Source organism: Neobacillus niacini (genome assembly GCF_031456445.1).
Classification (GTDB): Bacteria; Bacillota; Bacilli; order Bacillales; family Cytobacillaceae; genus Neobacillus; species Neobacillus niacini_I.
Window position 1 is genome coordinate 1 of sequence record NZ_JAVDUQ010000034.1, and the last position, 57,671, is coordinate 57,671.

48 protein-coding genes, 10 tRNA genes, 3 pseudogenes, 2 riboswitches and 1 other annotated feature are annotated in these 57,671 nt (G+C 37.4%); of the genes and pseudogenes, 18 read left to right on the plus strand and 43 right to left on the minus strand.

Annotated elements, in window-relative coordinates; all coding sequences use genetic code 11:
* Window positions 1-132: 132 nt before the first annotated feature.
* From J2Y67_RS21885 to J2Y67_RS21935, 11 genes are all read right to left on the minus strand, one after another.
* Window positions 133-206 (minus strand) — tRNA-Gly (locus J2Y67_RS21885).
* 17 nt (window positions 207-223) lie between these two features.
* Window positions 224-300 (minus strand) — tRNA-Pro (locus J2Y67_RS21890).
* Window positions 301-307: 7 nt separating this feature from the next.
* Window positions 308-384: transfer RNA gene (locus tag J2Y67_RS21895), tRNA-Arg, on the minus strand.
* Between the two features lie 61 nt (window positions 385-445).
* Window positions 446-528 (minus strand) — tRNA-Leu (locus J2Y67_RS21900).
* Window positions 529-590: 62 nt separating this feature from the next.
* Window positions 591-675, minus strand: a tRNA-Leu gene (locus tag J2Y67_RS21905).
* Window positions 676-690: 15 nt separating this feature from the next.
* Window positions 691-765, minus strand: a tRNA-Gln gene (locus J2Y67_RS21910).
* 43 nt (window positions 766-808) lie between these two features.
* Window positions 809-885 (minus strand) — tRNA-Asp (locus J2Y67_RS21915).
* A gap of 50 nt (window positions 886-935) precedes the next feature.
* Window positions 936-1,007: transfer RNA gene (locus J2Y67_RS21920), tRNA-Glu, on the minus strand.
* Window positions 1,008-1,016: 9 nt separating this feature from the next.
* A tRNA-Ser gene (locus tag J2Y67_RS21925) sits at window positions 1,017-1,104 on the minus strand.
* A gap of 3 nt (window positions 1,105-1,107) precedes the next feature.
* Window positions 1,108-1,182, minus strand: a tRNA-Asn gene (locus J2Y67_RS21930).
* Window positions 1,183-1,291: 109 nt separating this feature from the next.
* Window positions 1,292-1,765, minus strand: a complete 474-nt coding sequence (locus J2Y67_RS21935; protein ID WP_310177492.1) for a SprT family protein — start codon at window positions 1,763-1,765, stop codon at window positions 1,292-1,294.
* A 159-nt stretch (window positions 1,766-1,924) separates the two neighbouring features.
* Here J2Y67_RS21935 and cmpA point away from each other — a divergent pair, with 159 nt between their 5' ends.
* Window positions 1,925-2,038, plus strand: coding sequence for a cortex morphogenetic protein CmpA (cmpA, locus tag J2Y67_RS21940; protein WP_127484595.1), 114 nt, complete (start codon window positions 1,925-1,927; stop codon window positions 2,036-2,038).
* A 28-nt stretch (window positions 2,039-2,066) separates the two neighbouring features.
* Here cmpA and J2Y67_RS21945 read toward each other — a convergent pair whose 3' ends face one another.
* The 6 genes from J2Y67_RS21945 to acpS form a co-directional block, all read right to left on the minus strand.
* Window positions 2,067-4,247: a Tex family protein gene (locus J2Y67_RS21945; protein ID WP_310177495.1), complete on the minus strand. Its 2,181-nt coding sequence runs from the start codon at window positions 4,245-4,247 to the stop codon at window positions 2,067-2,069.
* A gap of 580 nt (window positions 4,248-4,827) precedes the next feature.
* Window positions 4,828-5,178, minus strand: a complete 351-nt coding sequence (locus J2Y67_RS21950; protein ID WP_026574157.1) for a type II toxin-antitoxin system PemK/MazF family toxin — start codon at window positions 5,176-5,178, stop codon at window positions 4,828-4,830.
* Window positions 5,179-5,182: 4 nt separating this feature from the next.
* Window positions 5,183-5,464: a CopG family ribbon-helix-helix protein gene (locus J2Y67_RS21955; RefSeq protein WP_071354167.1), complete on the minus strand. Its 282-nt coding sequence runs from the start codon at window positions 5,462-5,464 to the stop codon at window positions 5,183-5,185.
* Between the two features lie 530 nt (window positions 5,465-5,994).
* The gene (gene alr / locus J2Y67_RS21960) at window positions 5,995-7,152 is read right to left on the minus strand and encodes an alanine racemase (protein WP_310177501.1); all 1,158 of its coding nucleotides are present in this window, start codon (window positions 7,150-7,152) and stop codon (window positions 5,995-5,997) included.
* Window positions 7,153-7,360: 208 nt separating this feature from the next.
* Entirely contained in the window at window positions 7,361-8,374 is a 1,014-nt protein-coding gene (locus tag J2Y67_RS21965) for a LolA family protein (RefSeq protein WP_310177503.1), read from the minus strand.
* Between the two features lie 179 nt (window positions 8,375-8,553).
* The gene (gene acpS / locus J2Y67_RS21970; protein ID WP_310177505.1) at window positions 8,554-8,901 is read right to left on the minus strand and encodes a holo-ACP synthase; all 348 of its coding nucleotides are present in this window, start codon (window positions 8,899-8,901) and stop codon (window positions 8,554-8,556) included.
* A gap of 78 nt (window positions 8,902-8,979) precedes the next feature.
* On the opposite strand from acpS, the gene J2Y67_RS21975 reads away from it, so the two are divergent.
* A complete protein-coding gene (locus J2Y67_RS21975) occupies window positions 8,980-9,708 on the plus strand; it encodes a rhomboid family intramembrane serine protease (protein WP_310177507.1) in 729 nt (242 codons plus the stop codon).
* A gap of 86 nt (window positions 9,709-9,794) precedes the next feature.
* Here the strand turns inward: J2Y67_RS21975 and J2Y67_RS21980 are convergent, their stop codons facing one another.
* From J2Y67_RS21980 to J2Y67_RS22000, 5 genes are all read right to left on the minus strand, one after another.
* Entirely contained in the window at window positions 9,795-11,276 is a 1,482-nt protein-coding gene (locus tag J2Y67_RS21980; RefSeq protein ID WP_396954122.1) for a DEAD/DEAH box helicase, read from the minus strand.
* Between the two features lie 209 nt (window positions 11,277-11,485).
* Complete coding sequence (locus J2Y67_RS21985) at window positions 11,486-12,175, minus strand: alpha/beta hydrolase (RefSeq protein ID WP_310177509.1); 690 nt, start codon at window positions 12,173-12,175, stop codon at window positions 11,486-11,488.
* 33 nt (window positions 12,176-12,208) lie between these two features.
* On the minus strand, window positions 12,209-13,582 hold the full coding sequence (locus J2Y67_RS21990) for a UDP-N-acetylmuramoyl-tripeptide--D-alanyl-D-alanine ligase (RefSeq protein ID WP_310177511.1): 1,374 nt from the start codon (window positions 13,580-13,582) through the stop codon (window positions 12,209-12,211).
* Window positions 13,583-13,660: 78 nt separating this feature from the next.
* Complete coding sequence (locus J2Y67_RS21995; RefSeq protein WP_310177512.1) at window positions 13,661-14,740, minus strand: D-alanine--D-alanine ligase; 1,080 nt, start codon at window positions 14,738-14,740, stop codon at window positions 13,661-13,663.
* Window positions 14,741-14,897: 157 nt separating this feature from the next.
* On the minus strand, window positions 14,898-15,674 hold the full coding sequence (locus J2Y67_RS22000; RefSeq protein ID WP_310177515.1) for a hypothetical protein: 777 nt from the start codon (window positions 15,672-15,674) through the stop codon (window positions 14,898-14,900).
* Window positions 15,675-15,962: 288 nt separating this feature from the next.
* Between J2Y67_RS22000 and mgtE the strand changes: the two genes are divergently transcribed.
* The 3 genes from mgtE (at window position 15,963) to uptA (ending at window position 19,341) form a co-directional block, all read left to right on the plus strand.
* A complete protein-coding gene (gene mgtE, locus J2Y67_RS22005; protein WP_310177516.1) occupies window positions 15,963-17,321 on the plus strand; it encodes a magnesium transporter in 1,359 nt (452 codons plus the stop codon).
* A 121-nt stretch (window positions 17,322-17,442) separates the two neighbouring features.
* Window positions 17,443-18,624: an FtsW/RodA/SpoVE family cell cycle protein gene (locus J2Y67_RS22010; RefSeq protein ID WP_310177518.1), complete on the plus strand. Its 1,182-nt coding sequence runs from the start codon at window positions 17,443-17,445 to the stop codon at window positions 18,622-18,624.
* A gap of 123 nt (window positions 18,625-18,747) precedes the next feature.
* Window positions 18,748-19,341, plus strand: coding sequence for an undecaprenyl phosphate transporter UptA (gene uptA, locus J2Y67_RS22015; protein WP_396954123.1), 594 nt, complete (start codon window positions 18,748-18,750; stop codon window positions 19,339-19,341).
* Window positions 19,342-19,677: 336 nt separating this feature from the next.
* On the opposite strand, the gene J2Y67_RS22020 is transcribed toward uptA, so the two are convergent.
* The 5 genes from J2Y67_RS22020 to argS all read right to left on the minus strand — a co-directional run bounded on the left by J2Y67_RS22020 (window position 19,678) and on the right by argS (window position 25,225).
* Entirely contained in the window at window positions 19,678-20,001 is a 324-nt protein-coding gene (locus J2Y67_RS22020; protein WP_310177520.1) for a hypothetical protein, read from the minus strand.
* Between the two features lie 55 nt (window positions 20,002-20,056).
* Window positions 20,057-20,232, minus strand: a riboswitch (guanidine-I (ykkC/yxkD leader).
* A 57-nt stretch (window positions 20,233-20,289) separates the two neighbouring features.
* Window positions 20,290-22,116: an APC family permease gene (locus tag J2Y67_RS22025; RefSeq protein WP_310177576.1), complete on the minus strand. Its 1,827-nt coding sequence runs from the start codon at window positions 22,114-22,116 to the stop codon at window positions 20,290-20,292.
* A 231-nt stretch (window positions 22,117-22,347) separates the two neighbouring features.
* Window positions 22,348-22,836 (minus strand): methylated-DNA--[protein]-cysteine S-methyltransferase, encoded by a 489-nt coding sequence (locus J2Y67_RS22030; RefSeq protein WP_310177522.1) that lies wholly within the window; start codon window positions 22,834-22,836, stop codon window positions 22,348-22,350.
* Window positions 22,837-22,988: 152 nt separating this feature from the next.
* On the minus strand, window positions 22,989-23,459 hold the full coding sequence (locus tag J2Y67_RS22035) for a DinB family protein (protein WP_310177525.1): 471 nt from the start codon (window positions 23,457-23,459) through the stop codon (window positions 22,989-22,991).
* Between the two features lie 71 nt (window positions 23,460-23,530).
* Window positions 23,531-25,225, minus strand: coding sequence for an arginine--tRNA ligase (gene argS / locus J2Y67_RS22040; RefSeq protein WP_310177527.1), 1,695 nt, complete (start codon window positions 25,223-25,225; stop codon window positions 23,531-23,533).
* Window positions 25,226-25,276: 51 nt separating this feature from the next.
* Window positions 25,277-25,489: a binding site (T-box leader), on the minus strand.
* A 104-nt stretch (window positions 25,490-25,593) separates the two neighbouring features.
* Here argS and J2Y67_RS22045 point away from each other — a divergent pair.
* Complete coding sequence (locus J2Y67_RS22045) at window positions 25,594-25,848, plus strand: alpha/beta-type small acid-soluble spore protein (RefSeq protein WP_310177529.1); 255 nt, start codon at window positions 25,594-25,596, stop codon at window positions 25,846-25,848.
* Between the two features lie 160 nt (window positions 25,849-26,008).
* On the opposite strand, the gene J2Y67_RS22050 is transcribed toward J2Y67_RS22045, so the two are convergent.
* From J2Y67_RS22050 to J2Y67_RS22060, 3 genes are all read right to left on the minus strand, one after another.
* Window positions 26,009-28,348, minus strand: a complete 2,340-nt coding sequence (locus J2Y67_RS22050) for a YhgE/Pip domain-containing protein (RefSeq protein ID WP_310177531.1) — start codon at window positions 28,346-28,348, stop codon at window positions 26,009-26,011.
* Between the two features lie 87 nt (window positions 28,349-28,435).
* Window positions 28,436-29,008: a TetR/AcrR family transcriptional regulator gene (locus J2Y67_RS22055; protein ID WP_310177533.1), complete on the minus strand. Its 573-nt coding sequence runs from the start codon at window positions 29,006-29,008 to the stop codon at window positions 28,436-28,438.
* 172 nt (window positions 29,009-29,180) lie between these two features.
* Window positions 29,181-30,110: a DMT family transporter gene (locus J2Y67_RS22060; RefSeq protein WP_310177535.1), complete on the minus strand. Its 930-nt coding sequence runs from the start codon at window positions 30,108-30,110 to the stop codon at window positions 29,181-29,183.
* A 109-nt stretch (window positions 30,111-30,219) separates the two neighbouring features.
* Here J2Y67_RS22060 and pdxR point away from each other — a divergent pair, with 109 nt between their 5' ends.
* The 3 genes from pdxR (at window position 30,220) to J2Y67_RS22075 (ending at window position 33,850) form a co-directional block, all read left to right on the plus strand.
* Window positions 30,220-31,608: a MocR-like pyridoxine biosynthesis transcription factor PdxR gene (pdxR, locus tag J2Y67_RS22065; RefSeq protein ID WP_310177536.1), complete on the plus strand. Its 1,389-nt coding sequence runs from the start codon at window positions 30,220-30,222 to the stop codon at window positions 31,606-31,608.
* A 302-nt stretch (window positions 31,609-31,910) separates the two neighbouring features.
* A complete protein-coding gene (locus tag J2Y67_RS22070) occupies window positions 31,911-32,831 on the plus strand; it encodes an alkaline phosphatase family protein (RefSeq protein WP_310177538.1) in 921 nt (306 codons plus the stop codon).
* Between the two features lie 113 nt (window positions 32,832-32,944).
* Window positions 32,945-33,850: a nuclease-related domain-containing protein gene (locus tag J2Y67_RS22075; RefSeq protein WP_310177540.1), complete on the plus strand. Its 906-nt coding sequence runs from the start codon at window positions 32,945-32,947 to the stop codon at window positions 33,848-33,850.
* A gap of 306 nt (window positions 33,851-34,156) precedes the next feature.
* Here J2Y67_RS22075 and J2Y67_RS22080 read toward each other — a convergent pair whose 3' ends face one another.
* The 4 genes from J2Y67_RS22080 to J2Y67_RS22095 form a co-directional block, all read right to left on the minus strand.
* A complete protein-coding gene (locus tag J2Y67_RS22080) occupies window positions 34,157-35,356 on the minus strand; it encodes an IS256 family transposase (protein WP_310177541.1) in 1,200 nt (399 codons plus the stop codon).
* A 209-nt stretch (window positions 35,357-35,565) separates the two neighbouring features.
* Window positions 35,566-35,712, minus strand: a complete 147-nt coding sequence (locus J2Y67_RS22085; protein ID WP_310177545.1) for a hypothetical protein — start codon at window positions 35,710-35,712, stop codon at window positions 35,566-35,568.
* Between the two features lie 8 nt (window positions 35,713-35,720).
* Window positions 35,721-35,867, minus strand: coding sequence for a hypothetical protein (locus J2Y67_RS22090; RefSeq protein ID WP_310177547.1), 147 nt, complete (start codon window positions 35,865-35,867; stop codon window positions 35,721-35,723).
* A gap of 497 nt (window positions 35,868-36,364) precedes the next feature.
* Window positions 36,365-36,682 carry a lysoplasmalogenase family protein gene (locus tag J2Y67_RS22095; RefSeq protein ID WP_310177548.1) on the minus strand — a complete coding sequence of 106 codons (318 nt, stop codon included), beginning with the start codon at window positions 36,680-36,682 and terminating at the stop codon, window positions 36,365-36,367.
* A 67-nt stretch (window positions 36,683-36,749) separates the two neighbouring features.
* Between J2Y67_RS22095 and J2Y67_RS22100 the strand changes: the two are divergent.
* Window positions 36,750-37,115 (plus strand): annotated as a pseudogene (locus tag J2Y67_RS22100) (LOG family protein); the annotation flags it as partial.
* Window positions 37,116-37,466: 351 nt separating this feature from the next.
* On the opposite strand, the gene J2Y67_RS22105 reads toward J2Y67_RS22100, so the two are convergent.
* The gene (locus J2Y67_RS22105; protein WP_310177550.1) at window positions 37,467-37,643 is read right to left on the minus strand and encodes a putative periplasmic lipoprotein; all 177 of its coding nucleotides are present in this window, start codon (window positions 37,641-37,643) and stop codon (window positions 37,467-37,469) included.
* 226 nt (window positions 37,644-37,869) lie between these two features.
* On the opposite strand from J2Y67_RS22105, the pseudogene J2Y67_RS22110 reads away from it, so the two are divergent.
* Window positions 37,870-38,031 (plus strand): annotated as a pseudogene (locus tag J2Y67_RS22110) (ATP-binding protein); the annotation flags it as partial.
* Between the two features lie 118 nt (window positions 38,032-38,149).
* Here the strand turns inward: J2Y67_RS22110 and J2Y67_RS22115 are convergent.
* The 4 genes from J2Y67_RS22115 to J2Y67_RS22130 form a co-directional block, all read right to left on the minus strand.
* On the minus strand, window positions 38,150-40,096 hold the full coding sequence (locus J2Y67_RS22115; protein WP_310177551.1) for an acyltransferase family protein: 1,947 nt from the start codon (window positions 40,094-40,096) through the stop codon (window positions 38,150-38,152).
* Between the two features lie 209 nt (window positions 40,097-40,305).
* Complete coding sequence (gene rsiV / locus J2Y67_RS22120) at window positions 40,306-41,199, minus strand: anti-sigma-V factor RsiV (RefSeq protein ID WP_310177553.1); 894 nt, start codon at window positions 41,197-41,199, stop codon at window positions 40,306-40,308.
* The gene (locus J2Y67_RS22125) at window positions 41,196-41,702 is read right to left on the minus strand and encodes an RNA polymerase sigma factor (RefSeq protein ID WP_310177555.1); all 507 of its coding nucleotides are present in this window, start codon (window positions 41,700-41,702) and stop codon (window positions 41,196-41,198) included. Before J2Y67_RS22125 ends, rsiV begins: the two co-directional genes overlap by 4 nt.
* A gap of 17 nt (window positions 41,703-41,719) precedes the next feature.
* Window positions 41,720-42,181 carry a DUF3885 domain-containing protein gene (locus tag J2Y67_RS22130; RefSeq protein ID WP_310177557.1) on the minus strand — a complete coding sequence of 154 codons (462 nt, stop codon included), beginning with the start codon at window positions 42,179-42,181 and terminating at the stop codon, window positions 41,720-41,722.
* A gap of 535 nt (window positions 42,182-42,716) precedes the next feature.
* Between J2Y67_RS22130 and J2Y67_RS22135 the strand changes: the two genes are divergently transcribed.
* The 6 genes and pseudogenes from J2Y67_RS22135 (at window position 42,717) to J2Y67_RS22160 (ending at window position 46,499) form a co-directional block, all read left to right on the plus strand.
* Window positions 42,717-43,274: a class I SAM-dependent methyltransferase gene (locus tag J2Y67_RS22135; RefSeq protein WP_310177559.1), complete on the plus strand. Its 558-nt coding sequence runs from the start codon at window positions 42,717-42,719 to the stop codon at window positions 43,272-43,274.
* Window positions 43,275-43,310: 36 nt separating this feature from the next.
* A pseudogene (locus tag J2Y67_RS22140) lies at window positions 43,311-43,630 on the plus strand (response regulator transcription factor).
* 65 nt (window positions 43,631-43,695) lie between these two features.
* Window positions 43,696-44,481 (plus strand): permease prefix domain 1-containing protein, encoded by a 786-nt coding sequence (locus J2Y67_RS22145; RefSeq protein ID WP_310177561.1) that lies wholly within the window; start codon window positions 43,696-43,698, stop codon window positions 44,479-44,481.
* Between the two features lie 590 nt (window positions 44,482-45,071).
* Complete coding sequence (locus tag J2Y67_RS22150; protein ID WP_310177563.1) at window positions 45,072-45,566, plus strand: RrF2 family transcriptional regulator; 495 nt, start codon at window positions 45,072-45,074, stop codon at window positions 45,564-45,566.
* A 134-nt stretch (window positions 45,567-45,700) separates the two neighbouring features.
* Window positions 45,701-46,147, plus strand: a complete 447-nt coding sequence (locus J2Y67_RS22155; RefSeq protein ID WP_310177564.1) for a carboxymuconolactone decarboxylase family protein — start codon at window positions 45,701-45,703, stop codon at window positions 46,145-46,147.
* Window positions 46,148-46,172: 25 nt separating this feature from the next.
* The gene (locus J2Y67_RS22160) at window positions 46,173-46,499 is read left to right on the plus strand and encodes a cupin domain-containing protein (RefSeq protein ID WP_310177566.1); all 327 of its coding nucleotides are present in this window, start codon (window positions 46,173-46,175) and stop codon (window positions 46,497-46,499) included.
* A 244-nt stretch (window positions 46,500-46,743) separates the two neighbouring features.
* A riboswitch (cyclic di-GMP riboswitch) is annotated at window positions 46,744-46,831 on the plus strand.
* A 1,120-nt stretch (window positions 46,832-47,951) separates the two neighbouring features.
* Here J2Y67_RS22160 and J2Y67_RS22165 read toward each other — a convergent pair.
* A complete protein-coding gene (locus J2Y67_RS22165) occupies window positions 47,952-48,830 on the minus strand; it encodes a phospholipase D-like domain-containing protein (protein ID WP_310177567.1) in 879 nt (292 codons plus the stop codon).
* A gap of 28 nt (window positions 48,831-48,858) precedes the next feature.
* Window positions 48,859-54,702: an ATP-binding protein gene (locus tag J2Y67_RS22170; RefSeq protein WP_310177569.1), complete on the minus strand. Its 5,844-nt coding sequence runs from the start codon at window positions 54,700-54,702 to the stop codon at window positions 48,859-48,861.
* A gap of 636 nt (window positions 54,703-55,338) precedes the next feature.
* Between J2Y67_RS22170 and J2Y67_RS22175 the strand changes: the two genes are divergently transcribed.
* Window positions 55,339-56,199, plus strand: a complete 861-nt coding sequence (locus J2Y67_RS22175) for a hypothetical protein (RefSeq protein WP_310177571.1) — start codon at window positions 55,339-55,341, stop codon at window positions 56,197-56,199.
* A 447-nt stretch (window positions 56,200-56,646) separates the two neighbouring features.
* Here the strand turns inward: J2Y67_RS22175 and J2Y67_RS22180 are convergent, their stop codons facing one another.
* Both J2Y67_RS22180 and J2Y67_RS22185 read right to left on the minus strand, forming a co-directional pair.
* A complete protein-coding gene (locus J2Y67_RS22180; protein ID WP_028395991.1) occupies window positions 56,647-56,856 on the minus strand; it encodes a hypothetical protein in 210 nt (69 codons plus the stop codon).
* 376 nt (window positions 56,857-57,232) lie between these two features.
* Window positions 57,233-57,373, minus strand: a complete 141-nt coding sequence (locus J2Y67_RS22185) for a hypothetical protein (protein WP_310177572.1) — start codon at window positions 57,371-57,373, stop codon at window positions 57,233-57,235.
* Window positions 57,374-57,671: the final 298 nt, after the last annotated feature.

Consider the following 57,671-nt stretch of genomic DNA (forward strand, 5'->3'; position numbering starts at 1 on the left):
AGCCAGGATCAAACTCTCCAAGAAAGTTGATGTAGCTCGAATGTTACGTTGGCTTCATTTCGAAAGAAATGAATATTATTGTTTGTTGACGTTTTTGTTTGTTTAGTTTTCAAAGAGCAATCTTAGTGATTATGGAGCGGGTGATGGGAATCGAACCCACTACATCAGCTTGGAAGGCTGAGGTTTTACCAGTAAACTACACCCGCGCGTTATATGTTTCAAATGGTCGGGAAGACAGGATTCGAACCTGCGACCCCTTGGTCCCAAACCAAGTGCTCTACCAAGCTGAGCTACTTCCCGTAAATAATGGCGCGCCCGGAAGAAGTCGAATCCACAACCTTCTGATCCGTAGTCAGACGCTCTATCCAATTGAGCTACGGGCGCATTTATAAAGCAACTTTTACAGTATATCAACCTAAAATCATTTTGTCAACAAGTTTTTTAGTGCGGCCGAGAGGACTTGAACCTCCACGGGGTTGCCCCCACTAGGCCCTCAACCTAGCGCGTCTGCCATTCCGCCACGACCGCAAGTAAATTAGCGACAAAAGTAATCATACCAAATTTACGAACATGATTCAAGTGGTAATTAATGGTGCGGGTGAAGGGAGTCGAACCCCCACGCCTTGCGGCGCCAGATCCTAAGTCTGGTGCGTCTGCCAATTCCGCCACACCCGCATATAGAAATACAAATGGCTGGGCTAGCTGGATTCGAACCAACGCATGTCGCAGTCAAAGTGCGATGCCTTACCGCTTGGCTATAGCCCAATAATATTAAATATTAAGACATGACTTTTTAAATAAAAAGCAATGGCGGTCTGGACGGGACTCGAACCCGCGACCTCCTGCGTGACAGGCAGGCATTCTAACCAACTGAACTACCAGACCAATATTTTTGAGAAACAGGAAATGATCTTTTGTTCATTTCCCATCCCTGATGACCCCTACGGGATTCGAACCCGTGTTACCGCCGTGAAAGGGCGGTGTCTTAACCGCTTGACCAAGGGGCCTTTTTGCAACGGAGAAGGAGGGATTTGAACCCTCGCGCCGGTTACCCGACCTACACCCTTAGCAGGGGCGCCTCTTCAGCCTCTTGAGTACTTCCCCATATGGCTCCGCAGGTAGGACTCGAACCTACGACCGATCGGTTAACAGCCGATAGCTCTACCACTGAGCTACTGCGGAATAACTTTATAAAATAAGGAGATTTCCTTATCGACTCTTCATATTATAATGACGTTAGGATGCAAAGTCAACATCATTTTTCAAGAAAATCAATTTCCATTTTCTCACTCTATTCTAAGATTACTTCTTTGATTTTCTTTAACCTTCCTTGGCATTTCCCGCAGACATATCGGCTTGTATTAATACTTCTCTTTCTTTGATATCGGTGATGGCAGTTTATGCACTCGTATAAGTGAATTTTTTTAAACGTTCTTTTTGAAGTTTTCTCCTTGAGAGGCGTACAAAACCGGGGTGCCCCAACCTTTTTTAATAACCATTTAAAATCAAAGTCACGATGCTGATACCCTTTTCCTTCAAGATGAAGATGGTAGTGGCAGAGCTCATGCTTAATGATCCCAATTAATTCATTCTCACCAAATTGGTCTAGATATTTTTTATTGACTTCAATATGATGTGTACCTAATAAGTATCTTCCGCCTGTTGAACGTAATCTCGAATTAAACGTGGCTTGATGTAGAAAGGGTTTTCCAAACGCTTCAATGGATATGCTTTCAACCAGCCTTTGAAGCTCTTGCTCTTCCACTTTTCTCCCTCACTTTCCACTTCAATTTATTCCTTTTCGAAATATATTCTAAATAAGTATTGAAATAAACGAATTGCATCATATTTCTAGTCAACGTGACAACCCATTATAGCATATATTGTAGTTACCTTTAATGATTTACTTTCAGGAGGTTTTACTATGCCGACTTGGTTTCAAAACCAAATGAAAAGAGCTTTTTATGAAAAGAACCGTTATCAAATCAAGCTTTTAAACCAATGCTGGTTTTTTTACAGAAAAAAACACTGCTCCTAAAAAGCAGTGTTTTCCTTTGCAGCTTGGATTATTGTTTTGCCGGAGGCAGCATAGTTAATGCCACACGGCCTTTATTCCTATCAACCGAATCCACCCAGACGGTTACAACATCCCCGACAGAAACAATATCTAACGGGTGCTTAACAAATCGATTGCTTAGCTTTGATATGTGAACCAATCCATCCTGTTTGACGCCAATGTCAACAAATGCACCAAAGTCAACCACGTTTCGAACGGTCCCTTGAAGTTCCATTCCCGGTTTCAGATCCTCTAATTTTAAAACATCCTTTTTTAATAGAGGCTGAGGTAATTCATCTCGCGGATCTCTTTCCGGTCTGACTAAAGCGTCGATAATATCTTTTAAGGTTAATTCTCCTACCTCTAACTCTTCTGAAACAGTTTTTAGGTCCAGTCCATTAAGGGCTTCTTTTAACTCATCTGTACCTAAATCCTTTGTAGAAAATCCAAGAGTGGATAATAACTTTTTCACTTCATCATAGTTTTCCGGATGGATCCCGGTGCGGTCCAAAGGTTCTTTTCCATCTATTACTCTCAGGAAACCAATTGCTTGTTCATATGTTTTTGCTCCAAGCCGAGGTACCTTTTTTAATTGAACCCTGCTTATAAATTTCCCTTCCTCTTCCCGCTTTTTCACAACATTGTTCGCCGCCGTTTTTGTTAAACCCGCTACATATTGCAAAAGGGACGATGATGCAGTGTTCACATTGACCCCCACTCGGTTCACGGCTGTTTCCACGACAAAATTTAGGGACTCCGATAGGCGTTTTTGGGAAACGTCATGCTGATATTGACCAACACCTACTGATTTCGGATCAATTTTCACTAGTTCAGCAAGCGGGTCCTGTAAGCGCCGGGCAATGGATACCGCACTTCTTTCTTCTACTTGGAAATTCGGAAATTCTTCTCTTGCTAAATCAGATGCGGAGTAAACACTAGCCCCCGCTTCATTTACAATTAAATAAAAAGTTTCTTCATCCATCTCTTTTAAGATGTCCGCCACAAATTGCTCAGTTTCTCTTGATGCCGTTCCGTTACCGATAGCAGCCATTTCCACCTTATATTCACGAAGGATATTAATAAATTTTTCTCTAGCCTCTTTTGCTTTATTAACTGGTGGATGCGGGTAGATGACATCAATTTTTAAAACCTTTCCTGTTTCATCCACCACGGCAAGCTTACAGCCAGTTCGGTAGGCCGGGTCAACTCCAATTACGACTTTTCCTTTAAGCGGCGGCTGCAGCAGCAAATTCCGAAGATTTTCAGAAAAAATATGTATCGCCTGCTCCTCTGCTTTTTCCGTTAACTCACTGCGGATTTCTCTTTCAATAGAGGGTTGGATTAATCTTTTATAGCTATCTTCAATCGCCTCCACTACAATTGGCGCTGCCGGCGAATGCTGATTCCGAATCCATTTTTTCGAAAGATAGTTCAAGATTTGATCCGTATTCATTTTGATTGAAACTCGTAAAATATCTTCCTTTTCACCGCGATTGAGGGCTAGAATACGGTGAGGTACAATTTTACTTACAGGCTCTTCATACCCATAATACATTTCGTAGACTTTCTTATCATCCTTCTCTTCTTCCTTAACTGTGGATGAGACCGTACCAGATTTAAACGTTTCTTTCCGAATCCATTTTCGCCCTTCTGCATTATCGCTTACCCATTCTGCAACGATATCTTTAGCTCCTGCAATGGCATCTTCAACGGAAAGGACTTCTTTTTCCTCTGATAAAAATTCCTGTGCTTTTTCTTCAACATTTTCCTTTGTGAAGGTCATGAGCCACTCAGCAAGAGGTTCTAATCCTTTTTCTCTTGCAACAGTTGCTTTCGTCCGACGCTTTTGTTTGTATGGCCGATATAAATCTTCAACTTCTTGGAGTTTTTCAGCACGGAGGATGTTCTGGTTCAATTCTTCCGTGAGTTTTCCTTGTTCGGCTATAATCCTCAGAACTTCTTCTTTACGTTGTTCAAGGTTTTGAATATACTGCCAACGTTCTAAAATATTGCGAATCTGCACTTCATCAAGCGCTCCAGTCATTTCCTTACGGTAACGAGCAATAAATGGAACCGTATTGCCTTCGTTTAGTAAAGAAATAACACTTTTAACTTGCTTGGCGGAAATTGCTTGCTCGGATGCAATCTTACCAAACAACAACTGCTCATCTTTTACGACTGTATCATTCACTTAAACAATCCTCCACTTCGTCATTTCCATTTTATTGTATCAAATTAGGGTGACGGTTTCACCAAATGCGGGTCTTTCCTGGAATAATGACCGGTTCAGCGAAAAAACAACGATCATGGGCTCATAGTGCCCGTTCTTGTAAAAAAACCACGGCCATGGGCATTATCGAGGGTTTATAGTGCCCGTTCTTGTAAAAAAACCACGACCATGGGCATTATCGAGGGAGCATAGTGCCCGTTCTCCTAAAAAATCAATGGCCATGGGCATATCGAGGGCTCATAGTGCCCGTTCTCCTAAAAAAACAATGGCCATGGGCATTTTCTCAGGCTCATAGTGCCCGTTCTCGTAAAAAGACAATGGCCACAGACATTATCAAGGGATCATAGTGCCCGTTCTCGTAAACAATCAATGGCCATGGGCATTATCGCGCGCCTATAGTGCCCAATCGAGCGGAAAAACAAGAACAGCGGGCACTATAAACAAAAAAAGCAAGCCCCAGCGAGCTTGCTTTAAGCAGAAAAACACAGTAGAAGAGTAGAATATGTATAAAAAAACGCCCTTTCAAAAAGAGCGTGCTTTGCTAAAATTCGATGAGACCGATGCTTACACGCAAGGCATCATCCACTTTTTCCATCATTTCGTCATCGAGATGGGTAATTTTATCGGTTAACCGCTGCTTATCTATTGTACGAATTTGTTCTAAAAGTATGACTGAGTCTCGTTCAAAACCGTAGCGTTTCGCGTCAATTTCAACATGAGTCGGAAGCTTCGCTTTTTGAATTTGAGCTGTAATCGCTGCAACAATAACGGTGGGACTAAACCGATTCCCGATGTCGTTTTGGATGACAAGTACAGGACGGACGCCGCCTTGTTCAGAACCAACAACTGGGGATAGGTCCGCGAAATATACGTCACCACGCTTGACAATCAAAGGATTATCCTCCGCTTACAAGACGTTCTACTGTGTGTTCTGCCTCATATTCTGCTTGAAATGCTTCCGATGCAATTCTTAAATTAATCTTAGCCATTTCCATATATCCACGTCTCATGGATTCGCGAATTTGTCTTTTTTTACGTTCGCGTAAATACATTTTTGTTGCTTGATAAATAAATTCGCTGCGATTCACATTTTCTTGCTTTACAAAGCCATCTAACTCGGTTAAAAGATGTTGCGGTAATTTCACTAAGATCTCCGTAGTTGCGCCGGATTCAGACACAAACATACACCTCCACCATCACTACACACCAATTTTTATCTGTACCATATTTTATAATAACACTAAACAACCTAAATGCATAGACTAATTATAATACTATTGTATTATAAGCCAATAAAAGCTGCTTTTATGCACAAAAGTCCGCAATAATATAAATATGTTTAAATTTAATATAGTGAAACTTCCATCAGTGGGGATTTTCCTTCATCCCCACTGATGGTTAGTTGAACTTAATCGGGCTTTTACGGGCAGTTGCACCCCCAGTTAACTATTCTGTTTTCCTCATAACTTGAAGGGGGCTTACTGCCCGTTAATGCGGGATAAATACGCCTTCTTTTTTCTAAGGCTGTTAAACTTATTTGTTGACTTCCGCTCCAGGCACTTCGCTTTCCGTGGGCGGTTCGGGGAGCCTCCTCGTCGCTTCGCTCCTGTGGGGTCTCCCCTGTACCGTACTCCCACAGGAGTCTTCGTGCCTTCCACTCCAATCAACGCTGTTCAAAAATCAACATTGTCCTTTTACACGGCCTTCGCTAAAGAAGATAGTTTTTTAATTCGACTATTTTTCCATCTTTTTTATAAAGACGGGGGACTCGATTTGTGATAATACAAGGAACTTCGTAATTGATGGTCTCGAGTTTTTTGGCAATTTCATTGATGGATATAAACTGATTCTTTTCTTTCCCAATTAACGTGACATTCGTGCCAACTGGTATCTCATGCGGAAGCTGTACCATTAATTGGTCCATACAGATTCTACCGACAATTGGTACCCGCATCCCATTGACTAACACTTCCTGACCCTGCAGTTTTCGAATCCATCCATCTGCATAGCCAACTGGCACTGTCCCAATCCATTCATCCCCGCTCGCTTCATACGTAGCACCGTAACTTATTTTATCCCCTTTATGCAGTTGTTTTACATGGACAAGCTTTGAACGCAGCGAAAAGGCTTCATTCAATGAAAACGGGATTTCCGGTTCCATCTCAAGGGATGGCGTCAATCCGTACATGGCAATCCCAAGGCGTACGGCATTATATACGCCACTTTGAAATCTCAGGGTTGCGGCGCTATTACTGCAATGAACATACTTTGGACGTACCTTCAGCACACTTATTAACTCTTGGAATAACGCGAATTGCTGATTGAAATAAGATTGGTTCAGTTCATCTGCCGTAGCAAAATGAGTAAAGATTCCTTCTAGATTGAATCGCTGATCAAGGGCTAACAGCTCTTCAAAATCGGCAAGTTCGTTTTTACTGCTAATGCCCAGTCTCCCCATTCCAGTATCCAGCTTAATATGAACAGACAGCCTGCTATCCGTTTTTAAATGTTTTTGTGCTTCCAGCAGCCAATCCTTTTGAAAAACAGTAAGGGTAATACGGGAATCTGCTGCCATTTGTACGTCTTCGGCACGACTGGCACCTAATACAAGAATAGGAGCTATTATTCCTTTCTTCCTTAAAGTAATGGCTTCATCCATAAAGGCTACGGCCAAATAAGTTGCACCCGCAGCAAGCGCTTCTCTAGCCACTTGTACATCCCCGTGGCCATAGGCATTTGCTTTTACAACTGCAATAATTTCTACTTCATTTGGCAGAAGTTTTTTAACAGACGAAACATTCGTATGAATACAATCCAAGTCTACTTCCACCCAGGTGTCTCGATAGAAAAAGCTGCGATCTTCCATTTTTCCACTTCCTAAAAACGTTAATTAAACTCCTATATCATTTTATCACAAAAAAATTCAATTGCTCCAAAATAAAGAAAACTCACCGACTGGTGGGCCCCTAAGGGCGGTTCATGAGGCGTAGTTGCACTTATGCCTGATAGGAAAGTTATACTTTCCTATCGACCAAGAACAAACAGGCCCTTTAAAAAGAGCCTGTTTACAAAAATTATTTAACAGCATCACCTTGAACGGATTGTGCTACTTTAATCATTTCTTCCCTTGACAGATTTTTCGAAGCAATCATGTAATCTACCCCGCCTTGTGTCCAAGAAATAGAGTGATCCGTTACAGCGCCTATGGTTGCTCCCAAATCTACTAAATCCCCTTCCACATACGTTGGTGTAGTGGAGGCATCTTTTACTGTTACTTTTTCTTGTACAAGTGTAAATGACTTTTTGCCGTCATAGGTTAATACGACACGTTTACCATCTTCAATACCTACTTCATCTTCCTTAATCAACTTCGTACCTGAAATCTGTGCAGTAGGATATTTAACGGTAAAGGCAGCATCTTTTGGTTCTGTCATTGCTGGCATACCAATTTGTGCCCTTGTCATATTCTTTTTCAATTTAAAATCGTCTTTATCAAAGCTTGCGTCAAACTTAACTTTTTCAAATTCAACTGTAACTAACGGATTTCGGTCAGGATCCATTACTTTAACCACTGCCGGTGATAGATCCTTCTTATTTAGTTTAATTTCTTGGAATGGGAGCATACTATTATTTTGATAGCGTGTTTTTGTTTCAAATACATAGTAGTCCTTGGTGGACGAAAATTTTGCCTCTTTATCCACCATAATGTCTTTAATTAATGATTCATATAGATAGGCCTGGCTGCTGTTTTGCGGCCAATCGCTCTGGAATTTGAAGCTCTTATTTAGTGCTGGAGTTAGAACGAATACCCCTTCGTCATTCCTTAAAATCATTTGGCTTTGGTCCTTCTCGGAATTTTTTAGATTTACTCGATAAAACTTCTTATCCTTTTGCCAAATTTCAACATTATATACTTGAGAATCCGTACCCATTTTCAGGGTCATTTTTGCATTTACTTTATAGCCTGATAAGTCATCAAGTTTACCACTTAATTCTTTTACTACATCACCCTGAGACTTCGATCCGCAAGCTGCCAGCAGAAAGATGACCATTAGCCCCGTGATTAGCAGCAACAACTTTTTTCTCATTCCTTCAACCCCTTCTTGTCTCATTTCATATGATTTATGGAGAAGAGAAAGGCAGGGGTCAGAATCATCGCTTTCCAAAATGACCATAGCTGACCTTGTCTCTCCTGATTCTCTATGAATATATGAGACAACCTAAGGGAATATGCTAACGAGGGGACCAAGCTTTTAAAAATATAACGCTACCCTTCAATCACTACCTGGGCTACAGCATATTCCCGGCTGTGGGAAATGGATAAGTGAGCACTTATTTCAGGTCTTATAATAATTGGTTTTCCGAATGGATCCGAATCAATTTCAATATCCAAAAAGGACAGTTCTTTTCCAATCCCTGTACCGGCAGCTTTTGAGAAAGCCTCTTTTGCCGCAAATCTTCCGGCCAAAAATTCAACCTGCCTCCGCTCAGAAAGGACTTCGAATTTTTGTTTTTCCTGGTCCGTTAAAATTCGGTCAATTAATTTTCTTTGCCTTTGAAGTAAATTCTGTATTCTTGATAATTCAACAATATCAATCCCAATTCCGCTAATCATCCTACATCTTCCTTCTATTTAGTTTACAATCAGCATAGATAATAGTGTACAAGTCGCATTGCTCCAAGGGGGTTAACTATGTTTACAAGAACAGAAAGCTTTCGTGAATTCATCCGTCTATATCCAATTGTTTCCATAATTATAATCATTCATGTAGTTTTATATCTTTTCACAGTCCTGCCAATCTTCCCGAATTATTGGTTTTTTGAACATCTTTCAGGCGTAAACCTGTATATTTTTGAGGGCGAATACTGGCGGCTCATTACACCAACCTTTTTGCATAATGGTTTTGCCCATATGTTATTTAATAGTGTTACTTTGCTGCTATTTGGTCCAGCGCTTGAACGAATGCTTGGCGGTGGTAAATTTCTATTGGTCTATCTTGTTTCCGGACTGGTTGCCAATCTTGCAACGTTATTCCTTGAACCGCTCAGCTATACCCATGTCGGTTCAAGTGGTGCGATTTTTGGCCTTTTTGGATATTATTTAGCGATTATTATTTTCCGCAAAAATTGGCTTTCACGGCAAAATTCACAAATCATCCTTGTTCTTTGCGCTCTTAGTCTAGTTATGACATTCGTACAGCCGAATATTAATATTACCGCCCATCTATTCGGTTTAATCGGAGGATTTTTACTTGGAGCCATCCCCTATTACAAAAAAGGAGCCATGTCTGATTCTATTAAAGGTATGGCCAATTGGGCAGGACCTGCAGGACGTAGAATCAAATTGCAGTCCCCCTTGAAAATATTCCTTTGGGGAATCATCTTCTTAATCGCTATTATCGGCTTTTTAGTACAAAGATAAAAGTAATATTTATCCGGCACCATCCCTATTTTTTATTTAATATATGAAAGCATAAAAAAAGAGCATGGAGTCCATGCTCTTACTTTTTAATGATTATAGCTTCTCGGCTTTGATTTTCCGGACGCTCTTTTTTCACCGCTTCTTGGTTTTACCGGTGCTTTTTTTCGGCGATCAGAATTGTAGCCTCTTGAATCGTCTCTTCTTCTACGGTCACGGTCTTGTGGTTTTCGATCTCTTTTTTGCGGAAGCAGTTCTTCTGTCAATTTAACCGGTGTAGTATCCGGTTCTTTTGTTAACATTTTCAAAACAGCCGCGATAACCGTTGAAGCATCATTTTCTTCAAGTAATTCTTGAGCTGCTGCTTTATAGTAATGTAAATTGTTGGATTCAATTGTTGCAACAATTTTTTCAACTACCGCTTTTTGTTGGCCTTCTAATGCTTCATCAAGCGTAGGGGCTTTCATTTTATCCATCTTACGCTTTGTTGTTTTTTCAACAACAGCTAAGTAGGACTTTTCACGTGGTGTAATGAATGTCATGGCTACACCAGTTTTACCCGCACGACCTGTACGGCCAATACGGTGAACATAGCTTTCAGGATCTTGAGGGATATCAAAATTGTAAACATGCGTTACTCCTGAAATATCCAGACCCCTTGCTGCTACGTCAGTGGCAACTAAGACATCAATTGAACCTTCTTTAAATTTACGTAGAACAGAAAGACGCTTTGCCTGACTTAAGTCGCCATGGATTCCTTCAGCTGTATAACCTCTTAGGTTTAATGCATCTGATAATTCATCAACACGACGTTTTGTCCGACCAAAGATAATCGCCAATTCAGGTGATTGAATATCCAAAAGTCTTGTCAAGACATCAAATTTATTCTTTTCTTGCACTTCAAGATAATATTGTTCAATTGAAGGAACAGTCATTTCCTTTGTTTTCACACGGACGATTTGTGGGTTCTTCATGAACTTTTCTGCCATTCTTTGAATCGGTCCTGGCATTGTTGCTGAGAAAAGCAATGTTTGTCTTTCAGCTGGAGTTGCCGCAAGAATGGATTCGATATCCTCAATGAATCCCATGTTAAGCATTTCATCTGCTTCATCCAGAATGACTGTTTGCACAGTATCAAGGCGCATCGTTCTTCTATTAATATGATCCAATACACGTCCAGGAGTACCAACAATGATATGTGGCGCTTTCTTTAATGAACGAATTTGGCGGCTGATATCTTGACCACCATAAATTGGCAGCACACGGACCCTTTTGCCAGCTCCAATTTTATATAGTTCTTCCGATACTTGAATTGCTAGTTCTCGTGTAGGGGCAATAATAATCCCTTGAATTGCGTCCGCACTTACATCAATTTTTTCTACCAATGGAATTCCAAATGCAGCTGTTTTTCCTGTTCCAGTTTGAGCTTGCCCGATCAAATCTATATTTTTTAAACCCAAAGGAATCGTTTCTGCCTGGATTGGTGTTGCTTCCTCAAAACCCATTTTGAGGACAGCTTTTAAAGTGGCCTGACTTAGACCTAAATCTTCAAACTTTGTCAATGTTTTCATTCTCCTTCATCTATTTGAAAATATTTTATGTGCTGAATATTTTCTTCCGATACGCATCAAAATGCCGTAACTAGGTAACACGTTTATTTTACCAAAAAAAGACATTCCTCCATAGGAGTATGCCCTTAATTTATCGTTCTTAAGACACGTTGATGATTATCTTACCATTAATCGTGGTATATTGCAATTAAAGCAAATCTTTACCATTCTTAACATCCCATCAAAAAATCAAAAACTTGAGAAAATAGGGCCTCTCTTTCCTCACAGTGGCAAATATGATGTTGGGAATCCTTAATAAACGTAATTTGTTTCTTTTTTGCACGAATCGTCCGATACAAGAATTCAGCACTTTTGGGCGGCACCATTCCATCGCATTCCCCTTGAGCAATTAAGGTCGGCACTTCTACTTGATGCAAAAGAGGTTTTACAAAGGAGACAAGTTGACGAAATTGCAAGGTTGCCGCTATAGGGGTTTCTTTTATTTTTCTTAAATAACGCTGAAATAATTCATTCTCCACTAAGTTTCCTCTTAGAGAGTCGATCAGCATGGATTTTAATTCTACCGCCATCTGTTTTGGATTGATATAAAGGGCAGCAGCACTTAACAAAACAAGTTTATCAACAGGATAATTGGCTGCTAAATAGGCTGCAATTAAGCCTCCCATCGAAAAACCAATAATATAAATCTCATCACAGGTTTGGAGGAGCTTCTTTAATTCAACCTCGGCACATTCAATCCACTGCTGGTACTGAATTCCCTTTAATGAAAGTGTTTCCCCATGACCCGGGAGTGTGGGCACACAAAAGCTCCAATTGGTCCGTTGCGATAAATATTCCACCAGAGGTTCCACTTCATAAGGGGCTCCTGTAAATCCGTGAATACATAAGCAGCCAATCATTTTAAACACCTGCCAAAAACATTGATAATCCCCTTATTTTTGCAGAGAATTTACGATTTCTTCTAATTTCATTCCGCGGGATGCTTTAACGAGTACCAAAGCCTTCTCATTCACATGCTGTTCCAGTTCTTGGAGTAAATCTTTTTTATCCATAAATTCAAAAACCCGATTTTCCCCTAAAACGGTACGGGCACCTTTGGCAATATGTGCTCCCAATTTTCCATACGTAAACAATAAGTCAATTTTATCAGGGTTCAAGCCATTACCAATTTGCAAATGGTATTGTTCTTCCTGCGGTCCTAATTCTAACATATCACCTAACACGAGAATTTTTTTATCATACCCTTGAAGATTGGATACCAATTCAATCGCTGCAATCATGGATGTTGGGCTGGCGTTATAAGCATCGTTAATGATTTTTTCCCCATGCTTTCCTTCGACAAGCTCCATTCTCATATTTGTAAGTTTAATCCCCGCTAAACCTTCATTCATTTTTGCAAACGGAACATTTAAATATCTCGCAATCAGCATCGCTGCAAGTGCATTTAAAATATTGTGCGTTCCTAAAACAGGCAGGACAAAGCTTTCATTTGATGCATTTGTCGTAAACCGGTTACCATGATCCAATTGAACAATATGAGTTGGGAAAAGGTCGTTGGTTTCACTCCTTCCAAAGGTTTGAACTTGAACATTCCCTTTAAATTGATGAATCCGTTCCATTAATAATGGTTCTTCCCCATGCAGTACAGCTAGTCCACCCTCTTTTAGCCCCTGCAAAATTTCAAGCTTAGCCTCGGCAATTCCTTCTCTAGAACCAAGATCAAGCAAGTGGGACTCGCCAACATTCGTAATCACGACAGCATCTGGGCAGGCCAGTTTGGTAAGAAATTCTATTTCTCCCCGTCCGCTCATCCCCATTTCCAAAACAGCGATATCCGTATCTTCTTCCAATCCTAAAATCGTAAGAGGAAGACCAATTTGATTATTATAATTTCCTTCTGTTTTTTGAACTTTATATTGAGTCGAAAGCAGACCGGCTGTCAAATCTTTCGTGGTTGTTTTTCCATTACTTCCGGTGATGCCCACTACCTTAATATCCAGCTGCTTTCGATAGCTTCTTGCTAATTCCTGAAGGGCAGTTAAACAATCATCGACCATTAAAATCGGCAGATGCTCTGGTGGGTTGGGAACATCGCTTTGCCATAAAGCAGCTGCAGCACCCTTTTGGATGGAATCCTCTACATATTTATGTCCATCCACCCGCTCCCCTTTAAACGGCACAAACAAGCTTCCTGTTTCAATTTTTCTTGAATCAATGACCACATTTTCTACGATCACATCTTTAAAAGGAGAAATATCATTTTTCACCGTAATCATTTCCGCTATTTGACTCAGTGTTCTTCTCATCTTCTTTCCCTCCTCTACTCTCTTACTATTCAAAAGAACGGACACGGCAAAAGCACCGTGCCACTAACAAAATCTAATTTAAAAGGAATATTTAATCTGTTGTTTTTCGTCATGTCTTTCTTTCGCAAGATTGACCAGGCGCTCGATTAATTGCGGGTACTCAACCCCGGTGTGCTTCCATAACAGCGGGAACATACTAAATGGAGTGAAACCAGGCATGGTATTCACTTCATTAATTAATGCCCTTCCATCCTTTGTTAAGAAGAAATCAGCACGAACAAGCCCTGAGCAATCCAATGCTTTAAATGCCTGAATCGCCATATCTTTAATTTGTTTATATTCATTATCTGTAATTTCAGCCGGAATAATCAAAGCAGTCTCGCCATCTTCATATTTCGCTTTATAATCATAAAAGTCTTTTTTCGGAACAATTTCTCCAGCCACCGAACATTCCGGTTCATCATTCCCAAGAATACCCACTTCAATTTCACGGGCAGTAACGCCTTCTTCAATAATCACCTTGCGATCAAATTGGAAGGCTTCCGCAAAAGCAGTTTCCAATTCTGCTCGATTCCGGCACTTACTAATCCCAACACTTGAACCAAGATTTGCCGGCTTAACAAAGCAGGGATAACCAAGCTCTTCCTCGACCTTTGTATAAGCAGCCTCTTTTCCCTTTTGCCATTCACTTTTAATAAAAGCAACATAGTTTACTTGGGCGAGCCCAGATTGCGCAAATACATTTTTCATCATCACTTTATCCATACCGGCAGCGGAAGCAAGCACCCCGTTTCCGACATAGGGAAGATTTAATAGTTCTAATAATCCTTGTACCGTACCATCTTCTCCATTTGGTCCGTGCAATAGCGGGAAGATGACATCCAGCGTTGATTGTTTCTGTTTATTTCCTTCCATAATAGCAGGGGCTAAAGAAAGTGGGGACAATTCGTTCCCTTCAGTAAACTCAAGTGCCTTCACACTCTCAACAGGAGCTTGCAGCTGCGCACCCTTAATCCACTGACCTTCTTCATTTATGTATATAGGATGAATTTCAAATTTTTCAAGGTCCAGTGCACCAATGACAGCCATTGCCGTCTGCATCGATACTTTATGTTCAGCGGATTTTCCTCCGTATAATAAACCCAGTTTTGTTTTCATGATAAACCTCCATTTTCATACTGTTTTTATTTTAGCACTTTATCAGAAATATGAGGAATGATGTGATAATCTTTTTTACTTTACTCCTTTATTTTATGAAACCTGGTGCTTAGTTCAAAACAATCAAAATAAAATCTCTCCAAATTGCCTGGAGAGATTAGAGAACATTTAATTTCCACTCTTTTGTTTTTTTATCAAACACAATCTTAGCATGAGAAGGTTCCTTTGAAATCATTTCATATTCCTCGTACATATCATCCATATTGGCAAAATCACCAATTACCCAAATGGGGATTTCAATCTTCGTACGCTGCTGATCTGCATTCTTCATCGAAATACAGATTCCCTCTTTCATAAAAGGTGTTAAAGAAAGAAGGATCTCCTTATTGACCGGTGGATAGGAGCGTTTTTTCCTCAATCCTAAAAGGGACTTCTCCAATTTAAGTTTACTTACCTTTCCGGAAATGGCCTCACTAAGCAAATGAAAAAAGTCCTTAAAACTGCGATAATAGATTTTGTTAAACCAGCCGTCATCATGGGCTAAATACACAAAACGATTTCCAAGCTTATTATAAAAAGGTAATTTTAAATGCTGCTTCAAATGGCCCAAATATAATAATTCAGCCATTTCCTGCCCTGTCAGCTCGTTTAAAACCTCTTCTTCTATAAAATCAATCCAGCAAAAATCTCCGTACCCGTAAACATCTTCCCCAGCTAATTTTTTTACACGATCCTCCGGACAATATTCAAGCAGTGCGTGCCTATTAAACTCAGTATCATCAAAGCGGTGCTTTAATAAAAGCAAATGGTTTAATGAATCTGAAAAAGCAGCAGCAAATTCATCGAATTCAATTCCGTAGGACATTACATACTGATCCGACTGATTTAAGTGTACATAAATAAGATCCCGTATGTCTTGATGATGCTTTTTCAAGGCCAAACTCCTCCGAAAGTTTAATTTATCTGAAAAGGCAGATCCGTTTATACTGCCTGTTATTCAATTCCTTACCATTTTACCAAAGAATAGGTCAAATAGCTTATTTCAATTCTTTTACAATTTTAAAGCTTTGATGAGGAAAATTGCAAATGGATTTTCATAAAAATAGCTGTTTTTAAATTATCAATGGATTTCTATTTATTAACATATACTAGTATTGATTCGAAAAAACTTTTCCGTCTCCCCTGTTATAAAACTTGCGGGGTAGAAAGGAGCTTTTAATTCATGATTAAGGATATGACTCAGGATGAGATTAGCCTTCATATTATTAAAGTAATAAAAGAAAATAAAAAAGCTGAATTTGAAGCGATTCTTGAAGAATTGCAGCCCTATGACATTGCGAAAATTTATGAGGAATTACCGGAGAAACATAAAGCTAAGTTTCTCTTGTTTCTTAAAAATGATCTTCTCGCTGACCTAATGGAAGAGCTGGATAAGGATGAACAGCTTGAGGTATTAAATAAGCTTGGCATTGAAAAATCAAGCAAGGTTCTTGATTTAATGGACAATGATGACCTTGCCTTACTATTACATGAACTATCCCCTGAAAAGATGGATTCGCTTTTGTCGGGGATGAAAGCGGAGGAATCCACCGCCGTAAAAGGCATCATGAATTATCCGCCGGAAACAGCAGGAAGAATCATGACAAATCGATTTGTTTGGATTCGAAACTATTTTTCTGTCAGGGAAGCGGTCGACAAGTTAAAGATTTTCGCTGAATTCGCCGAAACGATTAATTATTTATATGTGATTGATGAAGAACGCAAACTGGTTGGCGTCGTTTCCTATCGTGATTTATTATTGGCTGATATGGATAAAAAGATCAATGACATTATGTATGAACGTGTTATTTCTGTTTCAGTGGCAACCGACCAAGAAGTGGTAGCCAGAACGGCAGAACGGTATGACTTTCTGGCCATTCCCGTTGTGGATGAAGAAAAGGTCCTCGTTGGGATTGTGACGGTCGATGATATTATCGATATCGTCATCAAAGAAGCAAATGAAGATATTGAAAAGCTATCTGCTTCGGGGAAGGCGATTGACTTTGATACCAAAATTTTCGTTGCTGCTGCAAGAAGATTACCGTGGTTAATTTTACTTTTATTTATCGGGCTCATTTCAGGAAGAATCATCTCAAGCTTTGAGGATACGTTGAAACAGGTGGTTGCTTTAGCCTTTTTTATGCCAATGATTGCCGGTATGACCGGAAACACAGGAACTCAATCCCTAGCCGTGGTGGTTCGCGGGCTGATCTCCCATGATATTAACAAGGGAGTGGTTACCCGGCTCATTGCCCGTGAGTTTGGGGTCGGGATAACAATTGGGGTAACATGCGCTGTACTAATCTCGATTATTGCCTACATCTGGCAGGGCAACATGATTCTTGGTGCTGTGGTGGGCTGCTCGCTCTTTTTTACCTTGATAATCGGAACACTGGCAGGAACCATCATTCCCTTGATTTTATACCGTTTTAATGTGGACCCTGCCGTAGCATCCGGCCCGCTGATTACCACCTTAAATGACATCTTTTCCTTAATGACCTACTTTGGCATTGCCTCGATGTTTTTGCATTATTTGATCTAGGAATTTTTTTGAAACTATTTACCCGTTTCATCCGTATTATATTTAGTAATATTTACCTTACTTTCTATTGTGAGGAAACTACTTCTTTGTTAGCATGAAAGTAAAAAAACGGGTGTGACATATGGATTATATTTCAAAAAAAACGGACCGGTTTGATTGGACATTAACATTAATTTTATTCCTATTTTTCCTGATTAGCTGCGCTTCCATTTACAGTGCTCAAGGTGCTGCACAGTATGATGAAAATTTCTTAATCAAACAAGTCTTTTGGTATATAGTGGGTGCAGCCATTATTTCTGTTGCCATCCTCATCGATGGCTATCAATATAAGCGGCTTTCTTGGTACCTATATGGCTTTGGTCTTTTGTTGCTGATTGCTATCATTGTGGCACCGACAAGCATTGCTCCCTACCGAAACGGCGCGAAAAGCTGGTTTATTTTCCATGGAATCGGCATTCAGCCTTCAGAATTTGTCAAAACCTTTTTGATTCTTGCCTTAAGTCGGGTCATTACCCAGCATCAAGAAAAGTTTAAAGGAAAATCTCTTAAATTAGACTTCCTGTTACTTTTAAAATTGGGGATTACCACGGCCGTGCCACTCGGGATGATCATGCTTCAGCCTGACTTAGGAACAGGTCTTGTGATTTTATCCATCCTCACGGGTCTTATTTTAGTCTCAGGAATCTCATGGAAAATCATATTGCCGATTTATGGCTCGGGAGCAACCCTCGGAGCAGCCATTCTTTATCTTGTCGTTCAAAAACCGGAACTGCTTGTAAAGTATCTACACGTTAAAACCTATCAATTCGAACGTATCTATTCTTGGCTTGACCCGATTAATCATGAAAGTGATTCCGGTTACCATCTAATGAAATCCTTAACGGCTATTGGCTCTGGGCTGATAACAGGAAAAGGATTTGATAAAGGGGAAGTATACATTCCTGAGGGGCACACCGATTTTATCTTTAGTATTATCGGTGAAGAATATGGTTTTGTTGGCGGCAGTATTGTGATTGGACTGTATTTCCTGTTGATTTACCATTTAATCAAAACAGCTTTAGATACGAATGATCCATTTAATACATATGTCTGCATCGGGGTTATCAGCGTAATTACGTTTCACGTTTTTCAAAATATCGGCATGACCATTCAAGTTCTGCCGATTACCGGCATTCCGCTCCCCTTCATCAGCTATGGGGGCAGCTCCTTAATGGGGAATATGTTTGCAATGGGTTTGGTCTACAGCATTCGTTACCATCACCAAACCTATATGTTTTCCTCCGGCGCATCGGTCGATTCTTAGAGGCAGCATTTTTACGCTGTCTTTTTCTTTTATTTAGGAATGAATGTTAATTTGATACCATATTTATTTCTTTATAGGACAATCTGGTTTAAACTATTTACATTACAATAGTGAAGGTGAATTATGAAGGATTTTATTTTCTCCATTTTAATGTTTTTATCACAGTTAGGTTATCTCGGAATCGCATTGGGTCTAATGATTGAAATTATTCCAAGTGAGATTGTCTTGGGTTACGGCGGATATATGATTTCACAAGGTCACCTGAACTTTTTAGGAGCTGTCATTGCGGGGACAATTGGCGGAACGATTGCCCAGCTCTTTTTATATTGGGCTGGCTATTACGGTGGTCGTCCCTTCCTTGAAAAATACGGTAAATATGTGTTAATCAAAAAAAGCCACATTGACATTGCTGAGAGTTGGTTCAACAAATATGGAGCCGGAGTCATTTTTTCGGCACGCTTTATCCCGGTGGTCAGGCACGCCATTTCCATTCCTGCTGGAATCGCGAAAATGCCGGTAAGCAAATTTACCCTTTACACCGTTTCAGCGGTATTGCCGTGGACAATCTTATTTCTTTATTTAGGGAAAGTACTGGGGGAAAAATGGTCCCATATTAAAGAATATGCGCAACCCTATGTGCTCCCCATTATTATCGCAGCCATTGTTTTAGCGGCCATTTACTTTATTATTAAAAAAACCAAGAAAACCACCAATTGATGAATTGGTGGTTTTCTTGGCTGTCGAAAATCTTTCGATAGCCTTTTATTTTATTAGTCCACTTTAACAATTCACTCCGTTAATTTATTGTAATATTATTAGAGTTTGGTCTGTGCAACAAGTCTGTTGATTGGAGCGGAGGGCACTCGACTCCTGCGGGATAGAGAGGTCACTGGAGACCCCACAGGCGCAAGCGCCGAGGAGGCTCCAGGACCTCCCCGCGGAAAGCGAGTGACCGGAGCGGAAATCAACAGGCCTTTTTGCAGGGACTATCAATAAAATTGGTATTTAGATTTGACAAAGTAAAAAATTGCCGAGAAAAATACCCTTTCTAATCTATGAACCCTGCCGTTCAGAAAACTTCCCTTGGGCCCAGGCATCGAGTTTTTTGACATGCCCCTTCCCGAGGGTAAATCCGTATAGGATAAGCAGAACAATAATTAAGGTAAACAAATCGACTTTCCTTGTGGCAATAAAGTTGATAATCCCCATTAATACTTGCGGAATCACTCCGGTCAATGCGAATAAAACCGTTGCCACCTTAAACCAAAAGCTGGACTGCAGACCGTAGCGGGCATACAACAAGAAAAAGGTCGATGACCACGCCAGAACTTCCAGGCTCACGAGAATGACCCATTTATTTTCCACTAAAAAATCCATAGACTTCCTCTCCCTTCTAAAATAAAAAAGCCCGGAAAAATATCGTTTCCGACATTTCTCCCAGGCTTTTATCCCTCCGTGTACACCGAAAAGCGCAAGGCGCATGTCTATCGGCTTATAGCATAGAGCCGATGGCGCCTGAAGCTAGACAATTCTCAAAGTCAAGAATGGTGCGTTTTCTCTCGGACCAGACAGGCTCAAGTAAGCCACGGAACCCTAGAAAACTTTTTTCGATATGATTTGTGATTTATTTTAGCACAAAAACCTGAAACCAGACACTTCCAAGTCTTACTTTTTGAAATGATAGGGCAGGGTTGCCACAATCACTTTCTTTTTATAAAGCAAGTATGCGCGTATTAATAAACTGGATTGGTTATGCAAAATATTGTGCCAGCTTTTTTTGGTGATAAATTGTGGAATTAATACGGTAACACGATAATTATTTTCACTCGCTTTATGTTCCACTGTATCAATAAATTTACATAACGGTTGCAGGATGCTTCGGTAATGCGATTGTAACGTGACAAGCCGAACATCCGGCTGCCATTTTTGCCATTTCTCCTCAAAGCGTTTTTCATCCTCACGGTCAAATGAAACATATACCGCAAAAATTTGATCCGTTAACGACTTTGCATAATTAATCGAATTTTCCACTACCCGCGTAATCCCTGCGACAGGGACAATAATAACGTTCCCCTCAACGGGTATTGCAGGCTGTTGGTTGTAAACCCGCAACTGTTCTCCGACAGCTTCATAATGCTTATTAATCCGATGGAAAAGAATAACAATTAATGGCAAGAAAATAAAGACAAACCAAACTTGCCCAAGCTTTGTTATAAAGAATATCAATAAAACGATTAGTGTAATTATTGCACCAATCAAATTGGCTGTTAGTTTCGCAACCCAGCCAGCCGGTTTTTCGCGAACCCACTTAATGATCATTCCTGTCTGCGACAAGGTAAACGGAATAAATACACCCACTGCATAAAGCGGAATTAAATGTTCGGTTTCCCCATGAAAGGTAATGATCAATAAAATAGATGCGACTCCTAAAGAGACAATCCCGTTAGAATACCCTAGACGGTCGCCGCGAATCGTAAACATCCTTGGCATATACTTATCTTTTGCCAAGTTATAAGCTAATTGCGGGAAAGCAGAAAACCCTGTATTTGCTGCTAAAACTAGGATTAGTGCAGTCGTTCCTTGTACAAAAAAGTAAAGATAATTTCGCCCAAAGGTTTCCTTTGTAATTTGTGAAACAACAGTTTCTTCCGCTTTTGGGGCAATCCCATAATAAAAAGCTAAAAAAGTAATCCCTGAAAATAATACAGCAAGTAAAGTGCCCATTAAAATAAGGGTTTTTGCTGCATTATTAGGAGCAGGATCCTTGAAATTCGGTATCGCATTGGAAATCGCTTCGACACCTGTTAACGCTGAACATCCTGAAGCAAAGGCCCTTAGCAATAAGAATAACGTGATTCCTTGTACTGGTGCTCCAATCGGAGCATGATGAACAGTTGGGGAAACACTTCCTGTTAAAATTTTAAAAATACCTACACCAATCAGAATGAAAAGAGCAAGAACAAATAAATAGACCGGATAGGCGAGAATAGTAGCTGATTCCGTCAAGCCACGAAGATTTAAAATCGTAATCAATACAACCAACACACATGCAATCGGGACCGTATGCGGATGGAGCGCTGGAAATGCGGATGTTATCGCATCCGTTCCAGCCGATACACTTACAGCTACTGTCAGTATGTAGTCAACTAGCAGAGATCCACCGGCGATTAGCCCCGCATTCTCACCTAAGTTTTCTTTCGAAACAACATAGGCTCCTCCGCCATGTGGGTAACTAAAAATAATTTGCCGATAAGAAATGATAAGTGCTGCTAATAAAAATAATACGCCGATTGCAATTGGAATCGAGTACCAAAAAGCAATGACACTTATGGTCGCCAAAACGATAAGAATTTGCTCCGTACCGTATGCAACCGATGATAGTGCGTCGGAAGAAAGAATGGCTAACGCCTTTAATATATTTAACTTTTGTTCACCTAATGCCGCCGATTTTAACGGACGTCCAATTAAAAATCTCTTGATAGAAGAGAGCAAGTGATTCACCCACCAGACTTGAAGTAGAATTACCCGATTGATTTTAACACATTACTATAGATAATATGAAGTATTTTCTTTTCGACAAAGTCCATGAGTATCCAACCGATTAATCTCAATAACCTGTATTTGTAATGTTGGCGAAAAATATTAATTTATTAGGGATTGTGGTAAATAAAAAAAGCTGCCTTGGCATGTATATGGTTAAATCCTCCAAGCAGCTTTTTTAAGCTATAATTTGACCCCTTCTACTCCAAGCAACTTTCTTTTAATTGGGGTGTTACTCCCCGCGTATCCAACTAAACTTCCATTCTTGCCAATTACCCGATGGCAGGGAATGATAATCGGAATCTGATTTGCCCGATTTGCTTGACCGACAGCACGAACGGCTTTTGGATTTCCAATCATTTCAGCCACATCTGCATAGCTTCTAATTTCGCCAAAAGGAATAGATTGCAGCGCCTCCCAAACCTTTTTCCGAAAATCCGTTCCTTCGATTGAAAGGGGCAGCTCGAATTGCTGACGATGACCGTGAAAGTACTCATCTAACTGTTTTATCGCTTCACCGCAAAGCTCCAAATCTTCTTTTAATAAAGGGTTTTCCTTTTGATAGTTCAGCCAGTCCTCTTCAAACATCTCAATTCTTTTAACCCCTTTTTCATCCGCAATCACATAAAGCTTCCCAATCGGCGATTCGTAAGCTGCATAACCTAGTCTCAATTCAATCACTCCAGACAAAATACATCCATTTTCTCTATCCAGTATACAATGATTTTAATTTCCATGTAGGAAACTAAAGATTCTATATAGCGGGATAAACGAAAAAACGTTCCTACTTCATGTAGAAACGTTTTTTCAATTTGCCCATCTTATTATTCTTTACGTGCTGCTTCGACAACGCGTTTCATAGCCTGTATCTGTCCCAAATGATTGGCCTCATGGAAGACCCCAAAATTTGCAAGCTCGCCAAAGGTTTCTAAACCAAGAAATGGTACTGCAAGCCGATCATTCAAGCGTTCGGCAGGAATCTCTTTAATGCGAATGATTTGCTCTTGTAAATGGCGGGATAATTCTTCTAAAGAAGGAACATCACCGTTCCAATCAGCTGGTTTGGTTCCATTCCCAAATAATGAAACATAATTCTCCGGCAGATTGGCTGATTTTTTAGGAAACCCGAACATAAATTGCTCTGCTACTGTTAACACATGCCCAATATGCCAATGAATGGTGTTACTAAATCCTTCCGGTTGTACATCAACGATTGTTTCGTCCAGTGCAGTAGTGATATTTTTTAAAAAAATTCCCCTAGTTACCTCAAAATGCTTGAACAATAATTCGCTCATTTCTTAGCCTCCCCATTTTTTAATCGGTTCTATTTTAACCCAAAATCATCCAATTAGGAAAATCAAATGCCTTACATTTCTTTAGGAGCCTCGATACCTAATAAACGTAAACCTTCTTTCAGAACAACCGTTACAGAATAAACAAGGGCTAGCCGTGCTTGCTTCTCATCGTTGTCTTCAAGAATTTTCACTTCTCCATAATATTTATTAAAGGCTTGGGCTAGGTCAACCACATATTTAGCTACCTGGGAAGGATCGAACTGGTTAAGCGCTCTTTTGATTGCAATTGGGAATTCTATTAGCATGCTGATAACCTTCCATTCTTTTTCCCAAGAATAATCCATTGCCACCAGCTGCATATCGGCGGACCAATTTCCTTTACGTAAAATCGAACAAGCCCGTGCATGTGTATATTGTACATATGGACCCGTTTCTCCCTCAAACCGAAGCATTTCTTCTAATGAAAACTCAATATCATTCATTCGGAAGTTCTTTAAGTCATGGAAAATAACTGCTCCAACACCAACTTGTTTCGCAACCGTATCTTTGTTTTCAAGATTTGGATTTTTCTCTTCAATATTATGGCGCGACATGGAAATCGACTCATCCAATACCTCTTCTAATAAAACAACCTTCCCTTTTCTTGTCGACATTTTCTTTCCGTCTTTCAACATCATGCCAAATGGGATATGGACCATGTTTTGTGCCCAGTCATAGCCCAATTTTCCTAAAACAGCTTTTAATTGTTTAAAGTGGAGGCTTTGTTCATTTCCAACCACATATAAGGACTTATCAAAATCGTAGGTTTCTTTCCGATAAAGAGCAGCAGCTAAATCACGTGTAGCATAAAGTGTGGCACCGTCTGACTTTTTGATTAAGCATGGCGGCAGCTCTTCCTCTGTTAGTTCCACCACCTGTGCCTGATCCGATTCTACCAACAGTTGTTTCTCTTCAAGAAGTTTAACCACCCGGTCCATTTTGTCGTTATAAAAAGCTTCACCATTAAATGAGTCAAACGAAACATTCATTAATTCATATATTCTAGAGAACTCTTTGAGAGACTCATCACGGAACCATTGCCATAACTCCTGCGCTTCCTTGTCACCGTCTTCAAGCTTTTTAAACCAGCTTCTGCCTTGGTCGACAAGAGATGGATCATTTTCTGCCTCCTCATGGAACTTGATATAAAGGGCTAACAGTTCCTTAATTGGGTTTTCCTTTACCTCCTCGGCATCTCCCCAAAGTTTATAGGCGGTAATTAATTTTCCAAACTGCGTCCCCCAGTCGCCAAGATGATTAATTTTCACCGGCTTATAGCCGCATTTTTCAAGAATTAAGGACAGCGAATTACCAATAACCGTGGAGCGCAAATGGCCCATCGAGAACGGCTTGGCGATATTCGGGGAAGACATATCAATTGGCACCTGCCCGCCATTTCCTATTGCCTGCGTGCCAAAGTTGCTTTCTTGAGTGTTAATTTCCTTGATTACCTGCTCGGATACCATCTGCTTATTTAAAAAGAAGTTTAGATAAGCGCCAATTACTTCTATTTTTTCAAATAGAGGAGATTGAATTTTGCTGCTTAGTTCCTCGGCTATTTGATTTGGTGACTTTCGTTTTACTTTTGCTAGTGTAAAGCAGGGAAAGGCCAGATCACCATGTTCTTGGTTTTTTGGTTTTTCAATAAGTTGTTCGAGATTCTGAACTGAAATCTCTCCCTTAAGCGACTCAAAAAGGATTTCGGCAAGCTCTTTCTTAAAATTCATGTTAAAACCTCCATATTAATTTTCTCCAAAATAAAAACTCCCGCCTCTAATAAAAGAGACGAGAGTTATCCCGCGGTACCACTCTAATTGTTCAAAAAGAACCAGCTTACGCTTTGTAACGGAGAATTCTCCGGCATACCCTACTCTAAATTCGGACAGGCATCTCGAAAGTGCGCTTCATTATCTTCTCTTGGTTTCAGGCTCCCACCTCCCCTGAATCGCTTTGCCCTCAAAGATAACTACTCTCTTTGTCATTGATTTTCTTGTATTAATTACCAGATATTATACTGGAACCTACGCGATTTTTCCAGTGGTTGTTTAGTAATTTTCCTTATAAGAGGAAATCCTAACGGAAAGGAGGGATTTGTATGTCTATAAGGAATAAAATCCTCGTTCCTGAAGCGAGGTCCGGATTGGATGAGTTAAAAGCCAGAGTTGTCAATGCCAAGAGCCCGGAGGATGCAAAGTTTGAAGCAGCGGAAGAAACGGGTGTACCTTTAAAGAAAGGATACAATGGTCAGCTTACCTCTGAGCAAGCCGGAAAAGTCGGCGGCAGATTAGGTGGCAGCATGGTTCGCGAACTTGTGAAAATGGCACAACAGAATCTAGGGAAAAATAAGTAAGCATAACTCTCTTCGCAGATAAAAGTGAGGTTTGCGCAGATAAATCACCTTGCATCGCAGATAAAATCTTAACTTCCGCAGATAAATTCCAATTTACCGCAGATAAACGCCTTTTTAACACATTAAAGGGGTGCCCCTCAGATTTGGAGCACCCCTTTCATCATCCTTCTTGATGCTGCACATTTTGCCGCTTAAATTTAGCAACAAAGAATGCAAGTGTTCCTGCTAAGAATGCTATAAAAAATACCGAAATATACCCGATATTTTCCCACATAAAGCTAATGTCGCCTGTTGAAATAATCGACCTGAATCCTGCAATAGAGTATGTCATTGGCAAGAGGCGAGTCATTTTTTGCAGAATCCTTGGCACCAATTCAATCGGATATGTTCCGGCACTGCTGGTTAGCTGCAGGATTAAAATAATAACAGCCAAGAAGCGCCCCGGATTATCCAATACTGTTACAAGGAATTGAATAATCGCTAAAAACGTCCAACTTGTAAAAATACTCAGCATTATGAATAACGGCACACTTTTAACTTCTAATCCAAGCCCTGTTAGCAGGACAACATCCGCAAGCAGTGCCTGCCCTACGCCAACGATTAACAAAATTCCTAATTTACCCGCAAACCAGCTAAAACCGCTTTTTGGTTTTCTTGCAGGTTCATACATCGGAAAGATAATCGATAACATTAAAGCCCCGACAAACAAGCTTAATGATAAGAAGTAAGGAGTAAATCCTGTACCATAATCAGGAACATGGTTCATTCGATCTTCTTTCAGTTTAACCGGTTTCGCGAACATATTATAAACACTGTTATTCGCTTTGACATCACTTGCATCTTGGGCTCCATCCTTCAATTTATCTTGTAATTCCTTCGACCCATCGGCAAGCTTTTCCATTCCGCTGGTTAAATCAGCAGAACCATTCCCAAGTTTGGACATTCCGCCAGTTAAGCTTTTCGTTCCATCATATAATTGACCAGTTCCTTCCGATAATTGCTTGGAACCATCAGCAAGCTTATTTGTTCCGTCTTGAAGTTTTGTTGAGCCGGCTGCTAACTCATTTAAACCAGAAGAAAGATTGCTGCTTCCGTCTGTAATTTGGCTAAAGCCTTTCTTTGCCTCATTCAGTTTATCCCCAAAGGTGCCTAAACCCTGGACTAATTGACTCTGGCCATCTTCGAGCTGTTTTGCTCCGGAAGACAATTGGTTGACGCCATCGGCAAGTTGATTCTGACCGTTGTTCAATTGACTTGCCCCGGCTGCCAGCTGATCGGATCCCTGTTCTAACAGGGCTGCATTATCAGATAGAGCCCCTACGCCTCCTGTAACCTTCTGGCTCCCTTCTGATAATTTCTCCAAATTTCCTTTTAGGCCTTCTAATTTAGCTTTTTCAACCGGGTCATTTGTTTCTTTTTCCATTTGCGTTACAAACTCAATCGTTACCTGTAATCCTTCGCTAACCTGAGCTGAACCTGTTTTTGCATCTGCAGCACCGGCTCTCCATTTTTCCATGGAAGAGGAAAGTCCCGTTGCGCCATCAGCCAATTGCTGTGAACCTTTTTGCAGGTCTGGCATTTTCGATGCTGCTGAATCAAGCCCATCTGTTAATTTTTTTGCACCTGCTTGGGATTTCTGTGCCCCATCTAACAATTTGGCATTGCCGTCCTGCATTTGAGTAAGCCCCGTATCAAACTGCTGCAGCCCGCTTTCAAGATCCTTAGATCCAGATGACGCGGATTGTAATCCTTGTGAAAAGGTAATTGATTTTTCAGCAAGTGTTTGTAAATTTTGTTCAATTTTATTTGCACCGTTATTGACTGAGCTTGCACCGTTCGTTAATTTAGCTGCGCCAGTTTTTGCGGTACCAATGCCTGAATTTAACTTTCCGGCTCCTTCTTTGGCTGAGTCGATGCCGTTATGGAGTTCCTTGGCACCATCACTCGCCTTGTTTAAGCCTTTAGCCACATCCTTGATTTGATCAAACATGGATTCGGCATATGTTTCTGTCACAGCACCTGCCACTTCTTCTTTTATCTTTTCAATGGCGGAGTCACCAATTTTTGATGAAAGATAGTTCGTTCCCTCATTCGGAGTATAAATGAGAGTTAATTTTTTCGGATGATTGCTTTGTAATGTGGTAGCATTTTTTGAAAAATCTTTTGGAATTTCAATTTTGATATAATAATCCTGTTTTTCTAAGCCTCTATTTGCTTGTTTTTCACTTACAAATTTCCAGTTAAAGCTTTTTTTATCCTTTAACTTTTCTACTAAGTCTTCACCGATTTCAAGCTTTTCCCCATTATACACCGCACCTTGGTCATAATTGACAACGGCTACCGGTAATCGGTCTACATGACCATATGGATTCCAAAACGCCCATAAGAACGTCCCGCTGTAAAGCAATGGAATCGTCATGACGCCAATAATGGCGATTAGCAGTTTACGGTTATGGATAATCCCCAAAAGCTCACTTTTCAAAGATGATAAAGCTTTCATATAATGCCTCCTTTTTGGACAAAATCCATTTAATAAAAATTGACTAAAATCCCCATTCGGTCATTCATGAGTAAATAAAGAAGATTATCAAATTGATAATCCTTTTAATAAAAAGACCTTCATTAGCTCTGCAATTCGCTCTGAACTTAAGGGTTCATGATTTTTTTCCCAATCAGAAACAAGGGCAATGTATATTTTTAGAAGTAAAAAGCTGGTCATTTCTGGGTCGACTGCAGGAATTGCTCCCTTAGAAATAGCTATTTCAATTTTTTGCTTTAGGTAAGCAATAATTTCTTCTTCCACATGCTGCAGCATCTCAGAAACCGCCAATGTCCCCATTTCCGTTTCTTCTTGGATCAATTTAATCATAAGCTGGTGCTGTGAACGGAATTCTAATAAACGGTAAAGGGCTCGATGGACGTTTTCTGTAAAGGGCAGTTCCGGCTGAATTACATCCTCTGCCTCGGCAATCATTTCTTTGACTAATGAAGAAACAATTTCTTCAAACAGCTCTTCTTTATTTTTGAAAAAGGTATAGATGGTGCCTTTCCCCACATTCGCAAGCTTCGCCACTTGGTCCATCGTCGTTGCTTTATAGCCAAATAAGGAAAAAGACTTTGTGGCTGCCTCTACAATCATCTTTCTACGATCTGTCGCCATACGAACCTCCTTTTTGACCGTTTTGGTATTTTAGTCATTTTTTAATAAAAGTAACTATATCACATTTAACGGGCCGATTCAATATAAAAACATGGCCTCTTTTAAAAAAAGAGACCGTTTTTTTACATACAATTTAATTATGTCCTTTAGATTTAAAATCATTCTGCTGAAATCATAACACTCGTTCCCTGGCTACGCTCGGTTTAAGTTCCCGTTCAGGTATCGTTAATAAAATAACCGCTACGACAATAAATGCACCGCCCAACAATTGATAGGCTCCAAATGATTCTTTTAACCATACAATGGATAGAAATGCCGCCACAAGCGGTTCAATGCTCGATAAAAGGCCGGTTTCAATAGCTGTTAAATATTTCAAACTTCCAATATAGAGTAAAAAAGAAACCGTGCCACTTAATAGAATCATGATGAGCATCGTAAAAGTGCTATTTGTCAATGTTTGAGCCACATGGTGAAAACTAAAATCCCTTTTTAATCCCCATAGCACCACACCGCCAAGCAACATCCCCCAGCCAACAATTGGCAAAGTCCCCCATTGTTTAATTAAGGACTTAGGATGCAGCGTATAAAATGCAAAGGTAACAGCTGTTAAAATTCCATAAAGAATGGCCTGCTTCGATAAGATGACATTTTCAATCGAGCCATTTGTAATCAGATAAGATGTCCCCGACACGGCAGCAACCACTGCGAGCAATTGAATCGTCGTCGGAAGTTTCTTTTTCCGGGCGGCAACATAAATCGTAATGATGATGGGCCCAAGAAATTGAAATAAAGTAGCGGTTACTGCATTACTTTTATAAAGTGTTTCAATAAATGTAAATTGACCGGCAAGCATCCCGATTACAGCAAAAATGCATAGCTGAATCCAATCCTTCGGGTGCTTCCAAATTTCAAAAATATTATGTTTCGTAAAAAGCAAAAAACCTAAAATGGTGATGCCCGCAAACAGCAGGCGAATAACCAAATAATCTTCTGATGTTAAGTCGGTCTGATCAAAAAGCCATTGGATCATCGGGCCGGATAATCCCCAAAGGCTTGCACCGCTAATGATCATTATCAGACCAAGGTGTCTTGATGGTTTCATAATAAATCCTTCCTCCATTATCGATTCATCTTGAACATAGTGGTATTATATAAAACATCTGAACCTATAAGAAGTATCAGATTCATAAAAATGAAGGGGGCCAGTTTTCTTGTTGGAATTCACACCAAATCTTGAAACTCATCGTGATGAGCCAATATATATTCAGTTATATAACTATATTAAAAAGGAAATAAAGACAGGGAAATTGCCACCAAACACGAAGCTTCCCTCCAAACGAAAACTTTCTGCATATCTGCAAGTTAGCCAGAATACAATCGAAGCCGCTTACGGTCAGCTTTTGGCTGAAGGCTACATAGAGTCAAAACCACGGAGGGGATATTTTGTTTGTGAACTGGAACAAGCGAATTTCACCATTAAGCGGGCGGTTCAATTTGTCGAGGAAAAAAAGTACAAGGAACAATTTTTTGCTTATGATTTCACCTATGCCGGCGTGGATGCCGGGTCCTTTCCATTTGGTTTGTATCGGAAAATAACAAATGAAGTTTTGCGGATTGAAAATGGACAAGTGTTATTGCTTGGACATCCACAGGGCGATTTCGAGCTTCGCGAGTCGATTGCAAAATATTTATTTGAATCACGCGGGGTCCATTGCTCTCCCAGCCAAATTATCATCGGCTCCGGGACGCCTTACTTATTTAGCCTTTTACTCAAGCTATTGCATGGAAGTAAATTTGCTGTAGAAGATCCTGGATATCATCGGAGGCATTTTACCCATGGGCAAAATGACGAGGATGTACAGATGATTCCTCTCGACCAAGGCGGTATCATCCTCTCAGAACTAGAACAAAGCGGGGCAAATATAGTCTGTGTTACACCGTCCCATCAATTTCCTTGCGGGATGGTCATGCCGATTTCACGGCGAATGCAGCTCTTAAACTGGGCGGAAAAAGAAGCGAACCGTTTTATTATTGAAGACGATTATGATAGTGAATTCCGTTATGTCGGAAAACCGATTCCTGCGCTTCAAGGGCTGGACCAGAGCGAGAAAGTCATTTATATGAGCACCTTTTCCAAAGCACTTCTCCCCTCGTTACGAATTAGCTATATGGTCCTGCCTAAACCATTAATTAAAAGGTATCAAGCGGAATTATTTTTTTATGCCCAAACGGTATCGCGGATTGATCAAGAAGTCCTAAAACGATTTATGCAACATGGGTATTGGGAAAAGCATATTCAAAAAGTGAGGGTTGTCTATCAAAAAAAGCGGGATTTGCTAATTTCAGCGATTTCAAGCTATTTCCCCGATACAGTTGACATCATTGGTCAAGACTCAGGACTTCATATCTTAATACGGCCCAATAATGGCCTAAACGAGCAGGAACTGATTGATAAAGCTGCAGCATTTAGTATAAAAGTATATCCGGTCTCCCCCTATGGAAAAAATGATGATCGAACCGTGTTACTCGGTTTTGCCACTCTGACTGAGGATGAAATTGTTGAGGCCGTTCAGTCATTAGCGAAGGCTTGGTTTTACTAACCCCCTTTTGAGGAATTTGGTCAATACAATGGGGGCTTTCGGTTCGAATGTGTTCTTTCTATAAAAATAAGAATTTATTCAATCGTTTGATTAGTTTTTGCAGCTCAGATATATCAATGCTTTGATTTAATCAATCGTTTGATTAAATTACTAGTTTTTAAAATCAATTTCTAGGAAGTCCATGTAATACATTGTAATTGGTTATATCCTAAGGGAAAATCCACGTTAAAAGAGAATTTTTACAAGTATGGGTTAAAATGGAGATAGACCTAGTAAAAACGTAATTTCGAGTGGAGCCACCGTTGGATTATCGTCCGGGGTTGGCATCTTTTCCAAAAATTCAAAAGAAAGAAGGCATTGATTTGTTTAGAAAATGGGGACTTTTCCTTTTATTAGTCGTCATCAATTTAAGTGCTTGTGCTTCGGATCAGGCACCGGCTGAAAAAAAGGCAGCAAGGAATCTTCCAAAAATTGATCACATCGTTATTGTTGTAGAAGAAAATCGCTCACAAAAAGTTATTCAGGGAAACCCGTCAGCCCCGTATATCAATTCACTGATGAAGCAGGGAGCAAACCTAACGAATTTCCATGCCACCTTGCACCCAAGCCAGCCCAACTATTTGAACTTATTTTCCGGTTCAAATCAAGGTGTTATAGATGACGGAGTTCCTAAAAGGAAATTTTCTACAGATAATTTGGCAAGCGAGCTGATTGCTAAAAATTATACCTTTGCAGGCTATTCCGAGGACTTGCCTTCGGTTGGCTTTAATGGGGCATCGACAGGTCCCGGCGGTTATGCCCGTAAACATAATCCATGGATAAACTTCACCAATGTACCCAAAGAAGCCAATTTGCCATTGACAAGCTTTCCAAAGGATTTTGCTAAATTACCGACGGTTTCATTTGTCATACCAAGTCTTCGAAACGATATGCATGATGGTACGATTAAGGAAGGAGACGATTGGCTGAAGATGCATATTGACCCTTATGTCCAATGGGCGAAAAAACATAATAGTTTATTGATTGTGACCTGGGACGAAGATGATTTTTTGCAAGACAACAAGATTCCGACCTTTTTTGTAGGGCCAATGGTAAAAACAGGCCAATTTCCTGAAAAGCTAAATCACTTTAATCTTTTAAGGACGATAGAGGATGTTTACGGATTATCTCATGCGGGGGAAAGTAAGACGTCTGAGCCTATTAGGAGTATATGGGTTCGTTAAATGCAGTTTAATTTGGGCGGGGTTAACAAAGTGTTCATTTTTTACAACCATTTTGGCTTTATTTTTCTTTAAAATAAAGTTGTAGTTTTACAAAATAAGAAAGGTTGTGAAGTATGCTTTATAAACCTCGCCTCTTGCCAATTGATTTAATTAAAATGCGTTCATTGAATGCACGGATGAATTTAACCCCTACGGAGAGAAAGTACTATTTAAACCGTGAAAAGGGTTTTGAAGGGGAAGTAATGTTTGACATATTAACTGAGAAGCTTGAAAGTGATTGTTTGATCTTAAATGATTTATTGTTTGAGTTTAATAACACAGAATTTCAAATCGATACCAGCATGATATTTCAAAATACGATTATCCTTTTCGATGTAAAAAACTATGAGGGTGATTATTATATTGCAACTGACCGGTTTTACACCAAATCTAGTGAGGAAATCAGTAACCCTCTTTTGCAATTGGAACGAAGCCATTCCTTATTTCGCCAGCTCCTCAAAAGTATTGGATTTCAGATGCCAGTTGAAGCATCCCTTGTTTTTATTAACCCCTCATTCACTTTATATCAGGCTCCTTTAGACAAACCTATTATATTCCCAACTCAGGTAAATCACTTAATGAAAAAATTAAATTGTATACCGTCTAAGCTTAATTACAGACATACAAAGATTGCAGAAAAACTAGTTTCACTGCATAAAACGAAATCGCGGAATGCTAATTTGCCAGATTATGAGTACGGTAAATTGGAAAAGGGGTTCATCTGTGGTTCTTGTCATTCACTTTCGATTTCTGTGGATGAAAAGAAACTTGTTTGTGAGAATTGTGGGGCTGAGGAAACGATTAATGCTGCTATTGTGCGAAATGTACGAGAATTAATGTTTCTCTTTCCGGACTTGAAAATTACAACGAACCTTGTTCAGGATTGGTGTAAGGTAATTGAGTCGAAAAAGACGATTAGGAGAGTTTTGAAAGGGAAGTTTAAAGTAATAAGAAATGGGAAGTTTTTATATTTTGAGTGAGTTTTTGCATTTTTGATGTGTTCTTGTGAAGTTTGAATTTTTTATTGGGTCTGCGGAAAATCTTGTGTAAGTAAAGTTCGACAATCTTCGCAAGGCAAAAAATTAAAGGTATAGAAAAAATATCATCTGTCAAAAATAATATTGGCTTTTACCATAAAATAGGATAGGGCAATGCAGAAGTGCAACCCGAGCGGTTTTATGGCTTTTACACTAAAACGGACGGATTTATGCTGTCCGTTTTTTTTGTGTCCGTTTTAGGGAAAACAAAAGCGATAAACTTCAGGGGTTTGGGGACAGAGTCCCCAATTATGATGTCTGGTTCAAAATCTCAAGCTGGCTCAAGATCATGTCCCAATTACGGTATCGCATTGTCCACTTTTTCGTAATATTTTGAGATGCCAAGTAAAGCATTTTCTTTAAGCTATCATCATTAGGAAAAATGGATTTTGTCTTGGTCACTTTTCTAAATTGACGGTGAAGCCCTTCTATAATATTCGTAGTATATATTATTTTCCTAATTTCCTGCGGATATGCGAAGAAAGCAGCTAAAATATCCCAATTTTCTTCCCATGACTTAATTGCAGAAGGGTATTCTTTGCCCCATTTTTCTTTAAATTCAAAGAGTCTATCTAAAGCAGCTTCTTCATTGATAGAAGTATATATTTTTTTCAAATCAGCGACAAACTCTTTTAGATGTTTATAAGAAACATATTTGGTACTTGAACGGATCTGGTGAATGATACAACGTTGAATACCGGCAAAAGGATACACCGCCTGAATGGCTTCTCTAAAGCCTGAAAGCCCATCAACACAGAAAAGATTAACGGTTTTTACCCCTCGCGTTTTCAAATCATTCAACACACCTAACCAAAACTTACTACTCTCGTTTCCTCCAACCCAGATGCCCAGTATTTCTTTATATCCTTCATTGTTGATTCCCAAAACAACATAGGCTGCCTTCGAGACAATTTGGTGATTATCTCGAATCTTATAATGAATGGCATCCATGAAAATAAAAGGATAATAGGCTTCAAGCGGACGGCTTTGCCACTCATTTACTTGTGGCATAATTTTCTCGCTAATCTTACTAACTAACTCAGATGAAATCTCAACATTATAGAGATCCTTTACCTGTTCCTGGATATCTCTAGTGGACATACCGTGAGCGTATAGAGACAATATTTTTTCTTCAAGACCATCCACATTTCGTTGGTATTTGTCTAAAATTTGGGGCTCGTACGAGCCCTTTCTGTCACGAGGAACATTAACTTCCACTTCACCAAATTGTGTTTTTAATTTCCGTTTTGTAGATCCATTACGGTAATTGCTTGGTTCATCACTCCGGCGTTGATGTTTATCATAACCAAGCTGCTCATCCATTTCACATTGAAGAACTTCTTCCAAAATATCAGAAAACATTTCTTTAATCGTTTCCATGATTTGATTGGTACTTGTGAATTTTTGTTCCCTTACAATTTCTTTGATTAATTCCTTTGGTAGTTTCATGTCGAAAAAATCCTCCTTAGCAAAAATTATTTATCCTAATTCTCGCCAAGGAGGATTGATTTCAAACTTATTTACACAACTTTTTCCGCACTGTCTTTTTATTCAAGTTCTTTTGATAGTGCCCATGCTTTTTGCTTTTTCCTGTTCACGGGCACTATCTATGCTCGATACTTCCAGCTTCTTTGCCTTTTTCATTTTCTTGGGCACTATCACCCCTCGATTGTTCCCGCTCTTCTCGTTTTTTCTCCTGCACGGGTACTATCACCTCTCGATTGTTCCCACTCCTCTTGTTTTTTCTTCTCCTTGGGCACTATGAACCCGGTTTGTTCCCGCTCTTCTCGTTTTTTCTCTTGCACGGGCACTATCACCCCTCAATTGTTCCCGCTCTTCTCATTTTTTCTTCTTCTCGGGCACTATGAACCCGGTTTGTTCCCGCTCTTCTCATTTTTTCTCCTGCACGGGCACTATGAGACCCGGTTTGTTCCCGCTCTTCTCGTTTTTTCTCTTGCACGGGCACTATGAGACCCGGATTGTTCCCACTCTTCTCATTTTTTCTCCTGCACGGGCACTATCACCCCTCGATTGTTCCCGCTCTTCTCGTTTTTTCTCCTGCACGGGCACTATCACCCCTCGATTGTTCCCGCTCCTCTCGTTTTTTCTTCTTCTCGGGCACTATGAGACCCGGATTGTTCCCACTCCTCTTGTTTTTTCTTCTTCTCGGGCACTATGAGACCCGGATTGTTCCCGCTCTTCTCGTTTTTTCTCCTGCTCGGGCACTATCACCCCTCGATTGTTCCCACTCCTCTCGTTTTTTCTTCTTCTCGGGCACTATGAGACCCGGATTGTTCCCACTCCTCTTGTTTTTTCTTCTTCTCGGGCACTATGAGACCCGGATTGTTCCCGCTCTTCTCGTTTTTTCTCTTGCATGGGCACTATCACCCCTCGATTGTTCCCTTACTTCTTTTTTCCACTTCACAGGCATTACAGTTTAATTCAACCTAAGAAACCTCAATTGACAACCCCAAAAACAATCAAGGCCTGTGCCAAGATGTAGTTAAACATGATACCGGCATGATTTGTTTGCTTCTTATCTGTAAACATATCAAAAGCGAGCAGTGAATCGGAGATTAGAAATAAGAGTGATCCCAGAAACGGAAGCAAAAATGCTACAATGCCGGCTAATAATAACAATTTCTTCTCGGACCACATTAAAAACACATCACCAAAAAACGCTGCGGCCAAAGCCCAAACAATCAGCAAATCGAGCTGCTTCCCATTTAATATATAGAAAAGTAAAAGCAGCGGCATTAATAACGGCTTTGTCATGCGGCGGCCCCGCAAGTTGTTCTTTTTTAAAAAGTAAATATGAAAAATGGCAGCAACAACAAAGGGGATTGCTCATAGGAACTTATTAGAGTTGATTATCGTAGATTCGATGCATGAGAGAAAAGCAAAAATGGCAGAATTGGCAGATGATTTTATCGCTTTACCTGGTGGGCCTGGTACATTGGAAGAGTTCTTTGAAATTTTTACATGGGCTCAATTGGGGCTTCATCGTAAACCATGCGGTCTCTTAAATATTAATCATTACTATGACCCTCTTATCGCATTATTTAACCATATGACCGAGGAACAGTTTTTACATAAAAAATACCGTACAATGGCATTAGTCAATCATGATGCCAAAGGGATCCTTGATCAGTTTACTACATATAAACCGCCAACCGTTAAAACTTACCTAACTGAAAAGCAGACTTAATCAACAAAAACAGGCCAAACCTTTGGTCTGTTTTCCTTTCATTCTATTCACATACAACTATTTTAACCAGCGTGTTTTTTATAAATCCCCGAATATGAGCCGATCTGCATTGTATGCCAAAACCATGCTAGATAAACAAAATTCGACTAAATCCTTGTAACCCAATAACTAATCAAACGTTTGATTAAAAAGGGGTTCGCCCTGCTTTAATAGTGGATTTTTCTATTTTTTTAAGGAAAAATTCTGGCGAATGCTGCTGTCCAAATGGGCAAAATGCACATAAAAATGGTGTGCTCAATAAGTACAAAAAATGCCCCAAAAATTACTTTTGGGACACCCTTCACATTAATGTTATTGACCAGATTGATCCGTTCCAGTTCCGTTATCTTGAGATCCGCTTGAATCATCATTTTGGTTCTGTTGTGTGTTTGCATCCGTTTTTTTATTATTTCCGCTACAACCTGAAGCAACCCCGACTAACATGAAAGACGCCATTAAGACTAATAACCATTTTTTAAACTCTTTCATTTTTAATTCCTCCTTGATTGTATGAAAATTTGGTATAATTCAATCTTACAAAATTCCCAAGAAAATAGAATACCTTCAGTCATTTCTTTACATAAATTTACATATAGTTAAAAAACTTCATACGAATGGTAAAGAAACTCCAATCTATTGATTTAGCGGGTTGCTCCGTTTTTAATCAAACGTTTGATTAATAAAAAAAAACCGAGAACATCGTATCAACCATACGGATGTTTCAAGAACCAGCAATCCCTTTGGGGAATTTGGACTTGGCTTGTCCATCGTTAAGAAGCTTGTGGAACACCATAATGGTAAAATTGAAGTTTTTAGTGTGAAGAATAAGGGGACAAAATTTGTTTTAAAATTCCCAAAATCAAGCTTGGAAAAGTAAAAAAAAGCGGTCATCTCATAAAGGGAGAATGACCGAAATGAAAAAAAGAAAGCTAATAAACAATACGAAGGATTACTTTTATTTTTTGTCCGTATGGCTGTACATTTTTTGTGCTATTTTAATTTATTTCCCCTAGCGCTTTCGCAACCATCTCGGCATATATTTGAGCGCCCTTTGGATTTGGGTGAACATTATCCTGATAAAAGAAATCGGGTCTTCCTTTGCTTTTTTCATACCAATTGATTAATTTGGCATTTGGTAAAGAGGAAGTAATTTTTTCAAGAGTGGAATTCACCTCTTGTTCCCATGGACGTGGAACATGAGTATTGATGAAAAATATTTTTGTGGAAACTCCCATTTCACGGACTAACAAATTGATTTGATCCGTTGTAAAGGCTCCATTTGTTCCTAATTCAATGATTACGGTATCTCCTAGGAGTCCTTTTGCTTTAAGCTGTCGAACAATCGTGAATGCCTCGGGAATTTGCCGCCCTATTTTTGCATCAATCACTGCATTTGGAATCAATTTTTTAATATAGGGTGCCACGTCAGCCATAACCGAATCTCCAATAAACGTAAATGAATGATTTGACTGCTTTAGATTACTTTTAACTGTGGCCTGAGTATTTCCAGGGGCTTTTGCTTTGTCTTTGGGCTTTTCAACCTTTTTAGTCATGAATTGATTTTTTCCTGGCTTCTCCTTTTTGGAAATTTGAGTACTTTCATTATGCTGGGCAGTTCCAGACGAACTTGGAGAGGCAGATTCAGATAGAACATCTTTACCTTTTCGCCCAGAAACTTGTAATGAACCGTCCGCAAATGCAGAAACATTTTTAATTTTAACAGCTGGTTGTTCGTTATCTTTCGGGTTCGCATTGGAAATCAAACTAAAAGTACTGACAACGATCATGAAAACAATCGTGCTTACCAAAAGCTTGTAGCCAATAAAGGCATTTTTAATTGCCCACTTACCACTGTCAGCCTTGACTGAAGTTCCCGACAAAATGGGTTTTTCGATTAACCTCCAGGATAATTGGGAAACTAAAATAATGGCTGTTACCTGCAATATCGTGGTAAACAGATGCCCGGTGTTCTTTAATGGTGTGGTTAAGATGATAATCGGATAATGCCATAAATAGATTCCATATGAGCGTGCCCCAATCCACCGGAGGGGCAGGCACCCAATTATTCTGCTCAGCAGACTGGCCGGATGGGCCAGGTTGGCAATTACAGCAAGAGTTACAATTGATGCCAGGTACATGCCGCCTTGATATAAAAAACGGCTATATTGGTTTGTGCCGTTTATCATCCAAAGCAGGAAAAACAGACCGAAAATCCCTGTAAAATCCAATATGAAAACAGCCATCTTTGGCGCATTTTTAGACAGTTTCTGACTAGGCCATAGTACAGCCAAACTTCCGCCAAGTAATATAGAAAATAGGCGGGTATCTGTCCCGTAGTAGACTCTGCTTGGATCGGTGCCAGGATGATAAAGCAGGGCCATTAGCAATGCAGATATTATTCCTGCAATCAGTGTGAAATACAACATGTTTTTTTTACGGCCAAAAACCACCATTAACAGTCCTATCATAAAGGGCCAGACAATGTAAAATTGCTCTTCAACGGCCAATGACCATAAATGGTTAAAGGGAGATGGTGTACCAAAGCTCTCAAAATAGGAAACCTTATGAAAAATAAACCACCAATTGGTCACATAAAACAGGGAGGCAATTAGATCCGGAAGCGCCTTTGACACCAAGGACGGCTGGAAAATGGCAACCCAGGCCATCACGATCATCAACATGAACAAAAGGGCAGGTAATAATCTTCGGATTCTTTTCATCCAAAAGTTTTTAAGATTAATCTTGCCTGTAAGCTCCCATTCTTGCATTAATAGGTTGGTAATCAAATAACCTGAGAGGACAAAAAAGATGGTTACTCCAAGAAATCCTCCCTGTGCCCATCCAAAGTGCAAATGGTACGCAATGACAGACAATACAGCGATAGCCCTCAATCCGTCCAGTCCAGGCATATAACGCTTATCAGCTTGCGGGGTTACGTTCATTTCTTTTTCCTCCAGTATATGTACACGGGATGTTCACAAAAAATTTTATGTTCAAATATGATTAAACATACAATAGACGCCCAGCAGCTTTAAAAAGTTTTAAATAAAATACAAACTTTTGCCCCACAACTCGAAAAAGGCGAAGAGCAGCGCTAAAAAATATTAGAACTGCTCTTCACCTCTAATTCAGTCTTGATCCTATATAAGAGTTACTTAATAAAAGTATTACTTACTAAAATATTGCTAATAAGCTTTGTTGGAATGGCAAATTCCGGTTCGCCCATTGCACCTGGAGCGACTTCATATTTTTGGAAACAAATGACCAGCTTGCCATCTTTATTGATGTAGAAGTCTTGGTTTTTCTTAATTTTTTGAAACAAGGCATCACCTGGAAAATCTGATATACCAGCAATCCAATAGACATTGCTTGGATCTTGAGCATATTGCTCACGCATTTGTTTTTTTATATTTTCACTAATCACGCCGATGTAGCTGTCGTTTTTAAATAGGCTTGGCAATGTAATAAGAATTTCATGCTGCTTGTCTATGGTGTCAAATTGAGTTGAAGCATACCCATTTGTTGTGCTTACGTTATAGCGTTCAATCGAAAGAATTTGATCGTTATCCGTTTTGACTTCATACCCGCTTTTAATCCCTACGTGGCCGCCTCCAGCCCCTTTCACATACTTCACCTGTTCTTTAAAGTTTTTAAACTGTGCTTTGCCTTCTTCGATATATTTCTTATTTAAGGAGTTTTCCAGTGTTTTGTTTTTTACCCCTTGGATTTTAGGAACGGCAATATCTGCTTTGGATTGATCTTCGTTAACGGTATAAGTTCTGAACGTAACCACTTTTGCCACCGAGCCGATCACAGGTATTTTAGACATGGTGGATGCAAATGCTGCACTTGTATTCATTCCAAGGATGAAAGATAAAACGGCTGCAGCTCCGATTCCGGCGTATACCTTTTTATAGATTTTCTTGGCTTTCTTAGTTTGAACTCCCCCTTGTTGTAATGCCTTTCGAACGACAAAATCCAGCTCATTTGGAATCGAAATATTATCGTATTCCTTTTTCAATTCTTCCATCTTTTTAGCAGTCATTGGAAATCCCCCTCTTCAACTTCATCCAACTGAATACGCAGTAGATTTAACGCTTTATACAACCGTGTTTTCACAGTATTCGCATTTTCATTTAACACTAGTGCGATTTCATTAATTTTCAAGTCTTCCATATACCTCAGAACGATGACACTTTGATACTGGATGGGCAAGGTATCGAGTGCTTTTTTTAGATCCATATCATCATAATGATCTGTGTGTCCAGAATCATAGATTGTTAAAGTCTCATCATCAACAATAACCGACCTTTTCTGTTTTCGAAGCAGATCAAGCGCTGTATGAACAACAATTTGATAAAACCAAGTCTTAATCGCGTCGGGATTTTTCAACGACTCCTTCTTGGAAAGGGCCTTGATAATTGCCTCTTGCACTACGTCCAGTGCATCAGCAGAGTTTTTCACATAGTAATAAGCCAGCCTGTAATAATTCTCTTTGTTTTGAATCACAAAGTTTGCAATAATTTCTTCTAAATTTGCTACTTCCATTGCTGCAGCTCTTCCCCTCAAAAAATTTTTTTCTTTAGACGTCTGGATAATAGACGCACAGTTCCTATAAAAAGTTTTAGAATAAATGTGATCCTGTGCAACTTAAACGTCTTTTTTGCACCTGTATATTCGCTATTTGGAATTCTAAGTAATTTATTCCGTGGTATAAGTTTCACCATAAAAAACTGCACCTCCAATTGTAAAGTGTGTCTAACAATGGGGGTGCAGTTCAGTTTCCTCTGAAGAAAGTGATTATTACTTGTTGTAAGCACATCAGTAACCAGCAGAATCTCATCTCTCTCATCAAACACCTTTTTAAACAAAGAAATGGAACGTTGAAATGTTTGTTTCAAATTTTCTTTTGCATTGTATGGTATTATCGGATTTGAAATTTCGAATCTTTCCTCTTCACTGGAGCTATCAATACCTGATAGTTCCCGCGCCTCTGCTTTTTTCTTCCTCCTGGGCACTATCAACACTTGATACTTCCCGCTCTTCTGCTTTTTTCCTCTTCACGGGAACTATCAGCACCTCATAGTTCCCGCACCTCTTCTTTTTTCTTCTTCCTGGGCACTATCAGCACTTGATACTTCCCGCTCTTCTGCCTTTTTCCTCTTCACGGGCACTATCAACACCTGATAGTTCCCGCGCCTCTTCTTTTTTCTTCTTCCTGGGCACTATCAACACTCGATACTTCCCGCTTCTCTGCTTTTTTCCTCTTCACGGGAGCTATCAACACCTGATAGTTCCCGCGCGTCTGCTTTTTTCTTCCTCCTGGGCACTATCAGCACTTGATAGTTCCCGCACCTCTGCTTTTTTCCTCTTCACGGGCACTATCCTGATCCGATTCAGCAGGCCTTCGGTTAAGGAATGTTCTTTTTATTTAAGAAGCGGTATTTTTAGTTTGAGACATAGACAACTATATTTAAGAATTCTTAATAATTTCTATCACAGTTTCTTTAGGTTTTAAGTCTACGATGAAGTAGAAAATAAAATCTAAGGAGTGAATAGGATATGAAATCTTTAAAGTTTTTTCTTCAATATCTCTTTAGCCCAAGGAAAATTGGAGCTGTTTTGCCGAGTTCGAATTATCTTGCCGAAAAGATGATACAGACTGTTGATTTTCAAACTGCAAAATATATTGTTGAATACGGCTCTGGAACGGGAGTCTTTACCGATAAAATTATCAAAAGTAGAAAGTCAAATACAGTTGTGATGCTAATTGAGACGAATGAAGGTTTTTATAAGCTGTTAAAAGAGAAATACAAAAACGAGGAAAAACTTATAATCATTAATGGATCAGCAGAAAACATTGACAAATATGCAAAAGAATACGGCATCCCTTATATAGACTATGTTATTTCTGGATTACCTTTTGCAAGTTTGCCTAAGAGTGTTTCCAATATTATTTTATATAAAACAAAAAAGCTATTGAACAACAAGGGGAAATTTATTACATTCCAATATACCCTATTAAAAAAAGCATTAATCAATAAATTCTTCAAGAAGATTGATGTGAAACATGAATACAGAAATCTTCCACCTGCTTTTGTATTAAGTTGCCAAAATTGATGTTAAAAAAAAAGTTATAAAGGATGGTGAATTGAATTGGGTACGAAAATTTTAATTGTCGATGATGATAAAGAAATAAGGAACCTAATTTCTGTTTATTTAGAAAATGAAGGTATCCAAACTAAAATGGCAGAAGATGCTCTTCAAGCGTTAAAATTATTGGAAGTGAAGAATTTGACCTTATTATTTTAGATATTATGATGCCAAAAATGGATGGAATCGAAGCGTGTATCAAAATTAGAGAAGAACGTCATATGCCTATTATCATGATTTCAGCAAAATCAGAAGATATGAACAAAATCCAAGGGCTTGCTTCTGGTGCGGATGATTATATGTCAAAACCATTTAACCCGTAAGAACTCATTGCAAGAGTGAAATCTCAACTTAGGCGATATAATATGTCGATTCCATTTATCAAAATATGAGCGGAAATAAAAAAGAACTGGAAGAATTAAAAGCAGAAATGAAAAATCACTTACTGGAAGCAGTTTATGAGTTGCAATCAGGGGGAAAAACGGAACAAGAAGCAATTCAAATAGCAATTGAACGTTTTGGTGGGGAAAATGAAATTCGTTCTATTGTTGGACAACTATTTAAGGCACAAAAAATATTTGCAAAACGAGTACTTTATATTGCATTAGCATTTCTATTATTATCCTTATCTGTTTTTGGCTTCCTTTATCAAAAAACAGAGTCAGAAATGAATGAACTATCTATAATCGCTACGCAAATAAATAATATATTAGAAAACAAAGAAGTCATTTCACCAGAAATGAAACAAAAAATAGAAACATTAGTAAAAGGAACAAATCATATTTCTTCCGTTAAAGTTTTCAATGTAAACAATATAAAACAAGGTGAAGATTACGAAAATATTTTTAACTATGTAGAAAACGCTAAACCAGACTATCTTTACCAAAGAATAGTATGGGGTCCTAAGTGGTTAGGAACTGACTTTTATCCTTATGGAAACGGTGATGACCACTGGTATACCGAAATGGAACACAGAAGTTTTGGCATGCTAGAAACTGTGGTCTTATTTGTGGGTATGGCTGTTTATTGGACTCTATTCTCTATTTGGGCAATTATCAATGCCTATCATCAAAAAAGGCTAAACGCAGGTTGGACATTAATGTTTATTGTATTTAATGTTTTGGGCTATTTCATTTATCGATTACTTGAAAAAAGGCAATTTAGGCATCTATAAAATAATTATCAAACGAACGTTTGCCACTACTTAATAAGAGTAGTCATTTCTTGTGGAAACGAAAATTAGTTAATGTGGACACCTTCCCGCCATTATATTTCTGGCAGATTTATTTGAGTTTGTGATTTAGTTAAAGATTTTAATAAGCGTTTAAGTAGATACTATTTCATATTTACACGAATGGGCGAAGAAAAATATTATGTTTTTAAAACACAACGTTAAAATAGATACGATAATAAAGGAACAAATAAATTTGTGAAGAAGTTATACAAAAGGACCAAGAAGGGTCCTTTTCTTTTTCTCAAAAGAAAAATGTTGCATTGTTTTTCAAAAAAATCGAACGAAATGATAATATCCTTCCAATACCGTTAATTTCTCCAGTGTATGTTACGTTCTCTTCGCCATTCCAAGCTCTTGAATAATATTCGTATTTTTTAAGAGCTATTTCGGCAGGTAAAAAATCCTTGAGTTCCCTGCCAATCACTTGTTCGGGGGACTAACCGCCTAATCAATTTACCTAATTTGACAAAATCCCACAATACCTTTATTGTAGATAATAGTTATCTATTATTATTTTTTTGGAGGTTCGTATGCAGTATAGCATTGGAGTTGAATACGCTCTTCATTGTTTGCTTTATCTTATTAATCCCCCTACAGGGTCGAATATCGGAATAAAAGAACTCGCTAAATTTCAAGGAGTGTCCGAAACATATTTATCAAAAATTTTTACTAAATTAACGAAGGCTGAAATTGTGAGTTCAATACCTGGTGCTAAAGGGGGCTATCAATTAACAAAAAGACCAGAGGATATTTCTTTTTGGGATGTGGTAGAGGCGATTGAAGGCTCAAAACCAATATTTCAATGCAAAAATATACGAAAAAATTGTTTTTTATATCAGGATACTGGTTATCCTGAATGTTTAGCCAAAATACCATGCAAAATAAATGTTGTCATGCTCGAAGCAGAAGAACACATGCGTAATTATCTTAAAGAAAAGAACTTGCTATGGTTAATGCAAGATTTAGAAGGCATTCTTCCTGAAAAATTCTTCGTAGAAACTAAGGACTTTTTTAACAAGTCCTAATTTTTTAAACCAAATTGCAGATAAATAATGTCCTTAATAACTTTTATATTGATTTACCAATGGTATTAACTTTTCTTTCGTCTATGTCTTATATTTACATAGAAAAAATTCATATAAAATGGGGGAAATTGATTATGACTTTACATTTTAACTATCGTACTGAAAATCCTGAGTCATTTAACACACTCATTAAACTGGAAGGATTTATGAGTAAAAGTGGGCTTGATAAAAATCTCTATGAACTAATTAAAATTAGAGCCTCACAAATTAATGGCTGTGCTTTTTGTTTGGATATGCACACCAAAGACTTACTTAAAATGGGGGAAACAGCACAACGCATTAATTTGATTAGTGTTTGGCATGAGGCAAATGACTTATTTACTGAAAAAGAAAAGGCAGTTCTTGAATTAACCGAAGCAGTTACACTTATCTCAAATAAAGGTGTTCCACAAGATTTGTATAAAAAGGTTCGGGAGTTCTTTACGGAAAAAGAATACGTGGACTTAATCATGGCGATTAACACCATCAATTGCTGGAATAGAATGGCGATTTCTACAGGAATGTACCCTGAGTGCTTTTAATTTTTTTCACAAGGAGGCAACGGTAATGGTTGAAATAAACATTGATGATTTAGAATGGAAGGCTATGCCTGTAAAAGGTTTTGAAGGGAAGCCGTTAATGAACCACAAAAATGGCAGTATGAAGATAGTTAAGATACAACCAGGTTCAGAATTCCCATTACATCAACACCCAGATAAAACGGAATTTGCGTATGTATTAGATGGATTGCTTGAAGCAACAATTGGGGATACAACCTATACAGGAAAGAGTGGGAGCTTTTATCAATTTCCAATCGGAGTCAACCATGGTTTAAAAAATTCAAGCAATAGCGACACCATTGTTATAATCGGTGCATTTATAGACGAGAAATAGAAGATTTGTGTCAGATTATTATTTCCGACTGAGGTCAATAGCAGAAATCTTGTTCAGTTATCGGGCATGGGATTTTATATCGACATCCTATAAATACATCTGCATGAAAAGTATAAAAAAATAATTACGTTATAACAAAACCGCAGAAGAATAAAAGTCTATGCGGTTTTTCCTATTTTTTTAACTTCTAAAAATGAATAATTTTTGTGATTCTCTCCATTTTTTGACATTATTCGATATATACTATAGGTATGGGCAAATTTTACGAAAGTAAAAGACGCAAAGCCAAGGACCTAAAACGTATTAGTCGTCATGGTAGCCTGGTTGCCAGGATATTTCCTGTATGTAAATTTATACCGTCTTTCCTAAATTGCCTAATTTAGCGAAAGGATGTTTACTTTTGAAAACGATTCTACTTGCAGATGATTCTCGTTTTATGAGGACTCATTTAACAAAACATAAACTTACAATATTTCTCCCGCTTTTTCTCCTGCTTTTTGTCAGAAATCAGGATTTTTAGGAAAACATAGTTGTACAATAGAATAACAGGAATTAGGAGGTTTAGAGTGGGAGTTCCTGCTTTTTCTCCTGCCTTGTTTCTCTCTTTTCTTCTGGTTTTTCTTTTTGAAATCGTTGATTTGTCGGGGGTTATCTGACATTCTATCCTACTTTTATTCAGGCTTCTTCTCTGGTTTTTTCAAACAAAAAACACGAGGAAAACTGGGGGAAAAGTCCAGATTTCACTCGTGCTATTTACCAACTATGATTGACGGGAACATAAATGTTCACTGACATTATTGTTGGTAACTAACAAATCCCTTATTATCAATGGTTTTACTGTCATTTTCAATTTTCTTCATTTACATTAATGTTAGTAACTAAAAATTTATATAAAAATCATACTGACATTATTGTTGGTAACTAATATGGTTGTTATATTATTCAAAGTTCCTATAATTACTCCAACTAATTTCTTATTAAAGTAAGTTCACTAATTCGTTATTTCTATAATAAAGGCACTAAACAGAACAAATATAAAAGGCCTTCTGGCTTGAGAGAGGAGCTAAGAATTAGTTTAAAAATCCAAGTTTTCAAGCAAAAAACACCAATAATAGCATCAAAAGTCCTGCCTTCTTTACAAAACATTTTCCTTCAAACTGCTGCAGGAATTAAAATAGAGAGTAAAAGGAACAGTAAATATTTTTGAAATAAACGGGATGGCTCAACTTTTCAGCAAATGAAGATTCCACATAAGTACGACTGTTTGTAGCATCTTTTACTCTATATAGAATGAATAAATGACACTTTTTTTAAACCTTTAAGTATAAATTATTCCTTAGTTAATGTCCTGCACTATACTGGTCCTATGAGTATTATCTAATAAAGTGTAATCTGTCCTTTTTTTGCTTAGAAATAATGAAGGTGTTTAATTTACACTTATTCATGAAAATCTTATATTAAATTAAAAGTATGATAATAATTTTCTTCTAAATCATATGCAAAACGGTCTTTCCAAATAACTTTCGTGTTCCATTCACCATCTCCATCAGGTGAAGTTACTTCATATTGTAGTTTAGCTACACCATGAATATGATAATCTGCTTGCAAGCCTCTAAATATTTCTAACAAATCATACTCACATTCTAAGTTAAGAACCTCAATTTGTTCAAGATGTTCTTGTAAACTTTCAATTTGTTCACTATATGAGTCAATTATTCCTAATATAGTACTGTGCAGACGGATATCTAGGTAATCCGTTGCTAATTCTTTGTAGTTATCACAACCACATACAGAAACGATTTTATATTCAGTATGTTGATTGTCTTCACGTAAAATCATCAAATTACACTTATTTACAGAACAATTTTTACACTTCAACTTCTTTTGAAGTTTTATTGTCTCCTTATTAAGATCCCATAGATACTCAAACTCTGCTTTGGAACCATTAATAATATTCGTATCATCTAATTCCATTAAATTCTCAAAATTGGAATTCGCATTCTTACTCCAATTAAAAGATCCTATCAAAATCTTTTTTCCATCTATAATACAAAATTTATGATGCATATAGTTTTTAGGAGAAAGCATACGAATTTTTTTTACTTTCACTCCTACTTTTTCCAATAAATTTATACTTTCTTTATAACGATTATTAATAAAATCATCATTGATGATAATTTTTATTTTTACTCCTTTCAAGGCTAAACTTAAAAATAACGTTTCATATAATTCAAAATTTAACCACGCAACTGCAATTAAAACCTTTTTTTTAGAACTACTTAATTCTTTTAAGATTACCTGTTGATGCTCTTTAAAATGGATTTTATTCATCTAGCAATTACTCCTCTAAAAATGGCACTTAATCTATAATTTTTGTATACAGTTGAATTTGTCCTTTAAAATTTTCTAACAATCTATCGTAAATATCTGGTCTCATAACAAGTTCGTATCCCGCGCATCTAAATGTTTCTTCACTTAAATCCGAACCAATCAAGTCATATTCCCAATTTCTATAAACCACTGCAATGTCATTATTCTGATCAATAAGATTAAAAGCCGAAGGAAAATCTACTGGTCTTAATTTAAGTTCATTTATAATTGCATCATCTAGTTTTAACATTTGATACCTTCCAAAATCATTATAAACTTTCGAATACTTGATTAGTGCTCTTGGTTCATAATACTCAAAATTTAGCTGTGAAGACTCATCTATATACCACCAATCCAGACTTTCCTCCTTCTCAAAAGGAAAATAAAAATCAAAACTATCTTCTAGAGTAGTTGCTAATATTCCTTGATATGACTTACGCATATATTTCATATTAGGAGGATAGCCTTCATCTAATATAACTTCATTTTGAATACTAGCAATTCTAATCCAACCTTCAAATCCGTATAGTTCAGTTTTTTGTGGAACATTATTATTTAAATCAATATTTGTATTAGATGGTCTACAGATTTTACTATTTTTCATTGTAATGGGTATTCTTAAATCGTTTATTAAATTTGTTAATAACAAGGGATTTGAGTTTGAATAATTGTACACTTCCTTATTAAGAACTTGTTTATATATTTCATTCTCTATACCCCAATAATCTACTCCGGGGAGGATCCTATCTCTACTTGCTCTAAACAAATTATACATATCTCGCATTTGTTCTAGATAGGATTCATTATTATCAAACACTTTTTTAAAAGAACGACAAACTTTTTCAATAATACCTAGTAAATGTTCTTCCAAATTTATAGCTGCTCGTATTTTATCAAAAGACAGAATACTTTCATCTATATGGTCTCCGATTATTTCTTTATCTCTCAATGTTTTTGCAGATAATGGATTATCTAATTCTAAAATCATTTGGCTAAGATTATTGATACTATAATAATCCGTTGTTAGGAAATATTCTGGCCATTCAACCTCTTTTAACTGTAGAGGTATTTCTTTTTCTAATAAAATGCTTAAAATCACTTCAAACATTGACTCATATATATCAGTTTTTGTAAATTCTTTTATAGCGTATATAAATTCGTTTTCGTAATTATAGTAGTAATAAAGAATTCCCCATAACGCCCAACTTTTTCTTTTAAGTTCTGGATGTGTCATTCTGGAAAGTACTAGTTCTATAACATTTTCTAGATTTCCGGCTCCATCATGTTGATCCTCAAGCTTAATAAAAGGCCCTAAAAAGTCTTTTTCTGTTTTCAATCTTAATTCTATTATTTCAAATGCTTCCTGCCATAAATTCTTAGCTAAATCTAAATTAATTGTTTTAAACAGAAAAATTAAGTTTGATGTTACGCCAAATGATGAGGCCTCTTTTTCTATATAATTTACAATCTCCTTCTGTAAAAATTGTTGTACTATATCTGGATGTACTTTATAGTATTCTTCTATTTTAGAAACAATCTTTTTCCCACCAAAAGCTTTCCAACTGTTTTCATAAACTCTCGTAAATTGTAAAATAGCTAAATAGATAGAAGGCTCATAAATATTTTGTCTCTCTAATCCTTCCATTAACGATTTAAATGTATATATTAATTCCTTAGGATAAAATCTAAATTTTTTTGCTAATAAATCAATTATTTTAAATACTTCTAAGTCATTATTAGAATCTAAATAACTTAGTAATTTATAACCTATTGCATTAATAAACTGATCCGAACATAACTCTTCTTTTTTCAACCCCCTGATATATGAAATTATTTCTAAGGGAGATGAACTAGAAATATTTAATGTAAATTCTTTAAACACGTTTTTAGGCTTATTGTCATCTATATATTTCTTCTTTGACTCTTCTTGTTGCTTTGTCTCTTCATAATTATTAAGTATGTTTACTATTTCTTGATCTAAATTACTTTCAAAAATTCTTGCTTTTATCAAGCCGTAGAGATGCTGTGCCATAACAGAATCACTTTCACATAAATTTTCAACTGCTTTCAACAATTTTTTAATTAGCTTGCTACTAAAAGGAACACTACAAGACAATACAGAAACTATAAAAGCATCAGCAGGTAAAATCGTATCACAAAAAAATAAAATTGTTTCTAACGCATCATCTAATCTCCAATCTATTTTCCCTCCACCAATCTTAATAGATTTGGATAATAATTTAACAGCTATATTGAAGTCTACTTTAACTAAAAGACTAAACCAATCGTTATGAATATTTTTAACTTCCTTTTTATCCGTATGAACTATTATCCTATTTAAAAGTGGTAATACCTCAAATAGTTTCTCTTTTATCCATTCGTCAGACAATCCCAGAATATATTCTGCACTATCTAATAATTCATAAATAGTAACATCTTTATGAAAACCATAAGAAGCTAAATATCTACAAACTCTATTCCAACTCGAAAAAGCTTCTTCTTCGTTATCAAGCTTTTTCATAATCATTGAATAATACATCTCATGTTCAGCTTGAATTTCAAAATACTCACCTTTTTTACTTGCACCATTAGTAAGTCTTTTTATTGATTCCGCAATTGCTTCCTTCGCTTGTTCTTTAAATGCGAACGAGTTCAATAACTCAAGTAATTCGGAAGAAGTTAAAGGACCACCTGGACTTCCCATCAAATAAGTTGTAGTTTTATTTGTAATATTCTCCAATATTAATGTTAGTTCTATCCAACCAGCTTCACTTACGACATACTCAATTCTATTTTTAAAGGACATATAAATGGCTTTTTCTATACTGTGTAAATCACAGGCTCTTGGTTTACCTTGGAATGGACTGACTATCCTCTCCATTAAATGAAATGAATCTAATATCGCTCTCTCTTTTTCATACTCATTCATAAACTCATCAAATTCTATTTGTGAGGATTTAATAATAAATTCGAGCCATTTTTTGTACCAGCCTTCACCACTAACTCTATTTAATTCAGCTTTTAATACACTATTATTTTGTTTTGCTGCATGTAACCTAATAGATTTAATCCATTTACCTATATTTTTTGGTTCAGAGATATGAGTACTACCTATAAATAGTTCAATTTCATTTGGTTGCTCAAAAACTAATTCTTCTAAGAAAGGTGTTTTTTCTAGCTTCAAACATAGTAATGCTAAATCCTCTGAAAAATCTTTTGGCAGAATAGTAGATATCAATTTACTTGCTTTACCTTTATCTTTTTCAATTAGAAATTTTATCAGTTCAAACCTAACAAGACTTTTAACTTCGTCATTCAATTCCATATTTAACAATTCAAAAATAAAGTCTTCAATTTCTAATTCCAGCAATATTTTTATTATTCCTTTAATATATGGATAATCGATTCCTTCATTTTGTTTTAAGAACCAATCTGATAAATTGGGCTTTATTTCATCCCAAACTTCTAACCTCAAGACACCCTTAAAAAAGGATAAGTCTGCCTCTAAATTATCTTGTTGATCAAGATTTCTGTAAGCTTCACAGTACTCTGCCCAAGGAGCTATCTCTTGATTTTTATCAATTACATCACAAAGTACGAGGCCTGATTCGATATCAAATGTTATACGTCCATCTAATAGCAACCTTTGTGCTAAAACCTCATATCCATATAGTAAACCAAATGTTTCAGCATATAATCGTATATTTCCTAACTTTTCTTCATAAGCTGTATACAATGATTTTTTCAATTCATTTATACGTATTTGAAATACATAATTATTGATATTTTTCGCAACATTCGATGCTAAAATTAAATTTTCTTCAATAGCCTTTTTAGGATGACAATAAGCAATACTATTAATTATGAACTCTTTATTCACGATGTTTTCAATATCATCAAATAATTCAGCTTTTCTCAACATACCTAATAAAAACTCATATGATTTTGAATCTAAAAAGAAGTCTCTCTTTTTTAACCAATCTATAATAGGCGCTATGGTTTCCTGAATAGAGCCACCCTCATTTTCTAATCTTTCAATGATATATCTTCTAAAACTCTCATGATATACTCTTACGCCACCTTGAACTGACACATCAATTAATATTGGTGCTAATAACTCTAATGCTTTTGGAACCATTCTGGCATATGGAAGGAGAATTTCTTTTAATTCCGTTTCGGTCAACCCAAAATCTACCAAAGATAATACTTCTCCTACAAAAACTGCTCCCGAATCTTCTGTCGATTGAATTAGATACTCGTAATAATTTCGGATATCCCCCTCTATAGGTGGTAAATCATATAAAAATTGTTCTATATCAATTATTTTGTTATCTAAATCCATTGATAGACGCTTTATTAAAAAAGTAATATATAGTGGATTTCCTTCTGTTTTTTCTTTTAACTTATTATAAAAATCTTCCTCTAAAGATAATAAAGGCTTCAGCTTTTCTCCCAAGCCATATTTAATAAATAATCCTTTTATCTCTTCTCTTTCCCAATTTGGAATTTCATAAAGCTTTACTCCTTCTAAATTGAATAAAGGATCTAGATGATTACCAGGCTGTGTGCCTAAAATAATATGTACATTGTGGGGTATATTCAACATTGTAAGTTTTTCAATAATATCAACTTCATCCCTTGATAAATCTGTCACTGAGTTGAATACTCTTGATATATGATCCAACCCATCTACAATCAAATAAACTTTCTCGTACTTAAGAGATGCCTGTTCTAAAATATTATTTAACTCATCTTCATCTGCACTAAATAAGGCTTTCTTTGAAAATCTCATATCTTCATCCGTACTAACCAAATCTGATATTAGATTTCCAAATAAAACGTTAGTTGTGATACGTCTTTGGATTTCTTGATCTCCTGGTTCTAAATAACAATAGTGTCTAGCAACTAAGTAATCTTCTTTTAATTCCTCATACAACATCGATAATAGCCAAGATTTCCCTGAGCCAGGTGTTCCTATCAAAATTGTATATGGATCATTAATTATTGATTTAAATTCCTCAAAAACAGCCTCTCTATTAATATATCTTTTTACGTCAACTACATTTTTTTGTGCTACTTTACCGAAATCGGTTCTTAGTCCTAACTGTTTAATAATTTCTTTAGGAGTAATAGTTTTACTATCTGCTCTACAAATAGTTGCGAGTCTAATTAATGTAGCTGCAACATCTATTGCATTTCTATCTTCATTTGGATACTTACCTACTCCAATTTGTTCTTCTAAAGTATTGACGAGATATTGCTCTAACAAACCAGGAGCTTTTAAATCTAATGATGCCTTTGGCCAATCTAACTCTATTAGAAGAATGTTACATAATTCTATAAATCCATCTCTACTTATATTTAATTCCGCTATTCCATCCCATATAGGTTTAGCATTATCCGGCCATAATTTATCGGCTTTAATCTTATAGCACTTTGTATTTAAAATTCCTAAACTTGGTTCACTGTTTACTAACTCAAGAACCATTAATAAATCATCATCAAGGGGTTCATCCCATGCTAAACATAATCTGTATTCTTTTTCACCATCATACTTAAATTCAAGATGACTATTAATAATATCAATTAGATTGATTGAACCTTTTTCTTCCTTTAAGTCGTCTAATTGTAAAATTCTATTCTGACTATATTTAAATTGTCTTCTTTCCGATTTATCATTTTTAAAAAAGGTTAAATCATCAAGCGAATCCCCTTTAAAAAACTTTTTATCAACAACAACGCTTTCATAGTTGTGGACAATCGATTGAACAAAGAAGCATGCCGTTACTAAATCTTGATATATATATCCTCTATGAGCTGCATTTAGAGCCACATTATTCACCTCTATACAAAAGTTTCATTGAAACAGCTTTTTTTATCATACTTCCATTCAAAACCCATTTTGTTCAACATATTCTAATCTTTCAAAATCATATTTTGATAATTCTTTTGTTCTCCAACTACCACTTTTATTGTGTTTATTTCCAAATAAACTTTGAGCGTTTTTCAATCAATAAAATTAATTTTGTTGATTCTGTCTGAAATTCGCTATAAACATTATCAATTGATGACCAATTCATTAAAGCTCATTGCTTTTAAATTCGTCATCCACAATTAAACTAACCAATGTTTGGTGCTAATCTTTCCCCTCTCACATTTAACGTCTCTCTTATTTCAAAAATTCACTCCTATTGTTTCGTATTCACCTCACATCACGGTGAATTTAGAAAAGAACCTTAACAAGATATGATATGGTGTTATGGCTTTCTAAATAGTGTTATCGTGATTCACGATATGGTGAATGAATGATAAGTTGATATAATCAATACTTGTTTTGATAGTATGTTTGCTATAATAATATTTTAGCAGGCATTTCCAAATTGTGTGAAAAAACTACACTTTTTTATCAAAAGGGTTAAGGAAATTTCCTCAAAAGTTAGAGAGAGAAAAGAAAATAGGGGGAAGTACAATGTTGAAAAAAAGGATATTTTTAGGAATTGTGTTGTTATTACTTTTATTAGCATCTTGTAGCAAAAAGGGCAACGATGGTACGATTCAAGATCCACCAAAAGTTACACCGAAAGAGCCACCTGTAGAAGAAAAAGTGTATGCGACACCAAAATTATCAAAAATGCTTGATATCATCTATGATTTTGAAGGTGGAATTCTCGTTGATGGTGATGGAAAAACCAACTTTGGAGTGCTGGAAGATAATTGGATTAAATATGTAAACGATAAAGGGATTGATTATAAACCGATTGATAAAATCACCAAAGCAGATGCGGACGGTTATTATGAATATTACTGGAAAGGCGAAGATTTGTTCAAAAGAAATGACGATATCAACTTATACCCATATATGACCTATTCATTGGCGTTGGTTGTTTTTGACAGCAAAGTATTAGATGGATATGGGAAAAAGGATAATCCTGCTTTTGGATCTTTTGAAATCCTTCAGTCTGTGTTGAATAAGAAAGGTTATTCTGAAAAGGTTCTTGGAAAACTTCTAGATGAGGATGGGGATTTTTCCAAGAAATCTATCGAAGTTTTAAAGGCTGTACCTAAAAAAGAGCAAAAGGAAATAGCTAATGATGTTCTAGATCAAAGGGATATTGAACATTGCAAAGCAAGCATCAATGGAATGAAAACAGGTAAATATGACGATTCATCTGATCCTATTGAAGGCTGGTTGGAACGTGTTCAGACATTACGAGAATTAATTGCGACAATGAATGATGAAACAGGGGAATTTAACTATAAAGGTAAAATGGATCATTATAAGGATTTGGAAGCTGCTAGGAATGCATGCCAAGATATTTTAGACAAGTAACACGTATTATTTTGTTCACTAAGACTCTCTGGAACTGAAGTGGTTGTTGCACATAAAATTATGAAAATAACTGAAAAGTAAACGAGGTTTGAAATGCCATAACTAATATGATTAGATGGATTTAGTAAAAGATCGGTTATTATAGCCAGCTCTTTTCTTATGTCACGATCAGATGCTCTAGCAAATTAAATGAGGTCCATTTTGTATATTCATTAAGCATTTAAATGGCCCGATTGTGGAACACATGTTAAACACCACTCTTGAACTAATCTGCCCCATTAGCTTAAGTAAATTACTTCACAATCTTTCAGTAAAATTAACACAAATATCCAATAAAAAATCACCTTACCTCTAATAAGAAGGAGTAAGGTGATTAATCGAAATTTTTTAAAAATAGCGTCAACTTCTATTTAATAGAAATCGGCACTTTGTTTATTCGCTATACGTTTAGCGTGACGCTTTTGGTGGTTGGCACACATCACATTTACGTTGGTTATTATTTTTAAATTTTGTAAATGTTTTTTCAAAGTTGCTACCACATGCACATTTAAATAGTAACTTTTGAGAAAAACCGTGATATTCCGTCGTTAGCAACTTACTTTCCGAATTGTTCTCAACAAATTCTTTAATTTTACCGATCGTCCATCGTTTATTCATTCACTTACACCTCCATATTTTATCGTTAGACGGAGGCTTTTCTTTGCATCCGTTCAATCATGAGCAAAAGTCGTAATTATCCTAAGTTTCTCATTATAACATGAGCTGACACTCAATTAAACAGAGCGTTATTTTGATTCTTGAAGTAATCTGCCCCCTTTAGCACAAAAAGAAAAGCCGCCTTCGTTGGCAGCTGGGATCTTTAACTCTTGCACCCGTTTGTTTAAGTGCAATTTTTCACAATCTTCTTAAATAGTTACACAAAACTGCTTTATATATAATTTTAGAAAACAACTTGACTAATCAGAAAAAAAGCAATCCTTCGTTATTGAAGAATCGCTAAGATAGAAACAAATTGTTGTAAAACATTAAAATTTTATTCTGGCTGAAGATCCGTGATTGTTACAAAGACAATATTCTTATTTTCAATATGTCTAACTTCACAATATCCACTATCGTATACCCATTCAATTTTATACTTTTTTCCATTGAATATAACAACATCACCAATTTTCAATTAGTTCCCCCTAGTAAAGACCAAAACACTTATAACCAATTTTCTTTTTAAGTTTATCAAGGATTATCAGCCATTAATACAGTATGTGCAGTTTCCATGACAGTATCTGTACCATCCCCACCCATTGCTTAACTAATATAAACTTTTCTCAATTTTGAATACTATTAAACTTATCTATCATTTGGATATAATATCCACTATAATACTGTTAATGGAATATAACTATCAGAATATTCCTATGTCTAAAGACCGACTTTTTTAACAATTATGATTACACCTTGATATATTACCTGATATT

Excerpts from the sequence above, each read along its gene's own strand:
- cmpA (WP_127484595.1), top strand. The coding sequence starts at position 1,925 with ATGCCGACTTGGTTTCAAAACCAAATGAAAAGAGCTTTTTATGAAAAG.
- alr (WP_310177501.1), bottom strand. The coding sequence starts at position 7,152 with ATGGAAGATCGCAGCTTTTTCTATCGAGACACCTGGGTGGAAGTAGAC.
- J2Y67_RS21965 (WP_310177503.1), bottom strand. The coding sequence starts at position 8,374 with ATGAGAAAAAAGTTGTTGCTGCTAATCACGGGGCTAATGGTCATCTTT.
- acpS (WP_310177505.1), bottom strand. The coding sequence starts at position 8,901 with ATGATTAGCGGAATTGGGATTGATATTGTTGAATTATCAAGAATACAG.
- J2Y67_RS21975 (WP_310177507.1), top strand. The coding sequence starts at position 8,980 with ATGTTTACAAGAACAGAAAGCTTTCGTGAATTCATCCGTCTATATCCA.
- J2Y67_RS21980 (WP_396954122.1), bottom strand. The coding sequence starts at position 11,276 with ATGAAAACATTGACAAAGTTTGAAGATTTAGGTCTAAGTCAGGCCACT.
- J2Y67_RS21985 (WP_310177509.1), bottom strand. The coding sequence starts at position 12,175 with ATGATTGGCTGCTTATGTATTCACGGATTTACAGGAGCCCCTTATGAA.
- J2Y67_RS21990 (WP_310177511.1), bottom strand. The coding sequence starts at position 13,582 with ATGAGAAGAACACTGAGTCAAATAGCGGAAATGATTACGGTGAAAAAT.
- J2Y67_RS21995 (WP_310177512.1), bottom strand. The coding sequence starts at position 14,740 with ATGAAAACAAAACTGGGTTTATTATACGGAGGAAAATCCGCTGAACAT.
- mgtE (WP_310177516.1), top strand. The coding sequence starts at position 15,963 with ATGATTAAGGATATGACTCAGGATGAGATTAGCCTTCATATTATTAAA.
- J2Y67_RS22010 (WP_310177518.1), top strand. The coding sequence starts at position 17,443 with ATGGATTATATTTCAAAAAAAACGGACCGGTTTGATTGGACATTAACA.
- uptA (WP_396954123.1), top strand. The coding sequence starts at position 18,748 with ATGAAGGATTTTATTTTCTCCATTTTAATGTTTTTATCACAGTTAGGT.
- J2Y67_RS22020 (WP_310177520.1), bottom strand. The coding sequence starts at position 20,001 with ATGGATTTTTTAGTGGAAAATAAATGGGTCATTCTCGTGAGCCTGGAA.
- J2Y67_RS22035 (WP_310177525.1), bottom strand. The coding sequence starts at position 23,459 with ATGAGCGAATTATTGTTCAAGCATTTTGAGGTAACTAGGGGAATTTTT.
- argS (WP_310177527.1), bottom strand. The coding sequence starts at position 25,225 with ATGAATTTTAAGAAAGAGCTTGCCGAAATCCTTTTTGAGTCGCTTAAG.
- J2Y67_RS22045 (WP_310177529.1), top strand. The coding sequence starts at position 25,594 with ATGTCTATAAGGAATAAAATCCTCGTTCCTGAAGCGAGGTCCGGATTG.
- J2Y67_RS22050 (WP_310177531.1), bottom strand. The coding sequence starts at position 28,348 with ATGAAAGCTTTATCATCTTTGAAAAGTGAGCTTTTGGGGATTATCCAT.
- J2Y67_RS22055 (WP_310177533.1), bottom strand. The coding sequence starts at position 29,008 with ATGGCGACAGATCGTAGAAAGATGATTGTAGAGGCAGCCACAAAGTCT.
- J2Y67_RS22060 (WP_310177535.1), bottom strand. The coding sequence starts at position 30,110 with ATGAAACCATCAAGACACCTTGGTCTGATAATGATCATTAGCGGTGCA.
- J2Y67_RS22075 (WP_310177540.1), top strand. The coding sequence starts at position 32,945 with ATGCTTTATAAACCTCGCCTCTTGCCAATTGATTTAATTAAAATGCGT.
- J2Y67_RS22080 (WP_310177541.1), bottom strand. The coding sequence starts at position 35,356 with ATGAAACTACCAAAGGAATTAATCAAAGAAATTGTAAGGGAACAAAAA.
- J2Y67_RS22095 (WP_310177548.1), bottom strand. The coding sequence starts at position 36,682 with ATGACAAAGCCGTTATTAATGCCGCTGCTTTTACTTTTCTATATATTA.
- J2Y67_RS22105 (WP_310177550.1), bottom strand. The coding sequence starts at position 37,643 with ATGAAAGAGTTTAAAAAATGGTTATTAGTCTTAATGGCGTCTTTCATG.
- J2Y67_RS22115 (WP_310177551.1), bottom strand. The coding sequence starts at position 40,096 with ATGAACGTAACCCCGCAAGCTGATAAGCGTTATATGCCTGGACTGGAC.
- rsiV (WP_310177553.1), bottom strand. The coding sequence starts at position 41,199 with ATGACTGCTAAAAAGATGGAAGAATTGAAAAAGGAATACGATAATATT.
- J2Y67_RS22125 (WP_310177555.1), bottom strand. The coding sequence starts at position 41,702 with ATGGAAGTAGCAAATTTAGAAGAAATTATTGCAAACTTTGTGATTCAA.
- J2Y67_RS22135 (WP_310177559.1), top strand. The coding sequence starts at position 42,717 with ATGAAATCTTTAAAGTTTTTTCTTCAATATCTCTTTAGCCCAAGGAAA.
- J2Y67_RS22145 (WP_310177561.1), top strand. The coding sequence starts at position 43,696 with ATGAGCGGAAATAAAAAAGAACTGGAAGAATTAAAAGCAGAAATGAAA.
- J2Y67_RS22150 (WP_310177563.1), top strand. The coding sequence starts at position 45,072 with ATGCAGTATAGCATTGGAGTTGAATACGCTCTTCATTGTTTGCTTTAT.
- J2Y67_RS22155 (WP_310177564.1), top strand. The coding sequence starts at position 45,701 with ATGACTTTACATTTTAACTATCGTACTGAAAATCCTGAGTCATTTAAC.
- J2Y67_RS22160 (WP_310177566.1), top strand. The coding sequence starts at position 46,173 with ATGGTTGAAATAAACATTGATGATTTAGAATGGAAGGCTATGCCTGTA.
- J2Y67_RS22165 (WP_310177567.1), bottom strand. The coding sequence starts at position 48,830 with ATGAATAAAATCCATTTTAAAGAGCATCAACAGGTAATCTTAAAAGAA.
- J2Y67_RS22175 (WP_310177571.1), top strand. The coding sequence starts at position 55,339 with ATGTTGAAAAAAAGGATATTTTTAGGAATTGTGTTGTTATTACTTTTA.
- J2Y67_RS22180 (WP_028395991.1), bottom strand. The coding sequence starts at position 56,856 with ATGAATAAACGATGGACGATCGGTAAAATTAAAGAATTTGTTGAGAAC.